This is a genomic window from Chitinophaga tropicalis (assembly GCF_009758205.1).
GTDB classification, from domain to species: Bacteria; Bacteroidota; Bacteroidia; order Chitinophagales; family Chitinophagaceae; genus Chitinophaga; species Chitinophaga tropicalis.
Map to the genome: position 1 here is coordinate 1 of NZ_WRXN01000013.1, position 54,805 is coordinate 54,805.

Sequence of the window (54,805 nt, forward strand, 5' to 3'; positions counted from 1 at the left end):
TACCTATCTCTATGTGAGTTAAGTACCCTTCCCAATGCTTTATTCTGATGGGCCGCCGTATACGGAACCGTACGTACGGTGGCTAGAGGGGACAGGTAGGGAACTAATCCCTACCTTCCTACTCAATAGAATTGCAACTGAGAAAATAAATTAAATATTTGAATGATGACTTTCGGTACACAAAGATCAATGGATGAATTAAAGGAGCAATACGGTGAACAATACTGGTGGAACTGGTTTGAAGAAACTGCATCGCTGAATGACGAGCCGGTTTCAATCAGACATGTAACCGGCCCATTGCAGATGGATGGTGATCTTATTCTCGATGAAGATCCCTGGGCCATTATCATTGATGGAGATGTGAAAATAAAAGGAACTATTATTTGTAAAACCCCTGAAGAGCGTGTAAGCACACTGGTGGTTCTGGGGAAATTGCAGGCTGATAATCTTTTCTTCTCAGGCAGTGCACGTCTGGCAATTGAAGATGATACCACATTGAATGGCTTTGTTGTAGGTACCTGGGGGGATGGGGGCGCGAGCTTTGATGTGAGTGGAACCCTCACTGCACGTGGTGTATTGCTGGATCCGCATACGCCGGCAAAGGCGTCAAAGCAAATTGATGCCCTGATCATGTGTGGCGAAGGCTGGCCAATAGAACCGGATTTCCTGGATGGTGATCAACCGGAGCTTTTTGATCCGGGTGTATTAGACAGAGGTGGTCCCTTTGTTAACTTTAATCTTATTCGTAACGCAGCGCAGGCCGGGGCACCCGTATTTGATCCGGTTGCAGAACAGGCATGGAGAAAGGATAAAGGATTACCGGTATAATAGCGTTCACAATGGATAGAGCTGCGTTTGAAACGCAATTACGGGAAATAACAGCGGGCCTGGATGAGATAAAGCTGGCAGCTTTTGTGAAAAGCCTGCAGCCGCATAATATTGAGCAGTATAAAACGGAACTGGCCAATGCCTGGCTGGAATTGTTCTCTGTTTGGTACTTTGATTTTACTTGCGGTAAAGTGATCATGGAAGAAGGACCGGATCCTTTTTTTTCTTCCCTGCTTGATATGCTAACGGCTGCTGAAGAGATTAACCCGTCCCGGATTTATTATGAGGGAAAAGCTGATTGCTATCAGGCGCTGGCTGAATTAAAGAGCAACCAGGATGAGCAACTCAGTTATATAGAAAAAGCCGCACAGCAGGTATTGAAGGCGTTGGAAGATCAACCGGACTCCTTTGAACTTAACAGTAAGCTCGTTAATATCTTATTGGATAAAATAAAGATCAACCATCAATTTACAGATGATGAGTTTACAATTGTATTAGCTTACTTTGAACGCGCTTTATCAAACTATACAAGTCCGTTTCACCTGACACTGATTTACGACAGCTTCAGTATACTGGGCTTGCCCTTCCCTAAAAGCCAGTACTGGCATACTGTCTTTATAGAGAAACTTGCGTCAGTGCTTCATCCATCGGCCGAAAAAGATCCGTTCATATACCTGCAATGGTCAAACGAACTGACAAGAATAGCTGACCGTAAATATGATTATATCTCTTCTGTTTGTAGACAAGAAATCACCACACAGGTAATTACCTTATTGAGTGCTTTAGTGAATATCGAAACAGGTAATGCGGAAGAATTGAATCAGCTGGGTACTGCTTTCTCAAAAGCAGCCAGCCAGTTGAACGACGGAGCTTTACCATACTACGAAGTGGCGTTAAAATATTTCATGAAGGGCCAGGATATTAACCCTGCCACCTGGACTTTTCCCGTATATGCTACTAATGTATTAAAGGCTATGGCAGTTATTTATCATGGTCAACAGGATCAGAGCAAGGTGATCGAATTGTTTGAGAAGGGGAAAACCATTTTCTCAGGAATGTCTGAGCATGAATTAGATTATACGATCAATATCTATTGGGGTGAGCTTCTGATTGAATATGCGCGGCTGGCTTATAACTTTAATGCACCGGATATTTTTAAGGAGGCGGAGGAAAAATTATTGCTGGCAAAGGAGCTGGGACAAGGATATTATGCAGGACCTTATTATGGACTGGCTAAACTTGCCCTGAAATCAGGTGACCGGGATAAATGCCTGGCAATTTTAAAAGAATGTAAGACTGTATTTAGTGAAGCATATTATCAATTTCCCTTAGACCAGGTATTAGCTGATGAAGATTTTAAGGAAATAAGAACAGAGATACTAATGATGAAGGGGAGAGAAGAGTAAATAAAAACGAGAGGATAGAAGCGCTCAACTGGGAAATCGTCCGACCTGGAATGCTGCCTACCTTTACAACTTAGGCAGGCTATCCAATTGCCCAACGTAAGCCGTTGGGAATAGCCGTAGGAATAAGTGAATATTATTATGAAAGGGGATGCGATTACTAACCGCCTCCCCTTTATATTACACCTCGTCCCCAACCAGGTGAGATCTATAAAATCAATATTGTTAGAAGCTTAGGATGATCTGACGAAGCATTCCCGGGATAGTCTATATCATTAAGCCGCCAGTCAAAGTGATATATGGATTAATATCCCGTTGCCCCTTGGCCGGAGAAGAAAGTCAAACGTGTATATGAAAAAAATTAAAATGCAGGCTCATACTCTGTCTTTCGCCTCAAGATACAACATTGCCTCCTTCACCGCCACCACCGACGACTTCGGCATAAACCCCAACTCTACCTTCGCTTTCGAAATATCAAAATCCTGCTGCAACCCCGAAAACATAGCCACATCATTAACCGACAGCAAAGGAGCCTTACCACTTACTTTACTGATCACTTCCATCAGCCATGCCATTGCGTACAATAACGGCTTCGGAACAGCCCCCGGAGATTTTATTTTCCTCGCCGGGAATAGCTCCTGCGCAATCTTTGTCGTGTCCTTAATGGAAGTACACCGCTCATTGGCCAGGATATAACGTTCTCCATTTCTGCCCTTTGTAGCAGCTAAATAGCAGCCATCTGCCACGTCTTTTACATCTATCCAGTTCAGCGTAATATTTGTTTCAACGGGTATCTTATTCTTCAGGATCAGATCAAGAATATTATAGGAAACGCTCAGCTGCCCGAAAGCCCTGCTTCCAATCATTGCCGACGGAAGCACCGTCACCAATTCAACACCAAGGGTCCTCGCCAGCTTAAAAGCCAGCTCCTCGCTGTCGTTCTTGGAATTGTAATACCAGTTGCGCCTGTCGGGATTGTATCCATAACTTTCCCTGGTCGGTAAAGTGGTATAGTTAAGCGCAGCGATAGAGCTGACGTACACGATTCTTTTAACCCCCGCTTCCTTCGCGGCTTCCACAATGTTTCTTGCGCCCAGGAGATTCACATCGTAGATATCTTTCCTGGGGTCTTTAGCCCAAAGCCTGAAAACAGCACCCACTGCGTAAAAAACCTCTACGCCCTGTAGTGCTCTTATAAGAGAAGCTTTGTCGGCAATATCGGCCTGCACCACTTCACAGTCCAGCCCCGCAAACGGTTCTCTGTTTTTTATATTTCGGACCGAAGCCCTCACCGGAATGCCTTTGCTAATAAGATGCCTTACCAAATTGTTGCCAAGGTGCCCATTGGCGCCTGTAACCAATGCTAAATTTTGTGTTGTCATTTTTTTAAGATTTGATGATGACACAAAACTCAATATTGGCCAGGTAATTCTACTTCACAAATGTTACTTAATCTGCTGTCTGCGGATTCGGCTCAGGCTTTTTGGGTTCATGCCCAAAAAAGAAGCGATGTATTGTAATGGCACATTGTGCAATATGTCAGGGTAGTTTTCAATTAATTTCTGGTATCGCCGTTCTGCTGTCAGCGTAGCAAACTCTTTTGAACGGTTTTCATTGTAGGCCAGCGATTGCTGAAAAACATAGATGCTGAAATCTTTCACGGCGCTGCTTTGAAGGATGAGTGCATCCAGGTCCTTTTTAGTAATACGTAGCAAGGCACAGTCAGTAATACAGTCTACATTCTCGCTTGCTCTTGTCTGGTTGATAAAATGATTATAGGAAGTAATAAATCCCGGCGGACAATTAATATGCGAGGTGACCTCATCACCATTATCATTATGTCCAAAAAGCCGCACATAGCCTGACACGATAAAATACAAGTACCGTGGTATATGATTTTCTTCCTCGATGATTCTGTTCCTGGGGAAAAGCACAGGTTCAAAATATTGTTCGCACAGCGCTATGTCCGTATCGGCAAGCTTTACCGTTTTTTTGATAACCTGTATTAACTTTTCGTGCATCTACAAATATATAAAAGCCTGACCGTAACCTGATCAGCCTTGAAGACTTCTATAAAAACGGCGACATTGTAAAAAGCGGAAAATAATTGGCATAAAAAAAGCTCCACATTTTAGTGAAGCTTCTTTCGTGAACCGGATTGGATTCGAACCAATGACCTGCTGCTTAGAAGGCAGCTGCTCTATCCAGCCCTATCCCTTGGTATCTTGATTGTAGCCTATTTAAATATTAAATAAAAAAAGTATTGCACTGCGATCTTGCAGGTCCCGTTAACCGTTTCGTCAACGGCGCTTCTTCACCTGCAACTCCTTTTCTACTTCAATTACAGCGGCTTTTAAACGATCCAAAGGGGACTGCTTTTTGTCCTCCCGGAACATATTCTTTTCAAAGCCGAATATCCAGTTAACGTTAGCGCCTGTCAGCTCAGCTGCAGCCAGAATCTGATCAACAGTGAAGCCTCTTACACCATTACGGAGCTTGCCTGCATTGCCTGCATATGCTCCAATTTGATCCAGGAATTCACTTTGGCTGTTGGGCCACCCCTCATTATCCTGTGCCACTACCCATTCAATCAGCAGAAGCATCCGTTCGTCTGTTATTTTTAGTTTTATTTTGGTCATGTTGTTCAAACTCGCTCAAACTTATCGGGAGACCGATGCTGTAGGTCGACCCATCCATCAATAGATATTTCTTTAATTGTGCCGGTAGATTTCTCCAGCACCCTTACCTTGGGAAGATCCCCTATCTGTTTTGATAACAGTAGTTCTAAAAGCAACTCTTGCTTTTTCTGATTTTTTATGATATCATTCAACCCCCAATACCACCAAAAGATGCGTCGGAGGGCGATGATAACAGCGATTGATACTGTTATTATTAAGAAGTATTCTACCATTCAATTGGGATTTTATCTTTTAACACGAACTGTTAAGCTGACGTAGTAAATACCGTCAGAGAACTCTGGTTTTCCTTTAATCAGGATCTCACCGTTTGCTGATAGTATTTGAGCATACCAATCATCACTATCTCTATGCCTCACTACAACTTTGGCGTCACCGCCTTCAGGCAATTGAACCTCCTTAAAAAATGTTCCATCTCCTTTCATTCCAAATTCACGAACGTCCTTTATGTTTCCTCTATTATCAGATTGTGAGAATACAGCGTCTGTGAATGGTAACTCTGTATTTGATTTGATCTCATACCTGATGTTAATTAAGTTATCAGCAGGGGCTCCTCCATCCTTGCTACAAGAAAAAAGTAGAAAGAATGAAATGAATAAAATGATACAGCGTATTCTCATTGTCTCGGTGTATTTTTGGTTTAATATGTTAACAAATAGTTAACGGGGTTGTAAATCAGAAATTTATATACTTGCAATGATAAGGGGCGACTATCAATAGACTATCAATAGATACTGGAAACCTGTAGCCAATCCTATGCTTCCAGGTCCTAAACCACATTACTGAAATTAAATTATTAACTCACTTTGTCTGCGCCGATACGCTGCGTACTGGAACAGGAATTTTAGATCCTTTCCTCAAACATACCCGCCGGCCCATACAGTACAAATCAGCAGGTCCTAACACCTATTAACCATCTTATTGTTATGAAAAGAACTACTATTAAGAAAGAGAATGTCATCGAGGGCTCTAATGAGAAATCTAACCTCTACCCTTATTTGACCGACGCAGATCATTTAAAATTCGCTTGGACCCGTTCTCTATATCGTCGAGACATTCATCATATGACCGATTCCGACCAAGCAATTTGTAAACCAAGGATTTCAAATCAGCAACCTCCTGTTCAAGATTAATAATTTTAGCGCGCTCCCAGTTTGCTTCATCGTCTGGATTAAATGTATCGCCTATCTTGCCGATAAAGTCTTCCATGGAAAAACCATTAGCTTTTCCATAGAGATCACAGAATTTCTGTATTGATTCAATGCTGATATTTTGGCGCCCACTCTTTATCTCTGTGAGAGTATTTCCGCTTCCCATACCAAGTTTTGCTGCTAACGCGCTATTGCTAGGCAATTTTTTCTCATTCTTTAATCTATTGAAAATCAGTATGAATCTTTCAGTATGCGGTAAAATTTCCACCATAAAAAAATAATTCCACAAATTATTTGTGATTTCACAGAAATATCTGTAATATTGTATTGTTATCACAAAGTTATAGTCATTTTGACTATAAAAATGACAGTAAATATACGCAAAATGATCATCGCAGTTAGTACGCAGGAAAGGAAACGGGAAAAATCCCGTATGGCTAAGATGCTCAAAGAGTACAGGATAACTATGAAAGATGTAGAGGCAGAATGCGATTATCATTACCAGACAGTTAGGAACGCATTGAATAGTGATTCAAAGTACTGGAATCAGAATATCATAGATCTGGCAGAACGGCTAATCCTCGAGAAGCAAAACAAAGCAACCACAGCCCCTACTAATAGCTAATCTTACTATCAATATTGTTCAGAGCAATCAGCAGCGCTAATACGCTGAATGGGATTCTTATTGCCTGTAAAATGTGACGAATGGAGCTTAAAAACATACAACAGAGATTAACAATACTAAGCGCAACTATCACGGCTGCGCAGGAAGAAGCTACAAAACTGATGAAAGAGCTGGAGCAGGTCTCTGCTCCGCTCCCCGAGAGGGGGTGTAAGAAGACGCCTCTTTCAAAGGAACAGGTTAGTAAGGTATTAGCTAACAGGCTCAGATCTATCAAACACTAAACTTTTTACTATGAGACTTTCCAATTCACAATCAAAAACGCAGCACGAAAAGTGCGCTAAGATCTTGGACTTAGCCATGACTGCAAAGGCTATGTCTAACAGGAATCTTTGCGCAGTCAACCGCCTTACCTCACAGGGACGCGCATATGACGGCTTCGGTCATAGTATCTATGAATTCCGCAGCGAACAGCGGAGGTGGCAGCAGATATATGAACGGGTGAAGAAGTACTACAGCAACCAGCTGCTGAAGTTGATCAGTGAGGATTACGTGAACGTCAACTCTTTTGCAACGCTATGAACTGGATTAATGTCACCGGAGGTATCCTCTTGTATTTTATCACACTTGGCGTACTGCTTGGTCTGTTGCGCCACCAAAGCTGGAAAAATGATCATCGCAATAACTATAGTAAAGATCGCCATAGCCGTTCTCGCAGGTAAGATGTGTGTGGGGTGGATAGAACGGAGATTTTCATAGGATCATAGGATAGGAGCGTAAGTGTACCGGGCTCTGATCTCACTGCCCGGCCTTCTTCAAGCTAATTCTTTAACCACAATAGATTTTTAGTTATGTACACAAAAGAACAAGTAGCAAAAATTTACTCAGATATTCTGAATGATATGGCCCTTCGCTACGATGGGTGCAACAGAGATCTGCAGGAAGCTGCCAGGAACGTATTGGAGAGCGCGGAAAAGAATGGATTCAAAGATCCAGAGCTGGATGTAGAGGGCGCATTAGTTGAGCTGAAGATTAAATGGTAAAGATTTTTGGGGTTAACAAACAATGGATGAAAGAGCCGGTGCTGATCGCAGCGCTGGCCTCCTTAAAACGAAAGACATGAATAGCTTATCACAAACCTATAGTACTGCAGAAAAGACATTGAATGGGACTACTATTCAATCAGCTGATTTCTATATACTCCTTCGCAGGATCATTAAGGAATATCCAGGATGCAAAGTGCATGATGACGGAGACAAGGTAATCTGGATGTATCCTTCTTAAAATAATTACAGGCACCTCCCGGATAGCGCGGTTCGGCTAAAAGTTCTTTCCTGGAAATACGACTACTACTCAGACAGATGAGGCGCCTGTATCTTCTTTTGGGGGGGTAAGTGGCGTCTCTCTTAGCTCAGTTGGCAGAGCATTAGTTTCCCAAACTAAAGGTCGCGGGTTCGAGCCCCGCAGGGAGAGCAGATATTTTTTCTTAATCACGTAAAACTGTACAAACAATGACAGAAGTAAACAACGCCCCGGCTATTGAGCCTGAAATCACTGATGAAGCAACTGCAACGGCTGTACCTGCGGAAGAAGTAACTGCTGCTGGCCCGGAAGACCAGGAAGCTAAGGAAGAGGACGAAGAAGGAGAATAGAAAGGAGAGTAGTTGACCTGGTTAGACAATGTAATCAGCCCCGTTGCATGTTTCGGGGCTGATCCGGACGGGTGGTGGAATGGCAGACACAGCAGACTTAGGATCTGGCGCTTCACGGCATAGGGGTTCGATTCCCCTCCCGTCTACACCAACACACAAGAAAGCTCAACCGAAAGATTCGGTACCGGTTAATCGAACTGGTTGCAAACAGGACCTTTTGTCGGTACTGTGTTTTCCAGGAAGTACAACTGGATAGGTTGGGCGAAGGGCTTTAGGTTGAGGAACCAAAACAACCTCGTTGCCGGACGCATAATCGGACTGCTGGAGTAAGACCAGCACTCTTTTTAAATCCGGATTAAATCCTGCACCTGAGACCGGACCAGGGCGTAAAAGGCAGAGCAATGTTGCTGCAGGTCTAACAACAAAAAACTACCGCCTATGTGCTAGTAACCCAGCCCGCATTTAGTTACCAATTCAGAAAGCACCTCCCGGTAAAAGGCCGGGAGGTTAAATCACAAAACGATGGAAAAGAAAGTAGACAGACAAACAATGATCAATACACTGGATGGAATGATCGACAACTCTTACTCCATTTCCCAGCTGAACGCATGCAGTGTAATTGTGCATGATGTTATGTGGACCAGGTATAATGAGGATCAGGAAGAGAAGAGAATGCAGTCAGCCATTCAGGCGAAGAGAGATCTTATTAACCTCAACAAAAAAGGCTGCTGAGATCAGCAGCCCGGCGAAAAGCAATAATTAAACCTCAAAGATATGGGAATATTAAATATCAGGCTTGCAAAGAGGGGGGAGAGTAAAGCGATAATAGGCATCGCTGGTGTCTCCGGGTCAGGCAAAACATATACGGCCTTGAAGATAGCCAGGGGAATGGTGTCTAAGGCGTCAGAGATAGGATTCCTGGATACCGAAAACAAAAGGGGATCACTTTACGCGGACATATTGGATGGTGAGTTTATGATCGGCGATCTGTATCCCCCTTTCTCACCCAGCCGTTACCGCGATGCGATTAAAGAATTCCAGGAAGCTGGTGTGAAGGTACTTGTCATTGACAGTGTATCTCATGAGTGGGAAGGTGAGGGTGGCGTAGATGATATAGCCAACATCAAGATGGGCAAAAGCAATATGCCTAACTGGATACTTGCAAAAAGAGAGCACAAGGCCTTTATGAATACGCTCCTGCAGAGCACAATGAATATTATCTGCTGTCTCCGAGCCCGGGAGAAAACAGACTTCAAAAATCCAAAAGAACCAGTATCCCTGGGCATCCAACCGGTGTGTGAGAAAAACTTCATGTTTGAGATGACAGCCTCTCTGCTGATGGAGAATGAGGGTAAGACACAGAAGTTCCTGAAGATACCTGAATTCCTGCGTAGTGCTTTTGGTACCGGATCTGGTTACCTGGGAGAGGCAACGGGAAAGAAGATCATTGACTGGATCAATACCGGCGAAAAGGAGGATCCTGTGATTACAAAACTAAAGTCTGAAATGCTGATGGCTTGTGAGTTCGGCTTGGCTGGTGTGATTGCCATCTGGAACACCCTCACCCCTGCTCAGAAGAAAAAGCTGGAGTCTCATAAGAATATGTGTAAGGAGTCTGCTGAGGAATATGAGCGCCAGGCTAAGATGGCAGATGAAACCCCACAGGATTCTATCAGGAACCCTGACGGACAAATAGCACCCGTAAATCTCCCCTGATCATGGAAAGCATTTATAAATCATACACCCCCGAACAGTACCAGGAACTTTTCAGTCACTTCCTGGTTGACAGTTGGAGCTACTCAAAGGTGAGCAGCTTTGCCCGTAACGAGAAGGCGTTCGAGATGCAGCATATCTATGGTATCTATTCCCGCCAGAGTGCTACCACCGTCGCAGGTAATGCCTATCATGAGGCTCTGCAGTGCTACTTCATGCAGAAGAGTGAGGGTAAGACCCTTGACTTGGTAGAGCTTGAGGCCTGCGCCTTTGCTTACATCGACAACCTGGACGCTAATAGGTGGAAACTCCAGAAGACAACTCCTACGATTGAGGTCTGCGCAAAGAAGGCAACTACCATTGTATCATCACTCCTGAAGAACTTTGTCACAGAAAAAGAAGTCTATGAGGATGACATTGAAGAGATCCTCGATGTGGAAGTGCGCTGTGAGGAATTCCTCACTGTCAACGGTGTGGACATACCACTACCCTGCAACGCGAAAATAGACCTTGTTGTTAGGACAAAGTCAGGAGGTATCGCTGTTATTGACCACAAGTCCAAGAACGCATTTACCGCCGAAGAGGAACTCTCACTATCCATCGGCGTGCAGGCCATCACATATGTTCTCGTATACGAAGCCCGAACAGGCCTGCAGGTAACTGAAGTCTGGTTTGTTGAGAACAAGTATTCGCAGAACAAAGATAAGACCCCACAGGTAAGCAAATTTCCCGTTACCATAGATGGGAACACCAGGCGCCTTTACGAGGCTCTTCTTTACGAACCGTTGAAGCGGATGATAGAAGCTGTGTCTAATCCGGATTATGTCTTCTTGATTAATAACTCAGACAACCTGGTAGACATGGCGGAGTTGTACGACTTCTGGGCCCGGACCATGATCTGTGAGGTAGATGACTTCAACGTGGAAGAAACAAAGAAGGAGCTTGTGGCCAAGCGCCTGAAGAAGATCCGCGATTCCTCACTGGAGGTTGTTCCTCCTACTGTTATCAAGCAGTTCAAAGCGAATGCAGAAAAATTTATTCAATACGATTTATCTGATAAACAAATGACACAGGAAGAAAAGATCGAACATGCACTGCGTAGCTTCAGCGTCATCGCCCGCTGTGCTCACACCTTCGAAGGTTATTCAAGCAATACTTACCTGCTGGAGATATCCGCAGGTGTAAAAGTAGCTTCTGTTTATAAGTACCGCCTCGATATCGCGAACGCATTAAACGTTCCTACTGTCCGTTTTTCCAGCGATATGGTGATCCATGAAGGCAAATCATATCTGTCCGTGGAGATTGCCAAAAAACGTACTGCGGATCTCCTTTTTGATCCGGCTGAGCTGGTTGATTATCGGATCCCTTTGGGTAGGGATAACTTCAACAACAAGATTGTATGGGACCTGCAGAACCATTCTACTCCACACGCTCTGATCTGCGGTGCTACCGGATCGGGTAAGTCTGTTTGTGTACGCACGATTATAGAATATGCGATAGAAGCCAGTATTCAGAACATTGTTATACTGGATCCCAAATACGAATTCTTAAACTACCAGGCCAAAGGTATTGCTGTAGTGAACGAGGTGGAGGAGATAGAAGCAACGATGAAGAAGCTGGTGGACCACATGCACGAGCTGGTACGGAGCGGTAAGCATGAGAAGACACTGGTCGTGTTTGATGAGTTTGCTGATGCCGTAGCGAATGCAAGGTCAGGTAAAGACCTCGATGTATACGAAACAGTCACAGCATACGATGCTTTAGGCATGCCTAAAACGGTGAGACAATATGTAGGGACTGATAAGCCATTGGAAGAAAACCTTCGCATCCTTCTGCAAAAAGGGCGGTCCTGCGGTATCAGGATAGCAGCAGCGACTCAACGTGCATCAGTTAAGGTGATCACTGGGGATGCAAAGGTCAATTTTCCTGTACAGATCTGCTTCCGGGTACCTAAAGCAACCGACTCCATGGTTGTCCTGGATGAACCGGGTGCTGAGGCATTGGCCGGCCGCGGTGATGGCCTGATCAAATCTCCTGAGTATGACAACGTTGTTCGCTTCCAGGCCTATTACAAAGCATAGTATGGATACGGCCGGTACACGGACGATGGCATACGCTGTATCGAAAGAGCAGCATAGCAACTTCCATCATGGTGGGAAGCCGATCATATACTGTAGGACCGGAGAGCCTGTGGATCTGATCGCGGAACATGGTGATATATGGATTGTAGAGAGTACTGCTGGCATCCGTTTCCCTGTTAATAAAAAATTTGTCATTCACCTTAAAAACAGTAACAGTAATGGGTAGAAAGAAAGAAGCCGATATAGGCACGAAAAAGAAGGTTAACAGCTACACCCAGGAGCGCCTGCAAAAGCTCGTAGAAAAGCAGCTGGGAGGCCAGGAAATTGAAATCAGGGCAGGGTATCTCAAGGACAACATGTTCTGTCACTATGAATATGATCATACTGTAGCTGCCAATACTACAGACAACATCAAAAGGAAAAGCCAGGTACCGGTGCATGAGGATATGATCACGGCTTTTTCCGATCTGGATGTACACCTGGCCGTGATCTGGAAAGAGATCAATCCGGAGGAGATAAAAGACATTGACAACCTGCCGGAGCTCATTGAAGATCTGGACCTGGATGATCCTGGACAGGATAAACTGGCAGTGATGCTTTCAAAGTTTAGTGTTAATGCTTTTAAAATCGTTGGAAGTGGCGAAAACGAGGGAGTTGTGCTTATTGGCCAGAAACAACTTGACAACTACGAAAATGGCAAGCTGGAGACACCTGTTGTAAAATGGCAGAGCGATTACCCTTTCGTTAATGAGCTGCACGTTGCTGTGTTTAACGCGGTAGAGGAGATCGAGCAGTACATGCAAGGCAAGCAGGCGCCTCCCAAGCAGCAGGAATTGAACTTCGAAGTTGGTGTAGACGGAGAGGTTAGAGGAATAGAGGAAGATGAGGTTTTTTAACAAGGATGCCGGTGTGGTGGAGGGGCAAGGCGCCTGGCTGCAGTCCAGATCACAGTGGTTCGAATCCGCTCACCGGCTCTCTTAAAAGTATAGCAATATGAACACTACGGAAAAATTCGAACAGTGGTGCATCATCGAACTGATGGGTCACCAGAAGATAGCAGGTAAATGCACTGAACAAAACATTGCTGGCGCTAATATGCTACGGGTAGATGTCCCGGAAATAAAGCTGGTTGATGCCTGCTCTGGAAATCCAGGGGGCCGTTATTTACCCGGTTTTACCCGTTTCTATGCCTCATCTGCTGTGTATTGTATACACCCTGTAGATGAGGGCACTGCAACCGCGATGGCCGGGAGGCTACAACAGCAGCCCATTACGATATGGGACATACAGGAAATATTGAAGACTCAACCTAAACAGCTGGTTCAAGCCCATGGAGAAGAAGATGATGACGATGATGGAGGCTTTTGATAATTGGCATCGCCCGGACTTCCATGGCGATCCGTCACATATAGCAAAACTTATAAAAGGCAATTATAATGGCAGACTTTAAAAACATTCCTTTAAAAAGTATTATGGCCGATGAGAATCAGCCGCGCAGATTTTTTGACGAAACCGCCCTGCAGGAACTAACTGATTCGGTACGCATTAATGGTATTCTGCAACCTGTTATGGTACGCCCTAATCCCAGCGGATTAAAAGACAAGTACCTCCTGGTCTGTGGGGAAAGAAGGTTCCGGGCAGCAATTGCAGTCATGACGCTCTACAAGGATCGGAATACTATTCCCGCTGTGATCCGGGAGCTTACGGATGAACAGGCCCTGGAACTGCAGATCGTTGAAAACCTCCAACGTAAGGATGTGCATCCCATGGAGGAAGCAGTTGCTTTCAAATCCCTCTTGGATCACAAGCAATTCTCTGTACATGAGATAGCGGCAAGGGTAGGTAAGAGCGACTTCTATGTGCGTCAGCGCCTGAAACTCAACGACCTTACAGAGGCCTGGCAGAAAGCCTTCTTTGCTAATCACATAGCCTTGAAAGACGCCATGCTGATCTTTCAGTTACCTGTACAAGCACAGGATTCCCTTTATAAGTCTAAAAATGTAGAGAAGTGTCATCCCGGGTCATGGATAAAAATTGATACCTGGGATGTTGATGGTTACAGGGGTGAGCTTCAGAAGGCCGCTTTCGATCTTACAGATATTACATTGAATGAAAAGGCCGGCGCATGCACATCCTGTAACTTCAATACCGCTGTATCTGTCCTTTTCCCGGAGGAAGAGAAGGCGCCGCGGTGTATGAACGTATCGTGTTTCCATGAAAAAAATAAGAAACACTTTGAATCCCAGTTAAAAACTGCTTTGGAAGACCCGTCTGTTATACTGGCGCACAACACTTATGGCAACATTGATGGAATGGCGAAGAAATTAAAGGATGAGGGTAGTGTTATCTATAAACTATATGATGATTATACCTCCGTTGATGCGCCGGAGAAGCCTGATCTTTTGGAGTTGAGGGAACAATACGAATATGAACTGGAGGAAGGCGATAAAACTGAGAAGGACATTGAGCAAGAATTTAGTGAGCTGCAGGTACAGTATGATAAAAAGTTGGCTGAATACAATAAGAAGATGTCTTCCGGCAAATTCAAGAAGGCATTTGTTCTTACCGGAAGTGAGAAAGGGAAATATATATATGTACAGCTGAAGGATAAAGGCCAGGTAAAGACCGCTAAAGCGGCATTGGAAGCAGGGGAATCAATATCCACAACAGATATTGACACTGAGATTACTCGTCTGCAGGAGCGTGAGAAAAGGGCGAAAGAACTGGATGCTGAGAAGGTGCATGCTATAATAAAGGAAACGATTTTAAACTCCTCTTCCTTTCAAGAGGTGCGAGCGGTTAATACATTCACGCCTGAATTGTCGCGGGCGGAAATAGTTGCCGCTTCGATATCTTTATGGCAAGCTGGTTCATTATCCTACAGGAGGGAAATTGTGAAAATGTTTAGTACACTGAAACCAAAGGAAATACGTGGCTACGATGTTTATACTTGTAAGCCAGAATTGGTAGAGTACTTCAAGGACATGACCATACTGTCCCTTTATGATATGCTACGCTCCTTTATGTTGGATAAACTCATAGGCAATGGTGGTTCCCGATTTGTTGGCGGCGATGACCTTGCCTTACATAACCTCGCCTTGCAGTATGAACCTGATGCGGTAAACAAAGTTCTCTTGGAACAGGAAGAGATAGCAATTAAAAGGGCAAAGCGTGTTGAAGACCGCATCACCGAGCTACAGAAACAGAAAGAGGAGCTGCAACCGGCGAAGCCTGCTTCCAAAAAGAAACTTGCCAAACAAAAGGACAAGAATGAAACCCCTCTCTCAAAAGGTATTTCTTCACTTTTAAATAATAAATCATGAAACTGAAAGAGTTTAATGTGGCAAACACCATTACCCGTATTTTGACTACTCCTACACTGAGCATCAATACTAAATCAGGAGTATTCAATTTTAACCAGGCGGCTGGAGAGTTGCTTAACCTAAAAGAGGGTGACTCAATCCAACTCTTACAGGACGAAGAGAACCCAGATTGCTGGTACGTTGAAAAACTGACAGGGAAAGAAGCCAGTAAAGGCTTTAAGCTGCGGTATAAAAGCACGAAGTACGGTATCTCTTTTAATAACACCACCTTAGCCAGGCAGCTTTTCGATAGTCTTTGTATAACAGCCGAACATGCAAAAGCCCACATCGCCAAGAGTGCTACCGTTCTGGAAAAAAGGGAACTGTACGGTATTACACACTTTGTAGTAAAAGAAGAAAGGGAAGATGCAGATAATTGAGCACGCAACTGAATTTCACATCTCCTTTCCTTTCGGGAAGCTGTTCAAGCGGAACATGGTAGCCGTCAAGGCACTCCCAGGGAGGCAATGGGAAAAGGAAAAGAAGATATGGCGTGTGCCCATTCGCTTTAAAGACGCCGTGTATGAACTCCGCGATACTCATCGTGCAAAGATCCTGTTGGCCAGTGCGGCAACTCCTGAGCAGATCGGAGAACTTTCGCCAATGCCTGAGCTGAGCGTTGAATTGCCTATAAAGGCAATCCTACGTCCCTACCAGGGGCAAGGTGTAGCTCAAAACATGATCTTCGGTAGTAGCCTGAACGGAGATGAGCCGGGCTTGGGAAAAACCATTCAAAGCATAGCCTCTGTACTTGCATTGAACGCCTTCCCTTGCCTGGTGATCTGTCCGTCCTCTTTGAAGCTAAACTGGCAACGTGAGTGGCAGAAATTCACAGATAAAAGAGCCATGATCCTGGATGATAAAACCAGGATCACCTGGCATCAGTATTACAAGGTAGGCATGGTAGATGTGTTCATAGTGAATTACGAAAGCCTGAAGAAGTTCTTCGTCGTATCGATGCCAGAGAAATTAAGGGGTAAGAGTAATGGGCACAGTAGTGGTTATGTAATGAGAGATACTGTGAATCTTTTCTCAACAGTGATTGTTGATGAAAGTCATCGTTGTAAGAACGAAGACACACTTACAAGTAAGCTCACGTTGCGGATCACTCATAAAAAGCAGCATGTCTTTGCCCTCTCTGGTACACCGGTGGTGAATAAACCCAAAGATCTCTGGCCTCAGCTGGCGATCATCAACAGGCTGCATCTGTTCGGCGGAAAGAAGGGCTTCCTGGATAGGTATTGCGAGGGTGGCCGTGGCGCTAATAACCTGAAGGAACTGAATTACCTGCTGCGTAAGCATTGTTTTTTCAGACGTGAGAAAAAAGAGGTACTAAAGGATCTACCTCCTAAGCAGCGGCAGATTATTGAATGTGATATCGCTACCCGGGATGAATACAACAAGGCCGTTAGGGACTTCTCTTCTTATCTGAAAGCCAGTGGCTGCAGTGATGCTGATATTGCTCGTAAAATGAAAGGTGAGATCATGGTGAAGATCGGCATCCTCCGGCAGATCTCAGCGCGTGGTAAGCTGAATGAAGTAAAGGAATATGTTGAAGATATTCTGGCTGCAGGAGAAAAGATCGTCCTGTTCTGCAATCTTCATGAGATAGTTGATGAACTAAAGAGAATGTTCCCCTGCTCTATGACTATCACCGGCCGTGACTCTGACCAACAAAAGCAGGCTGCTGTAGACCGTTTTCAGAAAGATCCCAATTGCCAGGTAGCTATCCTAAACATTAGGGCGGGTGGTGTTGGCCATACGTTAACCGCCAGCTCCCGGGTTGGATTCGTAGAGTTCCCCTGGCATCCGGCAGACTGCGTGCAGTGTGAAGATCGATGTCATCGTATTGGTCAAAATGATAGTGTAATGGCCGGCTACTTTCTCGGAAAGGATACTATTGACGAACGACTGTTTGAGATAATACAGGAGAAGGCGGAGACCGCTAACGCTGTCACCGGATCCAGTGACGACATGGAAATGGAAGTGGTAAGTAAGATTATTGACCTGTTTAATATTTAACCCATGGATACAGACACACTACAGAAACGCCTGGACCGCCTGCTAAATGTAGCCGAGAAAGTCAGGCATCACCAGAAAAGGTACTTCGGCTTCAAGACCAGTGTAGATCTGGAAAAGGCAAAGTACTATGAAAGACAGCTTGATAAGCTACTTAAAGAAGAGGGAAAAATCAAAGAATCACAACAGAAGGAATTATTCTAATGGGTAGAAAGGTACAGCCAGGAATCAAATATTACCGGATGGAGTGTGAACACATTCGGAATACAAAAGTCCGTCTCCTGTATAATGAATTTCAGGAGACCGGGTACTGGATCTGGCAATGTATCCTGTCAAGATCTTACGAGGATAAAGGATATTACTTTGACTGTAATGATAAAGATGCATTGGAACTCTTTGCTTCAGAGGTCTGCAAAAAGCGGGTCTCTCAAGTGGAGGAAGTGATACGTGGGTGTGTCAGGCGTTCCCTGTTTGACAAGGGGGTGTATGACATGTTCAATGTACTGACCAGCGCCGAAATGCAGGAAGTATACCTCGATGCCACTGCTGAACGTAGACGTAAGGGTACAATAATAGAAATGGTACCAGGTTATCTGTTGATTACTCGAGACGAGAATGACTTAAAAAGATGGGAAAACATTCACTTAACTGGTGAAAAAACAATTCTTCCGCGGAACAATTCCATTAATCCACGGAACAACAAAGAAAATCCGCGGCATAATCTGCAAAGTAAAGTAAAGGAAATAGAAGAAGAGAAAACTATAGCTGAAACTCCGGTGTTGCCACCGGTACCACCTGCGGTGGTGAGCTTGGATCCTGGTAAAGATTTGCAGAAGGAATACGAGCAGCTGGAAAAAACGAAGGAAGATATCTTTCACTTTATCCGTCAGTATCACCCTGAATTTATTCAGCCTTATGCTGACTTCTGGAACTTCTTCGCCAGTAAACATTCTCTACCGAAGATCACAGCCATTAGTAAAAAGCGTAAGCAGCACTTCTCTGTCCGGATTAAAGAAAAGGACTTTGATTTTCCTAATATCCTCCGAAAGGCGAAAACCTCAGACTTCCTGCTAACCGGTAGCTGGTTTGGGTTTGACTGGTTGATTAAGAACGATTCCAACTACCTGAAAGTGCTGGAGGGCAATTACGATAACAAGAAAACTGAAGGGCAAAACAATGCAGAATCAGCAACAGAAGAATATCTCAAAAAGCGGGCAAAACTGGAGGAGGAAGCCAGACTCCGGGCGCAGCGTTGAAACTTTGGCGTATGGTAAGATTCCCCCGCAGGCAAAGGAAATGGAGGAAGCAGTACTGGGCGCCTGCATGCTGGAAAAACAGGCTATGGATATCATCATCGGCATTCTTAAACCTGAATGCTTTTATGTGGATGCGCACAAGACTATCTACCAGGTATTCCTTACACTATCTGAGGCTTATCAGCCGATTGATATTCTTACAGTAGTAGAGCAACTCCGCAAGGCTGGGGAATTGGAACTGGTAGGAGGGCCTTACTATATCACTCAGTTGACCAATAAGGTGGTATCCTCTGCGAATATAGAGGCGCATGCCCGTATCATAGTACAGAAGTTCATGCAGCGTGAGCTGATCCGGATAGGAGGAGAGATAGTGAACGATGCTTTCGAAGATACCAGTGATGTCTTTGATAGCCTGGACAAAGCAGAGGCGCAGCTGTTCTCCCTGAACGATGGCAATCTGAGAAAGGACTTTAAGGTGCTCAGAACCGCCTTCAATAGCGCAATGAAGATTATCAAAGAGCGGATGCAATCTGACGAAGAGATAACCGGTGTTCCCTCCGGGTTCCCATCACTGGATAATGTAACGCATGGTTGGCAGGATACAGACCTTATCATTATTGCAGCACGTCCATCAGTAGGTAAGACCGCTTTTGCGTTGAACCTGGCCAGAAATGCCGCAATGAACACAATAAAGCCAACAAACGCGGCAGTTTTCTGTCTCGAAATGAGCACTTTACAGATCACCTGCAGGCTGATATCTGCAGAAAGTGGAGTAAGTCTGGACGACATCACTCAGGGAAATTTAACGGACTGGCAGCTAGAAAACATATGGGAGGCCTGCGATATCAATAAGCTCCAGGAAGGGGTCTTTATTGACGATACCCCTGCACTGAGCATCTTTGAGCTGCGCGCAAAAGCCAGAAGACTTGTGTATAACCATGGTGTAGGCGTGATCATCATAGATTACCTGCAGCTAATGTCTGCCGGCAGCAGCGAAGGTAAACCAGGCCTGCGTGAACAGGAAGTAAGTAAAATCTCCAGAGACCTGAAAGCCCTGGCAAAAGAGCTGCATGTCCCGATATTGGCACTCTCACAGCTCAGCCGTGAGGTAGAGAAGAGGAAAGGAGGAGCAGTACTGAGTGATCTGCGTGAATCTGGAGCGATAGAGCAGGATGCTGACATGGTAATGTTCCTGAGCAGGCCTGACTACCAGCAGGAGGCCTCTGAAGTAGATCCAGCTCTTCGGGGAAAGGTTGATGTGAAAATAGCGAAGCATCGTAATGGTAAGCTGGCCACTATTCCCTTGGATGCGGATCTATCTATACAGAAATTCTCTGACCCCTGCACAGCTGCAGACACTCAGCGTACAAGTTCATACATAAGTAAACGTATTGCGGATAAAAGGTTTTCGTTAGAGAGCCCACCACCGCCTCTGGATACCGACGATGACACAGAAGATTTACCCTTTTAATAGTATGTAAATGAGCAAGAAATGGACAATAAAAGATATAGCTAACCTGCAGGTAAATGGCTATCAGGCTAAATCTACGGCAGCTGTACCACAGCGGCAGCAAGTGCAGTATGCTATCGGAATAGATCCCGGTGTGAATACAGGGATAGCTATCTGGAACAGGCAAAAGAAGGCCTTCGACCAGGTGTCCTGCATGAAGATCCACGTAGCCATGCAGCTGCTGCAGGATCAATTGAAGATAGTAGTAGCAGGCGCTCTTCTGGTCCGCCTGGAGGACGCACGTCAACATATCTGGTTCGGCGACGGCGCACAGAAGCGTATTCAAGGCGCAGGCAGTGTAAAGAGAGACTGCGGTATCTGGCAGGACTTCCTGGAAGAGAAAGGTATTCCCTACCAGCTGGTGCCACCTAAGAAAAATAAAACTAAGGTAAATGCTACCTGGTTTGCATCCGTATCCGGCTGGAAGGAAAGAACCAACAACCATGCGCGTGATGCAGCCATGCTTGTACTTAATTTTTAACCAAAATTCTTTGAAATGATAGAGGTATTATCTACGGATCAGGTCTTTACAATGTCGCCAGACGCTGGTCATCCAACCTGCATCTGTTCCAGATGTGGTGCACAAATAAAAGAAGATGAATGTCCTACAAGGATCTGGACCACAAACAATCAGGGTAAAGTAGATGGGGATTCTCTGGAGTACCGGTATTGTGAAGCATGTATGCAAGCCGCCGGCATTGTTGTGTATCTCCCTTCTATGTCTTGGGAAGACGATCCTTTTGACCCAGTACCGGAACGTACCTGCCGGCAGTGCGGGTGTAGCCACATGGATGCCTGCCAGCATCCTGAACATGGGAATTGTTGGTGGGCGGAATCTGATCTATGCAGCCATTGTCATTTCTGGCTAGGAGAATCAAGGAGGTATTCTGAGAAAAAAGGAGATAAGTGATAAAAGCAAAAGCATCGAGATTAATACTGCGCCTGTAGCTGCCAGAAAGTTGTCAGTACATCCATTCTTTTGCTTGGGATAACTCCGTCAGAGGATGCTCGGCTATCATCGCCCTTTTCTGTCCAAGTGAACTTATCCTTTACCCCATTAAGGCTTTCTGTGTCAAACTCAAATGTGTGTCTATCTATTTGGTTTACATGTGCCTTGATACCACTTTCAGTGGTGAAATTTAAAGGATACTTAATCGCCATAAAATTTTATTTAGGCTTGCGAAATAATGAAAGTTCTTTGAGAGAACCAAAAGGCCCCAAACCTATATTCTTGAATAATTGATGATAAATAAGTATATGAAAATACATATTGATTTGAGGCGCACAATTGGTCATTTATACAAACCGAGAGTGACCATGTCCTTTTCAAACTCTTTTGCCTGGTCAGCAGTATATGTCCAAGTGGCAGTACCACCCTTTTGGAATCTGAAGAAAATTTCACCATAGAATCCGGATTGAGTGTTGCCTTCGTACACATTCTTCACAAAAGCTAAATCGAGATCAATAGTTTGGTTGTTTTTCTGCTTAACGGAAGATGTAATAAGATTTGCCATAAATGATGCTTATATGAGTAATGTACAAAAAATAAATATGCCGGAGGTATACAACGATCTCATTTTATCCCACACTGAGTTTGGCAGCAACATGGCTCAGGCCCGTGCAGACATACTTATTCACTTATATAAAACAAACTCATATGCCCCATCTAACAGTAAACCTAGACGGATCAAGGAGACATCTATGGAACGCTTTCAATAGCATAGTAAAGACCTTCAATGAGGGTATTAATAAGGATAGCAGAGAGATTAGGATAAGCATAGATGATCTGGAAAGGCACGTCAGCAACCTGCAGTCACACATAGCTACCCTCTGCTGCAGTTATATCGAAGGCTCGGAAGTGTTTACTGACATATCCGAGAACCTGCCCGATGTAGTGGAATTCAACCCAAACGATTTATAAAAAATAAAACTAATAACAATGGCACTTTGTAAACAAGCCGTAGAGAAGGCCTGGTACCTCTTCCGTGATATGTTGGGAGCAGAAGGTATGTGTATCAACTCTTTCATATCAGAATTTGATAAAAGCTGGGATGAGGATGCCGTCAGGACAGGACATGTGTTTGGAGTCGACAGAAAGTATGATGACGGCTGGGAGAATGTATTCATTCAGTTACGTGAATTTACTCCGCAGCAAAAGGAAATATGGGAAAAAGGGATAGACACTGTTCCCTACTCTTCATTTGTTCATGAGCCCAACCAGCATGGCGTCTGGCAAATAGGGTTCTTTTAGACAGGATTATTATTCACCAAAACCAACCGGGCGCGGAACGCAGTAATTATGGAAAAGGTAACATATAAGGAGCATTGCCTGGCTGTGGCCAGAGACATCGCGATAACGCAATACGGGTCTTGTCCGGACGAAAAAAGCGCATTGCATGAATTCAACCATCTTACAAGTGTGGTGATTCAAATGCAGGCAGAGGCTATCAGGAAGATTATAAAGGACGCCGAAATATGGCATATTCAGGGTATATCCATTGAGAAATACCTGCAGGAGAGGGGTTACCTGCCGTCTTCGGATGGGGTTAAATGTAGGCATTGTGGTGTACGCTACTTCGGTGCATATTGTGAGAATGAAAAGTGTCTCGGACCGAGAGTATCTCCGTAATAGAAATCCACCAGACATGTGGATAAATACATAGGATAAGCCCTTTAAGCGTTTTTTAAGCGATTGCCCATCATTTGTATAATATTGTCCTTCTTTGCGATTATCCGGTTGGGCTGTATGATAAAATACTACCAGAAAGACAAGCAAGCAATTCCTTGAACGCTCAAAAGATGCTTAAACGTTATCAAAAATGATAGTTTAGTATATGAAAATATACTATTTTCGCAAAAGAAAAGGCCCGGAAGGATCAGTTCCAGGCCTAATCAGAAAACTACCAGAAGTGATCATAAATACTGATCATAACTGGGATGACCTTTAGGAGCAGCAGTACCAATGCTCTCCAGCGGAACCCGGTCCGTCCGCATTTCCCTTGTTTCATTTAATCTGGCTTTAAAGCGCCAGTATCTTGGAATCCGTTCGGTCTAAAAAGGCTGAACGGATTTTTTACAAAATTATATACCATTCTTGTTTCCAAATTTTTCTCTTAACTTTTCTTAGATCCATTTTTCCACATTGTTAGCAACTCCCCCCTCTGCCTATTGTTCATTATTCCTGTACGTTGTTACTTTGCATCATAACTTCCCTTTCCCTGCATCTCCTGCTTTTCAGCATGGAGATGTCCATTATTGCAAAAGTACTGATGTATCCAAACCCTTCCATGCTTAGTTTTTAACAGGCTGTGGAAAAAGAAGCGTGAACTTTCGGAAATACTCCCTGATGGTACATTACAGCTGTAAATAAAGTATTAATCCCCATTTAATCCCCATCCACAGCGTCTTTCAGCCTTATGCTTTTTATTGGAATCTGCATTTTTTTGACTGAATAACAGCATTTTATTTAATATATTTATTACTACTACTATATGATCGGCTCTTCCGCCCAGATGGAGCCGGCAAACGCACGTCCGAGAAAGTTATGGTCGGATTGATCCCTTTAAGGGAAATAGCCAGAAAGTGTTACACATGAAGTTCACATTAAATGTATTAAAGGCCTTAAAAAACTGAAAGGTGGAGAAAGGAGATCTACCTGTAGAAAATTAATTTTTAGCTTATATTTGCTAATATTTTTAGCAATCTTATGAAGACACCTATAAGCTACTATGGAGGTAAGCAGAAGTTGGCCCGCACTATTGTTTCCTTAATACCTACGCACATGCTCTATTGTGAGCCCTTTCTGGGCGGAGGTGCTGTATTCTTCACAAAGCCCCAATCCGAAGTGGAGGTGCTGAATGATACTAACCGAGAGCTGATCAACTTCTACCGTGTGGTACAGCAGGACTTTACCAGCCTGGAAAAGGAGATAAGGATAAGTTTGCACAGCCGGGATTTGCACAGAAAAGCCAGCGTGGTATATGAAAACCCGGATATGTTCTCTGATATCAAACGTGCCTGGGCTGTCTGGATACTCTCTTTACAGACCTTTGCGGCAAAACTGGACGGCCCTTGGGGATATGACCGTAGTGGCAATACAACTACTAAAAAGATCACCAACAAACGGGAAGCCTTTACAGAAGACTATGCAATCCGCTTGCAGAACGTTCAGCTGGAATGTGCGGACGCATTGTATGTAATTCGTAGTCGGGACAGTGATAATAGTTTCTTTTATTGTGACCCACCTTACTATAACGCAAACTGTGGTCACTATGATGGATATTCTATACAGGACTTTGAGAACCTCCTGGCAATACTGAGCCAGGTGAAAGGCAAGTTCCTTTTATCCTCTTACCCGTCCGATCTCTTAACCAGGTACACAAAAGAAAACAGCTGGTCCACTCAGGTTTTTGAGCAAGGCGTTTCCGTTAATGCAAAAGGCGGCTATATGAAAAGGAAATGGGAGGTGCTGACAGCTAATTATCAGATATAAAAAAGCCCAAGCTAATTACCCGGGCTTTATCAGAAGAATGCAGTTAAATGTTAGGTTGTTCCTCCTTGCTGTCCTCGCCATCGTCTTTACCATCGGCCTTAATCTTATACTTTTCCACAACAACCTCTTTTACTAAGGTCACTAATTCTCCGTGTACGGGAACGAATTGCTGGTTCTCTATCTTTCCTATTGAAAACTTCCCATCGTCCTCTTTTATATAATAGGAGAAACGGCGAGGCATTTCCAGAAAGCCGCTAGCCTCTTCTATATACCTGAAAGTGACTTGGATTAGGTTGGTTGGCCGCGATTCATGGATATCTTTTGAGCCAGGCATAGCGGTAAAGAAACCGAATACCGTGTACCGGTTATTCTCTTTGCTCACATAGGAAGTTGCGAAATCGCTTGACATATTTATCATAAAATATCTGTTTGCTTCAAAAATAGGAAAGATGTGATAATGGGATTTATAATAGGTGTCCGTTAACTTGCCTTTAACTCTATGGAATCTTTAGGATTATTATAAAGTCAAATAGATTATTTTTGTTTAGAAAAACAGCACAATGGCACATTTAAAAAGGGGAGATCGGCGGACAAAAGAGGAAATGCAGAAAGATGCCCTGGCTAAATATGAGGAACTGGGTAATATCACCTTGGCGTGTAAGAGAGCCAAGGTACCAAGACGAACATTTTACAACTGGCTGGATGAGGAGAAGGATGAGAACAAAGAGTTTATCAAGGCGTTTGAGGTGGCAAACGAGCTGGCAGTAGGAATACTGGAAGCAGAGGCACACAGAAGGGCGGTTACAGGCCTTAAAAAGGGTGTTTTCTACAAAGGAAAAAAGGTAGCAACAGAGCAGGAGTATTCTGATACCCTGCTTATTGTCCTGCTGAAAGCTCATGCGCCGGAGAAGTATAAGGACCGGGTAGCCAACGAGCATACCGGTAAAGGTGGTAAGCCTATACAGAAAGAAGTCATACACCGCGTAATCTTCGATGATAATGCAGGTGGTTGAGCACAAACACCACTTTTCGCATCTTTATAAGCCTGTCTTTACCACAAAGGCCAGGTATATCCACATATGGGGAGGACGTGCAGCCGGCCGGTCTCATTTCGGTACCAGCTACTTCCTCTTCCAGATCACCCAGCCGGGTTACTTCCGTGGCGTCTTTCTTCGTCATGTATTCTCTGATATCCGTGATTCCCTATTTGCGGACTTTAAGGACCGGCTGGAGGAGAGTGACTTTAATGGGGCAGACTTTGAGATCAACGAGAGCAAGATGACTATCCTGTATAAGCCTACAGGCAATACGATCATCAGTAAGGGCTTCAGAAAGTCATCTGGCAACCGATCTGCGAAGCTGAAGTCCCTTGCTGGCATTACCCATGTACTGATAGAAGAAGCAGATGAGAACACAGAAGGCGACGTTAACAAGCTGGATGACTCTATCCGTACAGACAAGATTGAGAACATTCAGGTAATCTTTCTGTATAACCCACCTTCAAAGAACCACTGGTTGATAAAACGGTTCTACAACCTGGTTGATACCGGTATCCTGGATGAGACAGGAAAACCAATACCTTACTACCGCGCTATCCCCAAAACTAATCCTGATGTTCTGGTTATTCATAGTACTTACCGGGACAATATTCGCAACTTGAACGAAAAGACGATAAAAAAGTATCAGTCTTATGGTGATCCTGAATCTATATTCTACAACGAGGAGATGTATTATGTCGATGTGTGCGGCTTGGTACCGGAAGGTGCCCGCGGCAGGATCTACCGCGGTTGGAAACCCGTATCATTGGAGTTCTTCCGCAACCTGCCGTATCCCAGCTATTACGGTATTGACTTCGGTTATTCCGATGACCCAGTAGCTGTAATAGAGATAAAGAGCCACAATAAACGCAACTTCTGGCATGAGGTGGTGTACGAACCTGGCCTCACTAACCCTGCCTTGGCTGATCTTATGCGCGTCCGTGGTGTTCCTCTGGGTGCAGATATCTATGCAGATTCGGCAGAACCCAAATCCATCCAGGAGTTAAAAGATCTCGGCTTCTACAGAATAAAAGAAGCGGACAAGGGACCGGACAGCGTGTTGTTTGGCATCAAACAAGTATCCGCAATGGAAAACTATATCACCGAAGGATCTGCCAACCTGTGGAGCGAAAATGAGGAATACAAGTGGAAGCTGGACCAGAATGGAGAGCCTACTAATGAGCCGGTCGATAAAAATAACCACGCAAAGGATGCCGGCAGGTATGCAATTACTACAAAGAAGCAGTTGAAAAGGAAAAAGAAGATAAAGGTGGCAAAAACCTCTGATTCAGTAGAGGCTCCTAAAGCATCTGCTGATAAATCTAAACTTGATTGGTTGTAATCCTTTGGATTGTAATGTAATCAAATTGATTAACTTTGAAAGAAAGTAGTTCTTATGTTCACATCTGACAATCCGATTGGCCAAACGGCCGAACTGTTAGAGCAGGCAAAATCCTACGCTGAAGACCTGCTCGAAGGCAATCCATCCGTAATTCTCATGGTTAGCTCAGGCCTTGTGGCAATTATAAACCGGCTCAACTTCATGGCCGGCAGGGAATCACAGATAAACAAACCGGTGGAATTCCCTCCTATTACCGAATTTATGGGGGAAGAGATCAAGTACGCTAAGAAGATTGAGAAAGCTGACCTCACGCCTGCAGAAGCGGACAGACAGGATTTCATCAAGAAGGTGGAGCAGTTATATGCGCAGTTTGACAGTATTACACCTGAAGGCCTGTTGCATGGTTATACGCTTCCTGAAGATCAGTTGGTGATCAGAGGTGTGGCAAAACGTGCCGGTGTGGAAGACTATGCTGATCGTGATATCGACATATACTTCCTGGAAGATATTGCCGCAGCAATCCGGCAGAACGCAGCAGCAGACGCGAAACAACAGGAGATCGAAAGGCAGCTGGCCCAGGGAACAGTTGTAACCAACCCACAGGATACCGAAGGCGGTCAGGATAGCGATGAAGAAGAGGACGATGATGATGAGACTATTCCATCTGCACCTGCAGTAGAAGGTACAGAAGCCCAGGCCTCAGCCAACGCGAAGCAGGAAGAAGGGACACTTCCAACACCTACTCCAACAGCCACTAACACTTCCGGTCGCAAAAACCGCAATATCAAATGAGGCTCACAATCAATGACAACCAGGTCATAATACCATCTTCCCTGTCTGAGTTCACCCTCGGACAGCGTATTGCATTCCAGGAGGAATATGGGAATGAGCTGGATACCTGGGCTAAAACCATTCTGGAAATGGAAGATGGTCAGGAGAAAGAGCTGGAGTTCACGTCTTTCCAGATCGAAAAGATGTTCCGGACGTTCGCCTTCTTCGCAGGATGTACACCTGAATCGTTGCAGGAAAGTGAATTCGTTGACGACATAGCGAACATCTACTACTCTTGCCTTACTCTTCTCTTTGAACAGGAGGAACAGATAGAACTGCAGCCTGAATACATCTGGAAGGGTGAGACTTGGGTATTGCATCCCCCACATCTGCAGCACGGCGATAAGATGACCTTTGGTGAGCTTATCGACGCCAAGCAGATTGTTAAGGATCTCAGTGAGCTTGGTAAAAGCCACTGGGATAAGCTACTGCGTCTCTGTGCTATTTACCTGCGCAAGCCTAATGAAGAATACCATGAGTCCTTTGTGTACGCAGATAGTGAGCGGATTGAGATGATGAAAGAACTACCAATGGATATTGCTCTCGCGGTAGGTTTTTTTTTGACCGCTTCAATCAATATATACATAAAACATTTCCTGTCTTCTCCCCCAGCAGAGCAAAAGGAGGAGGAAGGTATTCAGCTCAGCACTTTGAACGCTGGGGATGGGTTAATTTCCTGAAGTCTGTCGCCAAGACGAAGGTTTTCGATATACCTGGTAGCCGGTTAAACAGCATAGAATGCGCGAGAAAAGCAAAAGCCTTTGATGTCCTGGTGTATGCTTCTGAAGAAAAAGAGATGAACGAGGCACAGGCACTGGACTACGAGGAAGAAACTAAAAAACATAAATAATTCACAATTATGAACGTAATCGAGCAGTACAACGCACGTAAACAGCAATGCCTGCAGGCGCAAAAGATGCCCTCTGCATTGATAACAGACAGATGGTTCACGGCTGTTAAAACAGCCCTATGTTGTAGCTCTCCGATGTCTTTAGGGATTCAGGTTACAGACTTCCGGCGCCTATATCACTCCGACAAAGACGAGCTAACGCTCATGGATTTTGCTATTCTTTCTAACAACCTGGAATCAAAAAGCGCCAACGAACTGGGTGTACCCATGTATGAGTACCTGGCATCCCTTTCTGAAGGCGTAGCGCCTGTAAAGCAATGGCAGGATGTAGTTAGCGAGATTGATGAAAGCATCAAAAAGGAACTGGCGGAAGAGGCAATTAAGATGAAGGAGGCCGGTATCAACCAGGTTGGTGGTTTCTTAAATAACCCTGCCAAAGCATGACCAGTTATCCTTTCATAGAGGCATTCTTCCGTAACGTCCTGGAAAAGTCGAAAGGCATCCAGGGACGTTTCCATTTGTGCCCGCGTTATGGACTGGAGATCAACAGTGATCAGCTGGAAGAGGTCCTTAAAGACGATGTAAGGCCGGATACTGGGAGGAAGTACCCTCTGGTACTCATGATGCCTCCGAGGAGCCAGGGTAGATTCACAGCTCCTGAAGGAGAGTGGGAGAAGTACCGGTGTGTATTGTTTTTCCTAACCCCAACCTATTATACCGGCAACAACCAGGTAAAGGTGCCTAACAAAACTACTGGTACCTCTACTCACACCGTCCCGCAGGACTGGCACGATATGAAAAGGTGTGCTGTCAGTTTCCTGCGTGTACTCGACAAAGTGCAGATACAAAAGGACCTGGTACAATCCACGTTCCGCTTGGGAGGTAGCCAAGATCAAGAACGAATGATAGATCCTGTCTCTTTCATTGGTTCAGAGCGCATCTCAGGTATTCGTCTGGACTTCACATTCTCCCTGTTCGTTGGCTGTGAGCTGGAAGACTATAACCAGGAAGACATTAATTCAATCACGATTCCGGAGGCAGATCCGCATCCGGAGCATAAACTGTAAGCTATGTGGACAAAAGAAGATGAATTAAGCAAGCTGGCATCTTTGGAGGCCTTACAATTTCCGTCTCTGCCGGTTCAGGAAATCCCATCTGCACCAACAGCATGGCCTAACTGGCCTAAAGAGGCCCAACCTACCATTACAGACCAAGCAGCTGCAGAGCGTTTGGGTATGAACATTGAGCGTTTCAAAGAGATTCAATGCTACACGTTGGAATTAAGGAAAAAGTATCCGCACATGAAGCCCACTCGGATACAGCGCAAAGTCACCGAACACTTCAAAATCAAGCTCACATGACAGTAAGGGAGATCGCCGGCAGGATACCGGCTGAGTATCGTAAAGAGATCCTGGAGACCAACATGATCAGCCAGGCCACAGCGAATAGCGCAGACGTGTCTATGCATTACCTGTTGACCATCTGGAAAAACTACGTGGAACCAAACGAGATTGTCGATATGGGCTGTGGTCTCTGTAAAGAAAGGATCCTGAAAAACTACCGGGAACTGCAGCCCATCCTGGTAGAATTGGAAAAACAATCAAACCTACTGAATGCGCTATGATCAGAACACCAGAAGAAGTAATGAAAGGAGGCGCGGCCATAGTGGAGGCAGGCATAAAGGAGGAAAGTCGGGCCCAAGGCCACTACCTTACTGGCGCCATGCAGAATTCGTTGTCCGTGGTTGCCGGTAGGTTTGCCAACGCCCGCGTGGTCTTCGGTACTGCGGTTGATTATACTCATTATGTCAACAAGGGGGTAGCTGCCGGCAAAATCCCTTTTCAACAGGGCTCCGGGGCTGGTAAATCGGCTTATATCGAAGGGCTGAGACAGTTCTTCATCCTGAAGGGGTTGTCCGATAAAGAGGCTTTAGGAGCTGCTTTTGCGACAGCGAAGACTCATAAGAAAGAAGGCATGCCGAGTAAGGGCTCTTATGCACACAGTTCTACCGGCCAGCGTACCGGGATGATTGAAACTGCAATGAGAAAGAAGGAGCCTCAGTTGGATGCTCATATGAGCACTGGCTTTGACAGCCTGGTAGAATATGAATTCCAAAAATGTAAGTCAGAAACAGTATGATCACAGCCATCACAGTACAGCCAACCAGTAACAGCCTGCATGCAGCATATAGGCCTATTGTTTTCCAGGTAACGGCTGTATCCCTGTTTGACACGTTTATACAGCCGCCTGTTGTGTATTGCGACATATATTTTGGGGGGGTGTATTATAAGACGGTCTCTAAGACCATACCTCTGGCTTCTGGTGAGTGGCAATTCGATATCCAGGATGCCGCGCAAGAATACCTGCGGAAATATCTTGCCCCAAACGCTGGCACAGAATTCTACCAGGCAACTCCGGCGATGACAAAGTCTTTCTGTCGATTCAGGGCCTCTGGTATCAACACGAATGGCTTTGTTGTCCCAGAGGGACTTATACCAGTTCAGGGCACGGGAAGTCAGCCGCCTGTCAATGGGGGTGGTACAGAAAGTAATTCTTTCTACATAGTGAATGCCACACTGCAGCACGAAGACAACCAGAATCTTGCCGCTCATCTGAATACATATAAGAACGGAACCTGGTCCGCCCAGGCCTGGCCTCTTACACATCGTCCACAACCTTATCCGATTGGTCTGTCGGAGAGCGATTACTACCCAATCGCTTATACTGGTATCAGCCCATTGAAGTGTATCAATGTTTATTACCGCTTCCGTGGACAAACCACATTCCATTCGGCAACAAAGTGCCTTGAAAACCCCTGTCCAATTGTTCAGATAGTACATAGTGAGGTAACGGTTATTGATGAAACAGCTCAAGAGCTACAATTCTTTCATCAGGTCATGCCGTATTATGTCACTGGTGTAAAGATGGAATACAGACCAATTAATTCAGAAGATGACTTTACCGTGATCTTCTATGATCCAGAGCAGGGATCAACACCGGGGGAGGGTATTGAGATAACTGTTCCTCGCGATATCTATGATGTTTACTTCACGGCTATAGGTAATTGCTCTGGAGGAAGGACAGCTCATCTTGTAATCGGAGAAACGTTATAATCATGATCAGCACAGAATCTGCATATCACATACCTGACGGAACAAAGAATGTTGCTACCCTCTTTCCTTCAATATCCTGGAAAGACGTAGAAGAATACTACCTGGTAATTAATAATCTCGAAGGCGATCCCATTGCAACTACCTGTAACAACAAGATAGTAGGCGGCATAGAAGATAATACTGTCCGTCTTCACTTCCTGAATAGTTTGGGCATGATAGATGCCGTTAACTTCTGCCAGGTACAGGAGGACTATGACATAAAATCTGATAACTCAGAAAAGCCGTTGTCGTATCCTCTGATAAAATCAGACGGTGGTAGCGCCAGGTACAACATCCGGGCAAACGAGAGTTACAAGGTCATAACCACCTTGTATTCTGAGGAGCAGATGAAATGGCTGAAAGAGTTATTCTCCAGCCCTGCAGTATGGGTTGAATGGAAAGGGACGCAGGGACAGGCAGATGATTACCTGCCAGTAGTTCTCGCTGATGCAAAGTATACAACACTGAAGATAGAAGAGCGCTACACCTACCAGGTAACTGTAGAGTACAGATTGTCCAACCAAGATATTACAATACGCAACTGATGTCATCTAATAAGTACATAAAGATCAAGCTGGACGGCCAACCACTAGACCTCACCGATACAGATATTCAGATAAGTATCAATTATCAGGTGGAGGATACAGACGATTTTACAAAGAAAAAATCCAGTGAAGCCTTCAACATTACAGTACCGGCTACAATCAACAATGATCAACTGGCTAATACCTTGCATAACCCCGACATTGAGGATATGACCGATGGCAAAGCATTCCGGAGCTATCGTAACGGTAGCATTGAAGCTAACGGAGACGAATTGCTGGTCGGTAAGGCCTTCCTTACTTCAGCTACTCACACGAACCGTCCTATATCATACCAGTATGATTTTTATGGTAATAATGGGGATTGGATAATTCCGCTGAAGGAAACCACCCTGTTTGATCTTCTGAAGCACATCAATTTCACATTTACAAAAGATGTCATTGTCGATTCCTGGGAATTCAACGGTCGGCTTGAAGGCTTACCATATGTTTTTGCCCCTGTACGGTACCGGGCGCCTATGGATATCTATGATGAAACTATTGTTGATGGTGATTACAAGGATGACAACATGACAGCCCTATACATGAAGCCTTCTATCAGTGTATACTGGCTGATATACTGGGGTCTGAAGAGCGTTGGTTACCAGATACAGTCAACCTTCATGGATACCGATTACTTTGTTCGTCAAGTCATGCCGTGGACCTGGGGTAACTTCCTCAATGCAGAGGGTAACAGGCAGGATAACCTCAAGTTCCTGGCGAAAGGAACGGAGCGTGTGCAATCTCCCAATAACTACGACGCATACATAGATGTGAAGGCCAGTAATGACTTTGAGGAAGGTGGCTATGACACAAACAATGTGTACACTTACAGCTCTGTAGATTGTGAAATGAAGTGGACGTATCCTACGGCTTTCGATTATAAAACGATCAAAGCTACTTTCAATTTACAGATAGACTGGGAAGTGCTGCTGAATACTAATAGAGAGGTGCTGGTGAGGGTGGATTGGATTGTCAATGGAGGAGCACCAATTGAACACGAAGTCGTCCACGCATCAACCGGGCCAACTTTTGGTTTCCAAAAAAGAGACGTATTTGACGACTTCTTTACAGTGGAAGTTAATGCATTAGATACCATATCTGCAAAGGTGTATGTAAAAACGACAGGAACGTCTGTTGGGGTCTCTTGGGCAAAGTTGGAGGTGATCCAGTTCACTATTTCTGATATTACAATTCCGTTGGGAGGTGAGATCAACTTTGAGAACTACAATGGGTTAAAGAACTACAAGTTCCTCGATTTTCTTGCCGGCATCTTTGACTGCTACAATATCATACCTGGTACCGACCCCGTAAACAAGGTGGTGCTCATGGAACCCGCACATCCATACTCACTGGATAACAGTGCTACTCCCACGCATGCCGGCTATTTCAACGCCGATTATCTGGACTGGAATGATAAACAGGATCTTTCGAAAGAATCTACTATAGAGCTTTACCGGGACTATGAGCGAGAGCTGACAATGAAGTTTAAGGATGATAGCAACGACGGTCTCTTAAAGGTGGTGCAGGAACGTAATTCTACCACCCTGGCTGCTGCCAAGTATGTGTTCCCTGAACGATTTAAGGCAGAGAAGAAAGACCTGGAGAACCGCTTCTTTTCGCCAGTAATGCACTATGAGGTGGCTCAGTGGCAGGGAATTGCAACTCCGGCCAAAACCCCGCAGATGATATGCATCGTGCCAGAAAACGTTAGCAACACATCAAACGAGGAATCACAGCACACTTTCGCACCTAAACTGGCATATTATAAGGGTGTGGTCAGTGATGCCGGCGGTTGGCGCTTCGATGGGGATGAGTACACTACGTTCCCTTTCATGTTTGCCGTCAACTATCAACCAGGTGGCCAGGACGATCCCATACTATCATATTGCGATGAAATAACCGGTAGTGCCCGTGGTAAAGGGCTACTTCGCCGGTTCTTCCTGCAGCGTTTCGCCATCATGCGCAATGGTCAGTTTTATACCACTTTTTTCCGCCTGAACAACAAAGATGCTACCAATTGGTACCACAGGGAGCATAAGATCTGCCGCGGACAACGTTGGGAGTTGGTAAAGATGACTAATTACCGGCCTCTTTCTGAAGGCTCTACAGAGTGTTACCTGCGTAAATGGTCACCCATCACTGAAGAAGATTACAACTCAGTGTTTCCATCGTTCAAACTTACTCCAGACAAGTACGATACAAAGTATTCACCATTAAAGTGCTTGGCCAAAGATGTGCCAGGTCCTTTAAATGAAACTGAACTTTAATAACTATGGCGACAACATTCGGTAAAGTCACGAAAATATATGATCTCCGTACGCTGGGGTATGATCGGCTGATAAAGGAACAGACGACCGTTACTGCCAACTGGGAGAAGGCCTCTCGGGCAAAGAGAGAGTTGAACAAGGTTGCAGCAGAAACAGCCCGGGCACAGGGCGTAGAGTCAGAGGCGTATAAGAAAACTATTCAGCAGCTGGCAGAGCTGAAGGTAAAAGAGGCTGAGTTGCGTGTAGAGCGTCAGAAGCTAATCAACGAACAAAAGGCACAACAGGCGCAGCGTCAATCAGAGATCACGCAACGTGAGAAAGGAAAGCAGGCCATTGAGAACGAGAAACTGGCACAGCAGCAGCTACGTACAGAAAGGGAACGTGCCGCAGCGCAGCTGAAGCAGGAACAGTTGACGCGTCAACAGGAGATTAACCAGCGGAATAAGGAAAAGCAGTCAGTAGATGCTGCGGCTGGTAGCTATAATTCGTTAAATAGACAGTATAGAGAACTTTATAACCTCGTTAAAAGTGCTGGACCAGGTAGCAATATCAACTTCAGGGGGCAGACGCTGAATTATGATCAGGCTATTTCTAAGCTGAAACAATTGGCTGCGGCCGAGCAGGATTTCCGACGTCAATTTCAACGTGACGGGCTTCTTGTTGGTGAATATACCTCTGGCATTGTTCAGGCCTTTAAAAGGATGGGACTTGGAGATCTGGTGGGTGCCCAGGTTACACAGGCGCAACAGAGGCTGCAGCAGCTTAATACCACATTCAATGGTCTGAAACAGCAGTTAGAACAGGTCCGCGCTACCGGTAAAGGCAGCTTGGAACAGATTGAACGTCTCCTGCTGGAGAATAGAAGGGAAGCCATCGCACTGCAGGAACAGATAAGGGGAGTGCGTAGTAGTTTATTAGGCTTTGGAGACATCGGTAACCAGATCACAAAAGGCATTGCCCAGGGCTTTAAAGACATGCGCACCCAGCTGGCGCAGTTTGTGGTTGGGTACCTGGGCTTCCAGGCGATATTGTCCGGCACGCAAAAGCTCATCCACCAGAACTATGAGCTGTCTGACAGCATAGCACAGATAAAGATCTACACCAAAGGTACCACAGAGGATGTAAGGGATCTGGTGGACGAACTGAAGAAACTGGATACCCGTACCTCTTTACGTGGATTGACTGATATTGCCGCTATTGTTGCTAAGAAAGGTGTCGCGCGTGATGAAATAGTAGGCGTTACACAGGCATTGGACCAGCTGTTTGTTGTCCTGGGTAAAGAGGTGGGCGATCCGCACGAGGCTGTGCAGAGCATGGTGAAGCTCGTTAACGTGTACAGCCATGATCAGCATGTTACGGCAAAGAATATCTCCGATATTGGTGCCGCTATTGCGAAGCTCACCAGTTCTGGTGTTGCTACTGGTCGGTTCCTGATCGACTTCTCCGAGCGCATGGCGGGTATTCGTGGTATTACCGGCCTTACCATTGATAAGGTACTGGGCCTTGGTGCCGCACTGCAGGAATTGGGACAACGTTCTGAGGTGTCGGCGACTGCTCTTTCTCAGCTGATCGTTAAGCTATTCACCAACGCCGAGAAATATGCTGCCATAGTAGGTAAGTCAACAGCAGAGTTCAATAAGATGCTGCGCGATAGCCCAATCGATACGTTTGTACTGGTCGCAGAGCGGCTGAAAGGGAACGCTGGTGAGATGGAGAAGTTCTTCGAAGGTGTTACTGACTTACATGTACGTGGTGGTAGGATCATCGGTGTGCTGGGTGATATCGCCGGTAACGCAGAATACGCAAGAAAGCGTTTGAAAGCTGCTACGGAAGCTCTTGGAGATCAGGCTGCATTAGCTTATGCCTTTGGGGAGAAGAATAAAACTTTTGCAGCCACCCTTGATCAGATTGGAAAAAAGTTTGAATTACTTGGAGCCAACAGGTCTGTACAGATCTTACTGGCTGCAATTGCTGGCCTCATAATCACGTTGTTGAGCAATATTCCAACCCTTTTATTATTAACAGGGCTGTGGACTACAGGCTGGGCATTAATGAATAGAGAGTTATTCCTTGCGCGCGCTAATCTCCTGTTAGTTAACGCTCAATTGTTGGCTGGCAGATTGGCATTGGGTGCAATTACAATCGTTACAAACTTTTATACGGTAGCTCTAACTCTCCTCACAGGTACTTACAGAGGGCTGACTATTGCCGCTACGGCATTCAGTCGTGTGTTATTGGCGACACCTATCGGATGGATCTTGGCGGGCGTTGGCCTTCTGGCTGGAGCAATGGCAGCCTTCGCCGGTACGGTATCTGGCACTACGGGTAAAATCGTAGATCATGCCATGAAGATGAAACTGATGGGAGAGATTCAGGAGAAAGTACAACAGCAAACAGGTGCGACGATTAATAAGATAGCATTACTACGCAGTGTGATGGCTGATAGTAATATCAGCATGAGTTCAAGGAAGAAGGCGCTAGAGGATTTGATTGCATTAAACCCTGAATATCTCAAGGGATTAACGCTGGAAAATGCTGTAACTGCTGAAGGAAAAAATCTATTGGACGGTTATATTGCTTCTTTGCGAGAGAAAGCCGAGCTGCAGGCAGGGGAGGCAATCGCAAATAAGGCCATTGAGGAAAGAACCCGATTGGAAAAGACCCTATTTGACCTCGAATTAAAGCGGAAGCAGGGCAAAACTGGCAAATATGAGCTTTCAGATGAAGAGCAGAAGTTTCTCTCTCGTGGCCGTCAATTACCTTTTGGGGCTGCAATTGGTGCGGTTTTCGGTAAGTCTTCAGTAGATAATGCTATTGACAATGTAAAAGATGCGATTTCAGCCGCGACCGCACAAGTTGATCAGGCCAACGTATTTCTGAAGAGTAAATATGATCAAATTGGTAAAACAACCAAGAAAGAAGACGGAACTAAATCTGGGCCGCCAAAGCGCACGCCTTCATACTTAGAAGGGCTAATAGATGACCTGAACAAGCAACTTAAAGTCACCGAAATAGGAACAGAGGCGGCTAAGCAGCTGAAAGAAGAAAGAGATAAACTGCAAAAAGAGTATGACGATGCCACAAAAAAAGATACTGACAAAACTTACTCTGGAGCAAAACTATCGGGCGAACAACGGGATGTACTTAAAGAGGCTGATGCCGCTCGCGACCAGCTACTGGCTGATGAACAACTGAGGTTTGCAAAGGGGGAGATAGATGAAGCCACTCACCTGCAGAACATCCTGAAGATTAACCAGGATGCTATTGATAAAAAGATATCCTTACTGAAAGGTGCTAATGCAGAGGAAAAGAAGGTGATATCAGACCTGAAGCTGGACCGCATCACCCAGGAGAGGGAGACGAATGAGAAGCTGTTTAAGCTCGAAGAGGACCGGCTGAAGAATCACCTGGAGAATGTAAAAAAGAATGCTGAACAGGATGCAAAAGCTGTTGCTGATAATCCTGTTGCTACCGAAACGGAGAAAGCACAGGCTAAACTTGATGCTGATAAAACCATACTATCGGCGCAGGAGGCGTATAATGCTGCAATGGATACCCTGGAGAAGCGGTTCTCTGTTAATTCCAAAAAGAATGCTGAAGAGCGTGCTACGGCAGTAAAGCAGATCAATGCAGACGTGAATAAAGATCTGCTCGTAGCATCTAAGGCAACAATTGCTGATTTGAAAAAGCAAGGGGAAGCAGCTGTTGCAGCATATAAGGCTACCATTGAAAAGCAGAAAGCTGTTGTCGCAAGCAGCAATAAGACCGGAGCGCAGAAGAAGCTATTAACCGACACGCTGAGCAAAGCAGAGAACGTCGGTATTCTTGCCCGGGAAGTAGAATCAATGAACCAGCAGCTTCCAATATACAAGAAGCTGCTGGATGAAAAGAAGATCACGGAACAGGAGTATAATGACTTCCTGACACAATTGTATGAGAAACAACAGGCATTATCTCAGGCTGCAACTGATGCTCAGAAGAAAGATATGCTGAGTCTCTCCGATACAATTAAAGGTGTTATTTCAAAGCTCTTTGGCACAACAGATGAGATGACGTCTGTCATATTCAATGCACTCGCCGGCGCCTTCGATCTCGCTAAGTCCGCAATGAATAACTTCTTTGATGCTGAGCAGAACAGAATCCAACAAAGTAAAGAAGCTGCGCTCGAGCGTCTGGACCTGGAAAAGAAGCGTGTTCTCTCAATCGCGCAGAGTAAGGCTGAGGAGGAGCGGATCGAGAAGCAATATGACCTAAAGAAAAAACAGATAGAGAAGGATGCGGCTAACCGGCTGAAGGCTCTAAAGAAAAAGGAGGCCAGATTATTACTTGTATCTGAATTGGCAGCCATTGCAGCAGCTGCTGCCTCCAACCCGCTGAACGGCGTAACTTTCGGTGCTGCTGGTGTGGCGCAATATGCAGTTCAAGCGGCATTGGCGCTTGGTAGATATGCCATCCGAGTGGGAGAGATCAACAACACCCAGTTCCGGTATGGTGGATCTGCTGATGTTCCTACTAGGGGTGGAAGGTTCGGCGGAAACTCTCATGAACAGGGCGGTACACCTTTTATCTATAAGGGCCGAACCTTTGAGGCGGAGGCGAATGAACTTGCAGTGATCAGGACGAGGAATGCAGCACCAGGCAATTATACTATATCCGGCAATCACACACAGATTGCTTCTGCGCTCAATGAGCTGGGCGGTGGTATACGTTTTGCACCTGGCGCGAAGGTTAGTAGGTTTGAATATGGGGGCGGCCTGGGAGAATCATTGCAGCCGCCAGTGTTCGTTCCTACCATATATAATACAGCCGTTTCTTCATCTGGCGGGCAGGGTGATGCCCTTCTGGTACTGATGGAACAGACTAAGGCCATTCAGGCGATTAATGGCCGTATAGATCGAATAGAGGTAGTGCAGGTTACCGGTACCGTTACCGCAGCGCAACAGAAGCAAGTGAAACAAATCAGCGTAGGTACATTATGAGAATGACCGAATTAGATAAGAAACTACAGGAAATAGCCCTGGCCAACTGGGAACAGTTTGTTCACCTGGTTGGCCAGGATGCTATTCTATCAGCTAAGATCTGTTTGTTACGCCAAAATAAGGCCAGCTATGGCGAGATTGAAAACCGGTTGGGTATTACTACCAACCAGGCCCGGTATGGCTGTCAGAAGTGCGAGGATAAGAAAACTCTGTGAAAATTTCCCATAGAAAAAATCTTTAAGACTATATGATAATCTTTATGATTGCAATTTTGTAATCATGAAGCGACCTGCCCAGATATTCAATTTCCGCATACAGAATGCCTCTTCTGATTCCGTCGACATATTCATCGACGGTGAGATTGTTGATGCCGGTACTCAGGAGTTCTTACGTGAATGGTGGGGAGATGACACAACAGTGTCTTTCAAGTCCTTCCGTGAAGAACTGGGAAAGCATGATGTAGGTACTTATAACATCTACATCAATAGCCCTGGTGGTCAGGTAACTGACGCCATGGCTATGCATGATCATCTTCAGGATCTGAAAGCAAAAGGGAAAAGGATTAACACGTTCGGCCGTGGTATTGTTGCTAGTGCAGCCACTTATATCCTAATGGCCGGCGATGCTCCAGAAATGAGTGCCAACAGCTGGTTCATGATCCACAATGTTTCTGGTATTGCATGGGGCGACGTTAACCAGCTGGAACAGATGGCTGCCACGATGCGGAAGTTTAATAATGCCGTTCGTGACTTCTACGCAAAGGCCACCAGCATGCGTAAAGAAGAAATCAGCAAAATGATGGATGCGGAAACCTGGATGCTGGCCGATGAAGCTAAAAACAAGGGCTTCATTAAGCAGATCTCTGGAGAGGCATCATTCACCAATCTCCTGCAGGAAGAATACTGGAACTATTCCAATAAGGACGTTCTGGCGGCTTACAACTCCGCCGTGAAAACGCCTGCGTCTCCTTCCGCCCTCACCATAGATACCGTACAACAGCTCATCAACAATTCAAACAACGATATGAAAAAGTTTTTCCAGAACATCCTCGACAGCTTGAAGAACCTGAAAACAGAGGATAGCGCCAAGCCGGCTGACATCGTGAACCAGATCACAGAGGCATTGACCAAGCCCTTTGAGGACCTCGGAGCCGAGATCGAGAACAATGTCAATACGGCTGTTAATGCAGCCAAAACAGAGCTTCAGAATGCTCTGAAAAGGGACTATGACGAAAAGATCACAGCCCTGGAAAATAAGGTTACTGAGCTCGAGAAAAAGAACGGTGAGCTGGAAACTGAACTGGCTGACAACAAAGGCAAACAGACCAATTCCGGCAAGCAGGAAGACGGTCCTAAGCCGATCGGCAATTTTAGCAATGCCAAATAAAACAGTACATCATCTGCCAACCTTAAAAACCTTTTATAATGCAAGCAATTGACAATTCCAATCTAATCAACTATTGCAAATCTGGGTGCAATATAACCAGCTTCTTGCCTGCGGTATCATACACATATGATCCTGTGGAAAAAGAGGTAGTTGTGACGGATGGATCTACCTACGCAGCCGGCGATGGCTTGAAGAAAGTGCATGTCAAAGTGCACGACAACTTCGGCAAGGAAGTCCGTGATACCATTACGGTTACCGGTGCACCTGGTGCAAAGACTATCGACGTCTCCACCTTGAACGCCAGTAAAGGTCTGAACATTACTGCCACAATTATCACGAATGTGGACTTCCATGCAGATGGCAGCGCCTTCGTGATTCAGGCAGCCGGCAACCTAGCTAACTGGGACAAAAAGTAAATCATCATCTGCCAACCATTCTAAAACCTGAATAATATGTTTCAAACGTTTTCTATTGACTCGCTCAGCTTCTTCGAGGCAGTAATCCAGCCGGCCTTCGCTGATATTGTGCCGACAGGATTCCCCTTCCAGGGCACGCTGAACGAGTTTACCATAATGGATAATGTGGTATCCAAGCGTCCCATTATCGATATCCGCAGGGTACAGAATATCCTTCAGCGCCGTGATGGGTCCTGTGATATCAACTACAAAAAGGTAGTTGGCGCCACCACCAGACAGATCGCTGTAGAAGAAGTATATGGTGCAACCCAGTTTTGCCGTAACGAATTCTACCAAGGCTGTCTGAAAGACTTCCGTGCAAATGACCCGTTGTTCGGTAATAAGATCCTGCCTTTCTTCCAGGGTGCTGTTAACGTTGATATTGCTTCCAATGCTTATTTTGGCGACGTAGACCGCATATCTCCGGTTAATGCGCAATGGTCCACCAACATCTTTGATGGCATCTTCAAGTGGATTAAAAAGTACATCACCGGTGGTGTTATTCCTGCTGGTCAGACTATCGCTATAGCAGATGGCACTGACTACACAACTAACGCTACAGCTGCGTACAACCTGCTGAACAGTATGTATAACAAGCAACCGGTTTTGATGGATGCTTTTCTTGACAGCCAGAAGGCATTCTATGTCTCTAAAGACATAGCATCCGGCTATGAAGATTACCTGATCAGCACTGGTACTCAGGCACAAGGTTATACGCTGCTTGCCAACGGCATTAAGCAGTTATCCTTCAAGGGCATCCCCGTCCTGGTAGAAAACATATGGAAGCCCATCATTGCGGAAATCAAAGGATCTCTTGGACATGCGGCTATCCTTACCCTGCGGGGCAACTTCGTTTTTGCTACTGACAAAAACTACGGTGAAGGCGAAGACGGAAAGACTGCACTGGAAGTGTGGTATGAGAAAAAGGAAATGCAGTGGTACTACCGCATATTCATGAAAGCCGGTACTCAGATAGGCCTGCCTGAGTTCAACGTGATCGCCCTTTCCAGCTGGTCTTAATCTTATTTCTTAACAACTTTTATTCAACAATTATGCTGTGCGTATTATTACAGGAATATAACAGGGCATGTTCCGGGGTCGCTGGTGGTATCTCCGATATCGCCATATTTGACCCATCCGATTTCAATTTCACCCAAACGACCGCTACCTCACCTTATAGTGCAGTAGCTCTCCGTGCCGGTGCCACTGCGGAGAACGGAGGCAAATTCTTCATCATCAACTTCCAGTACCGGGAGGCTGAATGGACGTGGAAGCAATCGAAGAACGGTTGTGCCTCCAAGTATGAACACGAATTTAAATTCCAGCTTGCTGAAAACAGCAATACCCTAACCAACTTTCTGCAGGCACTTGATGCAGCCAGCTGCTGCTGTGGCATTGGCATAGCTGCCCGACTGAACTCTGGCAAAATCATCATTGCCGGTGAGAAGTATGTTAATGCAAGTTCTATTACCAAGTTCGTTGTAGAGCAGGATGGTTCAGACGGTGGTAGCGGTAAGGAGTTGGATAACCCCAACGTGGGCAATATCCTGCTGAAGGGTAACTACTCTCGTAACCTGCGTGAATACTCAGGTACCTGGGCTTCCATTGAGGCATTGATGTAATCTCCATTCAGTTGTATGGGAAAAAAGAAGAAAAAAATGGTTACGATTAAGAAAGAATATCAGTCCGCTGTTGTCGCATTCGGTAACAGCGGACTTCCGCTTGGACAGCGGGATGACCTGCTGGATCTCGCAATTATTGCCACGAAGAGTGGCGATCCTTCCTTACTTCAGCTCTTCGAGCCTCTTCCATCACTGGAGGAGCTACAGAAGATGAAAGTTCAACCACTCCTTCCCGTGATTGAAGCACTGAAAGAAACTGCATCACCAGGTACAGAAGAATAAAGCAAATGGCTAAGCAGCAAACCACGAGCAAACCGGCAGCAAAGAAATCCACAAAGGTTAGCAATGAGATCCGACTGGATGCCAAGAATCCTATCCCGTTCGATGGCGGACGGGCATTTTCTTTTGTGAATAATACTGAATATCTGCCCTTCCTGGATGGAAAGGACGATTTCGGGCAGCAGCTGCTGGAGTGTAGAATTCTGTCAGCGACACACAACCGGTGCGTAGTTTCAAAGGCCAATTATTGCGCAGGTGACGGTTTTATGGATACAGACGGAAATGAGCTGCCTACAGAGTTGACGGATTGGTTGGCCAGTATGAACATGAAAAATGAGGCAGCTACAGAACTGACCAGACGCATGTTAGAAGACATCTTCACCTGGGGTAATGTTCCGATAGAGATTGTTCGATTCAAGTCTGCTGGCAAGAAGTATGTATATGTTTATGTACACAACTTCCTGGAATGGCGACTTGGAAAGCCTGACGAAGATGATATCGTTCAGTACGCCATTCAATCAAAGCTGTTCCTACGTAATCAGCGCTCACTCACGCCTGATGAGATCAGCCGATCCAAGAAACTTCCTCTGTACAATCCCCGGAAGAATAAAAAAGACAACTGGTACCAGGATGACAAAGGAGTGGAGCGCACTTTAATATGGCTAAAGAATTCAGTATCTGGATTTTCTCAGTATGGTCTTCCTTCAGCTATTGCCAGTATGATTTATCAGCTGCTGGAATACAAGGGCGCCCGTTATAACCTGGACAACTTCGACAACAACATGGTTGTTTCTGCTCTGTTGGCTATCAAGGGTAATATCAGCCAGACAGAGGCAGATCGTATAGGTAAAAAGGCAATACAGACGCACACCGGTGATGGTAAGCGCGGGCGTGTAATGGTGGTTGCCTCGGAGGAAGGTATTGAGGGGTCCGATCTTCATACGTTCGACACGCAGAAGGAAGGATCCTTTAAGGATTCTGATGATAAATGGATGCAAAAGATCATCTTGGCGAATGAGTGGGACGCAGTACTGGCGGGCATCCAATCCGCAAGCACGATGGGTAAGGGCTCCGGATTCCTTACAAAGATCATTGAACATATTAACCGGACGGTAATTCTGCCGGCACAGAAAAAGCTCATGACAACTGTATGGAGCCACATATTCACCATCGCAGGTGAATGGATGGACTGGGATCTTAAGAAGTTCAACCTGGCCATAAAGAGCAATATTGATATCTCAGGCCTTACAGATGTTGATATCACACCTGCGGTTACTGTTGACGAAGTAAGAGAGGCTAAAGGCCTGCCGAGGGATGGAGGAGAGCGTGGTAAGAAATACCTGGGTGAACTGAAGGTTAACCAGCAGCAGAAAAAAGGAGGTGACAATGTACAGGATTAACAGATTAATGCGTGGTGTGTTGATCACTACAGATGAGGTGCTCTTTCATGCACCGACGCAACAGACTATTGATCCCCGGATAATTGAACAATCTATCATTGTTGCTGAAGAACGCATTATCAGACCCGCTCTATCTGATGATCTTTATTATGCCCTGATTGAGCAAAAAAACACGGAGGTTACAGCCGAAAACAAAGCCACGCTGGAACAGCAGATTAATGATAGCCTGCCGGAAGGATCAGAGCCGGTTGTGCTGGCTGTTGGTGAAATAGTCAACGCAATGGAATTCCTGAACGCGGGCAATATGAAGCTATGGAAGCAGCATTTGTGGAAACTGACTGCTGAATGCGTAATGCTGTTAGCTACTCCGGAAGGATTCGTACAGTTCGGGGCGCAGGGCATTATCCATACCCAACCGGCATCCAGTCCAATGAATACTTCAGGCCTGGTCACTCCTGAGCTTCGGTCAGTAAAATGGGTAATGGACAAGAAGATGATGGACCGGATAGACCCGTTGACAGAGGCCATGCACGCATGGTTATGCCGCTATAAGGCCGATTATTCCCTGTACAAAAGAGACTGTGGTTGCGACGCTAAAGGTGTGGCATACAAACGTAAATCTGACATTGTACTGGGACTGTACGATGATATTGATAACCCTCATTCCTGCGGCTGCTATGAAGATTAAAAACATAATCATTGGATGGGGGAAGCGTTTTAGCTTTCTTCCCACTTCTGAGGCAGAGAAAAAGCTGTCTCAATTGAGAATGATGCTATGCAGTGGCTGTCCAGATTCTATTGAATCAACAGCCTTGAAGATCATTAATGGCGAAGGCGTATATGAGCACCGACTGGCGTGCACCAGGTGCAAGTGCCCTTGCCTTGAGAAAAGCATCGTTGTTGAAGAGTATTGTCCAATCGGAAAATGGTAACAATGGAAGGATACTTTGATTATTATAAGCTATATCTCGCCGGACAATATACGCCGGTGGAAATTAACATGCTCACCAACATGGATGCAGAGCCCGACCACTATCCCGTTGAAGTATACGATCTGGATGGGAATGATGTCGGTACCGCAGCTAGTAAAACGGCCTATGTCACTTTGTGGAATGCAATCCCCACTAATTCTGCTATAGGCATATTAAAAGGCGGCCAAGGCCCTTTCTCATTTGTTCTTGAGTTGAAACCCGGACAAACAGTACCTGCGAAAGTAACAGGAGATCCTGTGCATCTCTTTTCAGGTATATTCTCTAACCAATTCGGATCTGAATTCAACTAAACATGGCAACATCAATCGAAATATTCAAAGAGGCGGTAAAAACATCAATAAAAGACAAGGTAGCAGAGGGTTCCATCCTGAATTCTGATATAGCTGCGCGATTCTACGACGCTGCAGATCTTATCCTGTCTGTTGCTGCTGAAGGGGGCGTAGGCCTCGAAGGAGCAGCGACACCTTCTACCAACCCCGGGGCGCCAGAAGGGAAACGTATGTGGATCACTTCAACGCCGGGAACTTATACTAATTTCAGTGGCGTTGAAGTGAATAATGGAGAGCTGGTGTTCCTTATTGACAATGGTACAGCATACACTAAACTCGTTGTACCGGTTGATCCTGTTCCTGTAACAACTGTGCAAGTAGCTGGTGTTGGAAAAAATAAGCTGGATTCAAGCGCCTTCGTTGAAGGGAATGTTAATAGCTCCGGTACTTTGGACGCCGTTCTCCCGCTAACCGGCTGGCAGAGAACTGCACGTGTACCTGTTGTTGCCGGCACCACATATACGTTCAGTGCTGTTGGATTCACTGCCAGCAGTTCTAAATATGTTGTGTTCTACACCGCCAGCAATGTCTACATAAGCCGTGTTACAATCACAACAGCCCCTCCATTCTCGTTCACGGTGCCGGCTACTGCAACAAATATTGTCATTAACCTCAAAGAGCCGGCGAACGCAGCTCCCACAAATGTTCAGCTGGAAATAGGTAATGCTGCGACAGCGTATGAGGCATATATACCACCAGTTAATGCAGCTGACACAATAAAGACCAATCCTTTAGCAGCAAGTTATTTGATAGACTCTCCGGGAAACAGAGCATTTATAACAGCGATGCTCAACAATAATGTTACAACCCAGAATGTATATTCTAAGAATATACTGGATGAGGAGAACATTAAAGTAGGGCTTGTCAGTAGTTCGGGTGTAATTCTAACAACAGCCGGCTGGTTACGCAGCGATAAGACTCCAATAACGGCTGGCAGTGTGTACACCTTTTCTGCGCTCAACTATGTCCCATCAACGGCAAAGGTACTGGCATACTATACAGCAAGTGATGTGTATATCACACGCACGAGTGTAGCCACAGCGCCGCCATTCACGTTTACTCCACCTGCAGGAGCTGCATATTTTATCCTTAACCTCAAAGAGCCAACCGACGCGACTACCCCATCACAAATGCAGGTGGAAAATGAAAACGTAGCCACAAGCTATGTCCCGCACAGAAAAACGGTTATATCCCAGATTCTGGGGTATGATTTGTTGAGTAGTAATTCTTCCTCTGCTCCCACGACGCAGATACAGGCCTTGGTTAATCTGTATCCGCAGATATATGGAAAGCTACAGAACTTCAGGAAGAGGTATGCCGGCCCTCTCAACGCAACTGCAGATGATAGAGTGAAGATCATTATGGAAGGAGACAGCATCTTCGCTCGTGAGATGCACACAACAATTGGTCCAGTGGCACCAGCATCTTACCCTCCTACGTTTGTTACAAACAATTTTGGAGCTAACTTATTCCGTTCTCTCCTCAGCCTGGAACGGCCTGTCTACTCACGCTGGGACAAGGCAGGCACCTTTACAGAGACAGGTACCTGGTCTATAGAAACTACCGGTTGGGACGACGCCGGCACCCGCCCCAACGACACAAGACTTTCCACTACATCAGCCGCGGCGCTATCCTTTGCTGTAGCAGCTGCATACAATAGATTCAACTTCGTAGACAGAACCGATCTGGCAGCATCTACCAGCATAGCTATTGCTGTAACAGGTGGTGCCGGAAAGGTAGAAGTAAAGCTACCTGGTGCAACAGTTTGGGTAGAGGCCAACGGCGCATTATTATCTCAGCTGGAGGTAGCCGGTACTCGGCGAAGTAATAGCGTCTATGCACGTCGGGTGGAGTTCAGAAAGGTCGGGGCTACTATAGGTACTTCCGTCACTATTACGTTAACCAAACCAGCAGATAGCACCAAATTCCTATACTGGGGTCTAGAACTGATTAGCGGCGCTAAGCCTTATATACAGCTGGTTAATATTGCACGTGGTGGTAACACCCTTGCTCAACTGACCAATTACATTCAGAACGATCTCATAGAGCGCAAGCCTAACCTGGTACTCTTCGAGATACCGCTTCTGAACATGGTAGCAGCCAGCCAGCTACCATCCTATAGCGTGAACTGGGTGCAGGACTTCCTATACGGCGACCGTGCAGGAAATACTAACACCTGGAATCTGAAGACGGCCAGTAACAACTGGGTTGACTTCGAAGTGCTGTGCGTACTTCCTCACTTTGCACGGAGTTACTTCAACTCAGACGGTTCAATGATCACTCAATCATCAGGGTACACGATGGCGGAGATATGGAGTGCTGTTAAGTCGTTCTTATACGAAAAAGGAGATATCCCGTTCGTTGATATGTCCGCAGCGTTTGTTCGCGAGGCAGAAAGTGGCTATTTGGGCAACTATTACAACGCGTTCGCCGGCTCTGGTGTTAATGGTAACACGCTATCGAGCGATGGCGTACACCTGAATGATCGCGGTACGGCTGTCTACGCCAAACACTTGTGCCCAATTTTCGACCTCAACTCTATCTAAGTATGAAAGCAATAGTTATATATCTAACACTCGGATGGGCAATGGCGCCAGTAATTTCCTGGATAGAAAAATATGTATTTTCTGATTGGGAGTTTTTAAAGTTCCTTTTTGTTATTGTGTCGGTTGATACTGCGCTGGGACTTTTCAAAGCGATACGGCAACGTCAAGTGAGCAGTAAAGGGTTTGGCATGGTGCTGAGAAAGATTATTATCTATACTTCAGCATTGGTTGCGACTTCCGCCCTCACAAAGTTCACCGTTAGTGGAGCTCCGCAGGTTGCCTTTTCTTTCCTCGGTAATGTAGTATTCTCCGCTATCATGGTACGGGAAGCAATCAGCATCTTCGAAAACATTGCTGAAATAGATCCGGGGGTATTACCAGGTTGGATTTTAAAGTATCTCCAAAAATTCGATTCTCTCACCGGCAAAAAATTAACGGATGAAAATTAACGTATGGACCACTTTGTTCGCCGTTGTGGCTATCTTCTTCGTTTTCCTGCAGGTAAAATCCTATCGACAAGAAACATATTATAAGGGTATCATTGCTGCAAAGGATGATACTGTAAGAACCTGGCAGGACGAAGCCGGCCGGTGGAGAGCTGAGGCAACATCTACCCAGGTTGCAAATAAGGATCTGCAGGAGTTTTTTCACATGGAAGCAGAGCAGATCCGTAAGGACTTCAACTTGAAGTTGAAGAATGTTACTGGCTACTTGCGTGCAAACCTGCAGACTTCTGGTACGGTAACAATAAAGCCGGACAGCGGCACAACTGTCATTGTTCGGAATCCCTCCGGATCAGATACAGCTCACTTCCGGTACCGGGATCACTGGTCTAAATTTGACGCTACTTTACTCAACAACAAGCTAACGCTTGATTATCAGACAAGAGATTCAGTTGCTTTTGCAATGTCTCGAAAACGTCGCAGTCTCTTTGGACCTAAACGCGCCGTCCTGGAGGGCATAAGCTACAATCCTAATAGTACAATTGCGGGTATCACTGGTATCGAAATTAAAGCGCCAAACTATCGCTGGAGCATTGGTCCTTGTGCTGCTTACGGCTGGATGGGGAATCGATGGTCACTATTTACCGGAGTCTCTGTGCAATACTCACTGATTAAATTCTAACAATGACAAAAGAACTGTTCTTTAAACAATACTACCACTCTGCGGTGAAAGCAGAAAGGGAAACAGGAGTACCGGCTTTGGCTGTGCTCGCACAGGCTGCACTGGAATCCGGATGGGGAGAGAAGGCGCCCAACAACATGTTCTTTGGGATAAAGGCAGGGCCTTCCTGGAAGGGAAAGCGACAGTTGATCACTACCAGGGAAGTGCACTCAAAACGTGACATAAAATATCCGGAAATACTTAGCATTATAGCACGTTCGGATGGTAAGTATGATTACAGAGTAAAGGATTGGTTTCGTGCATATGACACTGCTGGTGAATCTTTTGCTGACCATGGTCGGTTCCTGCAGGAGAATCCCAGGTATAAGAAGGCATTTGAAACAACGGATCCTGTAAAGTTTGTTGAAGCAGTAGCTGCTGCTGGATATGCAACAGATCCTGAATACGCGAAGACTTTAAAGAGCATCATTGCCAGCCTTCAAAAGATGGTCCCCGGTAGTTGATGCCGATTCATAACGTGGAATTAAACGATAAAGCCGGGTTTTCACCCGGCTTTCCTATTTGCAAGCATAGAACCAGAGCAAAGCCAAAATAGTCAAACAGGCCATAGCTGTGACTATTTTGACCCGTTTTATCTTCCTTCGTATTCTCCTGGCCTCCACCAGAGCTTTTATCCTCTGAAGTTCCTCTTTCTTCAGCTGCTCTTTTGTTAACACACTATGCAAGTAATCTGACATTGATTGAGCTTCTGGAATAGCGGCTCTGATAAGGTCTAACTTCAATTTCTCAGTCGGAGTTATAGATTCCCTGATCTCAGCTATTATAAGAGCACGAATGTGCTTTATTATTTCGGATGTCGTTAACTCCATTATAGCTGTGTTTTCTTGACAAATGAAATAACATAGTTAATCGCTTCTGAAACGGTGTCCCCGAACTCTCTCATCCGCTCGTTAACTACTGTAACAGCGTCATCAAGATGTTCGTCAGGAACGCCTTTCTGCCTGAGCACCTCTTTGTCGGTAAAGGGACGTTGCTTTTTATAACGCGGAGAAGGCAGGAAGTGCTTTTCTATCAACTTCAGTATAGTCTCTTCGAACCGGGGTACCGGTTCATTTGAGAGGCGTTTGACTCGTTTCGGATTCGAAACATTGTACTCAATTACGCGTTCTTCATATGAAGCCCTCACCAGGTGAGGCTTCAGTGGGACTTTGTTAAGTCTTAGATCAACGGATTGTTTGTCTAATTGGATTTTAAACAGCATATGGATGACATTTTGGTTATTGTAGCTAATTTAGTTAAGTTTTATATAACTAGATTTATAAATCTAGTTATATAGATTTAGAATTATTAATCTAAATGTGTATATGTTCGTTATAGAATGTTGAATAACGAACATATCATCAAACAACAGATTGGCGCCCGCATTAAAAAACTAAGGGAAGACCGTGGCATGTCACAGTCGGATTTGGGCTATGAAGCCAATATTGACCAGAATACAGTTTCCAGGATCGAACTGGGAAAGAATAACTGGCGGTTGGAAACTATGATAGCAATTGCCAATGCCTTGGAGACTAACTTTTTTGAATTGTTCAAACCGGGAAAAGGTCATTAGGCAAACTTATTCTTAGCTACCTTCTTAATAGCCAGCTCTCGCTCGGCATTATTGACATCGTAGATACTGCGGACCATTGTTGTGGTAGTATGTCCATTCTGTTCAGCCGCTTTCTGCTGTGCATCCTGCAACGCCTTCTGAAGTTCACTATTTACAGATTCTGTAGTATTCAAGTGCTTTAGCGGATAAAAGTCCTTCTCAATACCGAGCTTATCTTTAACATGAAATTTCCACCGTCGAGATATCTGTTCCTGCCGAATCGGCCGATTCCGCCACATGGGCATTAGGTCTTCGCAAAATAGATAAAGCCTTTCATCTGGTCCGCCAGCAGAAAGTTCGTCTGCTTCTTTAACTACTTCTTGCCACAGGGGTAACGCATTAACATTAATTGGTCTGTCATCTTCCCGATAAAATTCTCCCTTTTTAATTAGCACCTTAAATATTTGCTTTTCAAGGTCTACATGGCGGCGCTCAACACTGAGTAGTTCTGATTCCCTTGCTCCAGAATGAAAGAATATTTGCATAAACCGCCAAAAGGAATAATAATTCTCCCGCAAGTGTGTATTAACGAGAATGCGTTCCTTCACAGAAAGGACATCTCTTTTTTTCCTTACTGTTTTCCTCTTGCTGATCCCCTCGATAGGGTTGACTTCCATTGCCTCCAGCTCGTTCAATTCTTTAAAGATGATCTGCAGATCTGTTCTATAACGATTAAAGTTGTTTGCAGTCCAATTTTCTTTTTTATTCCGGCCAATTCTATCCAGCAGTAGCCGAATATGCTTTCTTCGGATACTGCCTATCGGCATATCTGAGAGCAATTGATCATTCAATTTAATAGCCTCAGCAGCCCTTTTTACATGGGGCATCTTATTGGCGATATCTTTTTTTGTTTTTTCACTCATGACTTTCATCTCCAGCCCTAGCTTCAAGGCTTGTATAAAGGGGGTGCCCGGGTCGATGAGGGAAAGCGTCGGAGAATCATCCGGTTTTTCACGCTCATTAAGAATAGGGTTATATCCCTGATTCTCAAGCAGGTCACGTTCGAAGGTGATCAGCTCTCTCATCATTTGCTGTCTTCGTTCCCTGTCTTTTTCCTTATTGAGACCACTTTTAATGACTTTACGCTTCCCTTCCGGGTACTTTTCTTTGAATGCTGGGTCAAAAAAACGGTATTCAATCCGCCAGGTGAGTTTCATTGACGCACGGGTAGTATTCCAGTTCTTTGGAAACTTGTTAAACTCTGTGTAGTGGCATCCATTTGTGAGGTGGTTCTTCATGTAGCTAATGTTTTCCCGTCAACGTTTCCGTCAACGCTTGTGAAAAAAAGCTACAAATCTGATGAGAGAGAGAGGGTGAAAGCCTTACTAGGTAAGGCTTTCGAGAGTGAACCGACCAGGATTCGAACCTGGGACCTGCTGCTTAGAAGGCAGCTGCTCTATCCAGCTGAGCTACCGGTCCTATTCACCAAAAATTCCCGTATATTTATACGTTTTATTTGGGAGTGCAAATCTATGGAAAATTCCCTTAATTTTTCAAAAAATTCAGCTATTCAAAAAAATTAAAAAATATGGAGGTTAAAATCGAAGAAAGTTGGAAGGAAATCCTAAAAGATGAGTTTAAGAAATCCTACTTTGAACAGGTTGTAATGGCCTTAAAGCACGAAAAAGCAGCCGGTCACACCATTTATCCTCCCGGCAATCTTATTTTCAATGCCTTTGACAAAACCCCTTTTGACAAAGTAAAAGTAGTCCTTTTGGGACAGGACCCCTATCATGGAGCCGGACAGGCCCATGGATTATGCTTTTCTGTTCAGGACGGAGTAAAACCGCCTCCCTCACTGGTAAACATCTATAAAGAGCTTCAGAGCGACCTCGGAATTCCTATTCCTGCTACAGGAGACCTTACCAAATGGGCTGACCATGGGGTATTATTACTCAACGCCATTCTCAGCGTAAGGGCAAGTGAGCCGGCCTCTCATAGTAAAATAGGGTGGGAGAGCTTCACTGACGCTGTTATACGTAAGGTATCCGAGCTTAAAAAGGATGTGGTATTCATTCTCTGGGGGCGCTTTGCCCAGGACAAGCAGGTCCTCATAGATGCTACGCGTCATCATATCCTGAAAGCAGCCCATCCTTCTCCTTTTAGTGCAGATAAAGGGTTTTTCGGCTGCCGCCATTTTTCCAAAACGAATGAATTGCTTGCCAAGGCAGGCATAGAGCCTGTAGATTGGCGGTTATAAGCAGATTTTATTGCTAATGGCCGGGAACCCCAACCGGCCATATAAACACTTATGTATATTATATACTATAATATAGCTATATTTATATACCAAAATCAAAGGATTGCTCAACTGACTATGAAATGGCTAAAGAATCTGCCAGGTAGGCTCTATGCCGCGTATGCCTTGCTTCTCTTTATTTGTATGATGCTGATCATGCTACTCCCTATGTGGCTGGTCTCCCTCCTGCCGGCTCCCCTGGATATAAAGTATTTCACCACACTGGGCAGGGTCTGGGTACATATATACCTCCCGCTTATTTTCTGTCCGGTACGTGTAAAAGGGCGACAGTACTTCAAATCAGAAGGTCCCTATATTATAGTGTGCAACCATAATTCCTTCGTTGACATTCCCGCTACCTTCTATGCCATTCCCGATGCCAGTAAAAGCCTGGCTAAAAAGGAGATGGTTAAGACACCTATATTCGGCATAATGTATAGAGTGGGGTCTGTACTGGTTGACCGGAATGATCCCGAAAGCAGGAAACAAAGTTTTGTTGACATGAAAGAAGTGTTGCAGCAAGGAGTACACATGCTGTTATATCCTGAAGGCACGCGTAATAAAACGGATGACCCGCTTAAGTTCTTTTATGATGGCGCTTTCTCCCTGGCAGTAGAAACAAAGAAACCTATTTTACCTACTGTCATTTTCAATACCCGGAAAATTCTACCTGTAGGTAAAGGCTTTTATGCAAAACCTCATAAAATAGATGTTCATTTCCTGCCACCGGTAGAAGTTGATGGGTTATCTATGGAGGAACTGAAGGAGCAGGTGTTTAATACTATGTGGGATTATATAAAGCTGTGGCAATAAGGTTGTTTAGGAGATATAGCGTATAGCTATCATCCAGCTACTATCCATATATCATCGCAGAAGTAAACGTGGACATGATGTGGGAATGACTTCCAGATGTGTAGTGCCGCGGTAAATCTATCAGGAAAGAGTGTAAGGGTA

General features: G+C 45.2%; 66 protein-coding genes and 5 tRNA genes. 57 read left to right on the top strand and 14 right to left on the bottom strand.

The window, feature by feature from the left end:
- Positions 1-162: 162 nt before the first annotated feature.
- Together GO493_RS23895 and GO493_RS23900 are read left to right on the top strand one after the other, a co-directional pair.
- The gene (locus GO493_RS23895; protein WP_157308759.1) at positions 163-828 is read left to right on the top strand and encodes a hypothetical protein; all 666 of its coding nucleotides are present in this window, start codon (positions 163-165) and stop codon (positions 826-828) included.
- 11 nt (positions 829-839) lie between these two features.
- Positions 840-2,234, top strand: coding sequence for a hypothetical protein (locus GO493_RS23900; protein WP_157308760.1), 1,395 nt, complete (start codon positions 840-842; stop codon positions 2,232-2,234).
- Positions 2,235-2,605: 371 nt separating this feature from the next.
- Here the strand turns inward: GO493_RS23900 and GO493_RS23905 are convergent, their stop codons facing one another.
- From GO493_RS23905 to GO493_RS23935, 7 genes are all read right to left on the bottom strand, one after another.
- Positions 2,606-3,613: an NAD-dependent epimerase/dehydratase family protein gene (locus GO493_RS23905; RefSeq protein ID WP_157308761.1), complete on the bottom strand. Its 1,008-nt coding sequence runs from the start codon at positions 3,611-3,613 to the stop codon at positions 2,606-2,608.
- 63 nt (positions 3,614-3,676) lie between these two features.
- Positions 3,677-4,252, bottom strand: a complete 576-nt coding sequence (locus tag GO493_RS23910; RefSeq protein ID WP_157308762.1) for a Crp/Fnr family transcriptional regulator — start codon at positions 4,250-4,252, stop codon at positions 3,677-3,679.
- Positions 4,253-4,380: 128 nt separating this feature from the next.
- Positions 4,381-4,447 (bottom strand) — tRNA-Arg (locus tag GO493_RS23915).
- Between the two features lie 84 nt (positions 4,448-4,531).
- Positions 4,532-4,834 (bottom strand): hypothetical protein, encoded by a 303-nt coding sequence (locus GO493_RS23920; RefSeq protein ID WP_157308763.1) that lies wholly within the window; start codon positions 4,832-4,834, stop codon positions 4,532-4,534.
- 41 nt (positions 4,835-4,875) lie between these two features.
- Positions 4,876-5,142, bottom strand: coding sequence for a hypothetical protein (locus GO493_RS23925; RefSeq protein ID WP_157308764.1), 267 nt, complete (start codon positions 5,140-5,142; stop codon positions 4,876-4,878).
- A gap of 12 nt (positions 5,143-5,154) precedes the next feature.
- Positions 5,155-5,547: a hypothetical protein gene (locus GO493_RS23930; protein ID WP_157308765.1), complete on the bottom strand. Its 393-nt coding sequence runs from the start codon at positions 5,545-5,547 to the stop codon at positions 5,155-5,157.
- Between the two features lie 361 nt (positions 5,548-5,908).
- Positions 5,909-6,349, bottom strand: a complete 441-nt coding sequence (locus GO493_RS23935) for a hypothetical protein (RefSeq protein WP_157308766.1) — start codon at positions 6,347-6,349, stop codon at positions 5,909-5,911.
- A gap of 114 nt (positions 6,350-6,463) precedes the next feature.
- Here GO493_RS23935 and GO493_RS23940 point away from each other — a divergent pair, with 114 nt between their 5' ends.
- The 23 genes from GO493_RS23940 to GO493_RS24050 all read left to right on the top strand — a co-directional run bounded on the left by GO493_RS23940 (position 6,464) and on the right by GO493_RS24050 (position 21,162).
- Positions 6,464-6,703: a hypothetical protein gene (locus tag GO493_RS23940; RefSeq protein WP_157308767.1), complete on the top strand. Its 240-nt coding sequence runs from the start codon at positions 6,464-6,466 to the stop codon at positions 6,701-6,703.
- Between the two features lie 80 nt (positions 6,704-6,783).
- A complete protein-coding gene (locus GO493_RS23945; RefSeq protein WP_157308768.1) occupies positions 6,784-6,984 on the top strand; it encodes a hypothetical protein in 201 nt (66 codons plus the stop codon).
- Positions 6,985-7,060: 76 nt separating this feature from the next.
- Positions 7,061-7,282 (top strand): hypothetical protein, encoded by a 222-nt coding sequence (locus GO493_RS23950; protein WP_232539022.1) that lies wholly within the window; start codon positions 7,061-7,063, stop codon positions 7,280-7,282.
- 269 nt (positions 7,283-7,551) lie between these two features.
- Complete coding sequence (locus GO493_RS23955; protein ID WP_157308770.1) at positions 7,552-7,743, top strand: hypothetical protein; 192 nt, start codon at positions 7,552-7,554, stop codon at positions 7,741-7,743.
- Positions 7,744-7,819: 76 nt separating this feature from the next.
- Positions 7,820-7,984: a hypothetical protein gene (locus GO493_RS23960; protein WP_157308771.1), complete on the top strand. Its 165-nt coding sequence runs from the start codon at positions 7,820-7,822 to the stop codon at positions 7,982-7,984.
- 116 nt (positions 7,985-8,100) lie between these two features.
- Positions 8,101-8,173, top strand: a tRNA-Gly gene (locus GO493_RS23965).
- Positions 8,174-8,211: 38 nt separating this feature from the next.
- Positions 8,212-8,352 (top strand): hypothetical protein, encoded by a 141-nt coding sequence (locus GO493_RS23970; RefSeq protein ID WP_157308772.1) that lies wholly within the window; start codon positions 8,212-8,214, stop codon positions 8,350-8,352.
- A 65-nt stretch (positions 8,353-8,417) separates the two neighbouring features.
- A tRNA-Leu gene (locus tag GO493_RS23975) sits at positions 8,418-8,498 on the top strand.
- Positions 8,499-8,874: 376 nt separating this feature from the next.
- On the top strand, positions 8,875-9,084 hold the full coding sequence (locus GO493_RS23980) for a hypothetical protein (protein WP_157308773.1): 210 nt from the start codon (positions 8,875-8,877) through the stop codon (positions 9,082-9,084).
- Between the two features lie 42 nt (positions 9,085-9,126).
- A complete protein-coding gene (locus GO493_RS23985; protein ID WP_157308774.1) occupies positions 9,127-10,068 on the top strand; it encodes an AAA family ATPase in 942 nt (313 codons plus the stop codon).
- A 2-nt stretch (positions 10,069-10,070) separates the two neighbouring features.
- Positions 10,071-12,146, top strand: coding sequence for a DNA translocase FtsK (locus GO493_RS23990; protein WP_157308775.1), 2,076 nt, complete (start codon positions 10,071-10,073; stop codon positions 12,144-12,146).
- Entirely contained in the window at positions 12,106-12,372 is a 267-nt protein-coding gene (locus GO493_RS23995) for a hypothetical protein (protein ID WP_157308776.1), read from the top strand. Before GO493_RS23990 ends, GO493_RS23995 begins: the two co-directional genes overlap by 41 nt.
- Positions 12,365-13,042, top strand: coding sequence for a hypothetical protein (locus GO493_RS24000; protein WP_157308777.1), 678 nt, complete (start codon positions 12,365-12,367; stop codon positions 13,040-13,042). The genes GO493_RS23995 and GO493_RS24000 overlap by 8 nt, the downstream gene beginning before the upstream one ends.
- Positions 13,043-13,049: 7 nt before the next feature.
- Positions 13,050-13,120, top strand: a tRNA-Cys gene (locus GO493_RS24005).
- Between the two features lie 19 nt (positions 13,121-13,139).
- Positions 13,140-13,514 (top strand): hypothetical protein, encoded by a 375-nt coding sequence (locus GO493_RS24010; RefSeq protein WP_157308778.1) that lies wholly within the window; start codon positions 13,140-13,142, stop codon positions 13,512-13,514.
- 68 nt (positions 13,515-13,582) lie between these two features.
- On the top strand, positions 13,583-15,469 hold the full coding sequence (locus GO493_RS24015) for a ParB/RepB/Spo0J family partition protein (RefSeq protein ID WP_157308779.1): 1,887 nt from the start codon (positions 13,583-13,585) through the stop codon (positions 15,467-15,469).
- The gene (locus tag GO493_RS24020) at positions 15,466-15,888 is read left to right on the top strand and encodes an SH3 domain-containing protein (protein ID WP_157308780.1); all 423 of its coding nucleotides are present in this window, start codon (positions 15,466-15,468) and stop codon (positions 15,886-15,888) included. Before GO493_RS24015 ends, GO493_RS24020 begins: the two co-directional genes overlap by 4 nt.
- A complete protein-coding gene (locus GO493_RS24025) occupies positions 15,875-17,530 on the top strand; it encodes a DEAD/DEAH box helicase (RefSeq protein WP_157308781.1) in 1,656 nt (551 codons plus the stop codon). Before GO493_RS24020 ends, GO493_RS24025 begins: the two co-directional genes overlap by 14 nt.
- 3 nt (positions 17,531-17,533) lie before the next feature.
- Positions 17,534-17,731: a hypothetical protein gene (locus GO493_RS24030; protein ID WP_157308782.1), complete on the top strand. Its 198-nt coding sequence runs from the start codon at positions 17,534-17,536 to the stop codon at positions 17,729-17,731.
- 38 nt (positions 17,732-17,769) lie between these two features.
- A complete protein-coding gene (locus tag GO493_RS24035; RefSeq protein WP_157308783.1) occupies positions 17,770-18,783 on the top strand; it encodes a DUF4373 domain-containing protein in 1,014 nt (337 codons plus the stop codon).
- A complete protein-coding gene (dnaB, locus tag GO493_RS24040) occupies positions 18,704-20,254 on the top strand; it encodes a replicative DNA helicase (protein WP_157308784.1) in 1,551 nt (516 codons plus the stop codon). Before GO493_RS24035 ends, dnaB begins: the two co-directional genes overlap by 80 nt.
- A 10-nt stretch (positions 20,255-20,264) precedes the next feature.
- Positions 20,265-20,774 (top strand): RuvC family protein, encoded by a 510-nt coding sequence (locus GO493_RS24045; RefSeq protein WP_198315820.1) that lies wholly within the window; start codon positions 20,265-20,267, stop codon positions 20,772-20,774.
- A 163-nt stretch (positions 20,775-20,937) separates the two neighbouring features.
- The gene (locus GO493_RS24050) at positions 20,938-21,162 is read left to right on the top strand and encodes a hypothetical protein (RefSeq protein WP_157308785.1); all 225 of its coding nucleotides are present in this window, start codon (positions 20,938-20,940) and stop codon (positions 21,160-21,162) included.
- Between the two features lie 61 nt (positions 21,163-21,223).
- Here the strand turns inward: GO493_RS24050 and GO493_RS24055 are convergent, their stop codons facing one another.
- Together GO493_RS24055 and GO493_RS24060 are read right to left on the bottom strand one after the other, a co-directional pair.
- Positions 21,224-21,454 carry a hypothetical protein gene (locus tag GO493_RS24055; RefSeq protein ID WP_157308786.1) on the bottom strand — a complete coding sequence of 77 codons (231 nt, stop codon included), beginning with the start codon at positions 21,452-21,454 and terminating at the stop codon, positions 21,224-21,226.
- 131 nt (positions 21,455-21,585) lie between these two features.
- Positions 21,586-21,807 (bottom strand): hypothetical protein, encoded by a 222-nt coding sequence (locus GO493_RS24060; RefSeq protein ID WP_157308787.1) that lies wholly within the window; start codon positions 21,805-21,807, stop codon positions 21,586-21,588.
- A 143-nt stretch (positions 21,808-21,950) separates the two neighbouring features.
- Here GO493_RS24060 and GO493_RS24065 point away from each other — a divergent pair, with 143 nt between their 5' ends.
- From GO493_RS24065 to GO493_RS24075, 3 genes are all read left to right on the top strand, one after another.
- Positions 21,951-22,214, top strand: a complete 264-nt coding sequence (locus GO493_RS24065) for a hypothetical protein (RefSeq protein WP_157308788.1) — start codon at positions 21,951-21,953, stop codon at positions 22,212-22,214.
- Between the two features lie 18 nt (positions 22,215-22,232).
- A complete protein-coding gene (locus tag GO493_RS24070) occupies positions 22,233-22,544 on the top strand; it encodes a hypothetical protein (protein WP_157308789.1) in 312 nt (103 codons plus the stop codon).
- Positions 22,545-23,999: 1,455 nt separating this feature from the next.
- The gene (locus tag GO493_RS24075) at positions 24,000-24,785 is read left to right on the top strand and encodes a DNA adenine methylase (RefSeq protein ID WP_157308790.1); all 786 of its coding nucleotides are present in this window, start codon (positions 24,000-24,002) and stop codon (positions 24,783-24,785) included.
- Positions 24,786-24,828: 43 nt separating this feature from the next.
- On the opposite strand, the gene GO493_RS24080 is transcribed toward GO493_RS24075, so the two are convergent.
- A complete protein-coding gene (locus GO493_RS24080) occupies positions 24,829-25,203 on the bottom strand; it encodes a hypothetical protein (protein ID WP_157308791.1) in 375 nt (124 codons plus the stop codon).
- Between the two features lie 142 nt (positions 25,204-25,345).
- On the opposite strand from GO493_RS24080, the gene GO493_RS24085 reads away from it, so the two are divergent.
- From GO493_RS24085 to GO493_RS24210, 26 genes are all read left to right on the top strand, one after another.
- Complete coding sequence (locus GO493_RS24085; RefSeq protein WP_157308792.1) at positions 25,346-25,798, top strand: terminase; 453 nt, start codon at positions 25,346-25,348, stop codon at positions 25,796-25,798.
- Positions 25,785-27,164: a PBSX family phage terminase large subunit gene (locus tag GO493_RS24090; RefSeq protein WP_157308793.1), complete on the top strand. Its 1,380-nt coding sequence runs from the start codon at positions 25,785-25,787 to the stop codon at positions 27,162-27,164. The genes GO493_RS24085 and GO493_RS24090 overlap by 14 nt, the downstream gene beginning before the upstream one ends.
- Before the next feature lie 54 nt (positions 27,165-27,218).
- The gene (locus GO493_RS24095; protein WP_157308794.1) at positions 27,219-27,956 is read left to right on the top strand and encodes a hypothetical protein; all 738 of its coding nucleotides are present in this window, start codon (positions 27,219-27,221) and stop codon (positions 27,954-27,956) included.
- Positions 27,953-28,675, top strand: a complete 723-nt coding sequence (locus GO493_RS24100) for a hypothetical protein (RefSeq protein WP_157308795.1) — start codon at positions 27,953-27,955, stop codon at positions 28,673-28,675. The genes GO493_RS24095 and GO493_RS24100 overlap by 4 nt, the downstream gene beginning before the upstream one ends.
- 179 nt (positions 28,676-28,854) lie before the next feature.
- A complete protein-coding gene (locus GO493_RS24105) occupies positions 28,855-29,289 on the top strand; it encodes a hypothetical protein (RefSeq protein ID WP_157308796.1) in 435 nt (144 codons plus the stop codon).
- A complete protein-coding gene (locus GO493_RS24110) occupies positions 29,286-29,912 on the top strand; it encodes a hypothetical protein (RefSeq protein ID WP_157308797.1) in 627 nt (208 codons plus the stop codon). The genes GO493_RS24105 and GO493_RS24110 overlap by 4 nt, the downstream gene beginning before the upstream one ends.
- 3 nt (positions 29,913-29,915) lie before the next feature.
- A complete protein-coding gene (locus GO493_RS24115; RefSeq protein WP_157308798.1) occupies positions 29,916-30,206 on the top strand; it encodes a hypothetical protein in 291 nt (96 codons plus the stop codon).
- Positions 30,203-30,469 carry a hypothetical protein gene (locus GO493_RS24120; protein ID WP_157308799.1) on the top strand — a complete coding sequence of 89 codons (267 nt, stop codon included), beginning with the start codon at positions 30,203-30,205 and terminating at the stop codon, positions 30,467-30,469. The genes GO493_RS24115 and GO493_RS24120 overlap by 4 nt, the downstream gene beginning before the upstream one ends.
- Positions 30,466-30,984, top strand: a complete 519-nt coding sequence (locus GO493_RS24125; RefSeq protein ID WP_157308800.1) for a hypothetical protein — start codon at positions 30,466-30,468, stop codon at positions 30,982-30,984. Before GO493_RS24120 ends, GO493_RS24125 begins: the two co-directional genes overlap by 4 nt.
- Complete coding sequence (locus GO493_RS24130) at positions 30,981-31,958, top strand: hypothetical protein (RefSeq protein WP_157308801.1); 978 nt, start codon at positions 30,981-30,983, stop codon at positions 31,956-31,958. The genes GO493_RS24125 and GO493_RS24130 overlap by 4 nt, the downstream gene beginning before the upstream one ends.
- 2 nt (positions 31,959-31,960) lie before the next feature.
- Positions 31,961-32,542 carry a hypothetical protein gene (locus GO493_RS24135; protein WP_157308802.1) on the top strand — a complete coding sequence of 194 codons (582 nt, stop codon included), beginning with the start codon at positions 31,961-31,963 and terminating at the stop codon, positions 32,540-32,542.
- Positions 32,542-34,848, top strand: coding sequence for a hypothetical protein (locus GO493_RS24140; RefSeq protein ID WP_157308803.1), 2,307 nt, complete (start codon positions 32,542-32,544; stop codon positions 34,846-34,848). The genes GO493_RS24135 and GO493_RS24140 overlap by 1 nt, the downstream gene beginning before the upstream one ends.
- Before the next feature lie 5 nt (positions 34,849-34,853).
- The gene (locus tag GO493_RS24145; RefSeq protein WP_157308804.1) at positions 34,854-39,827 is read left to right on the top strand and encodes a phage tail tape measure protein; all 4,974 of its coding nucleotides are present in this window, start codon (positions 34,854-34,856) and stop codon (positions 39,825-39,827) included.
- Positions 39,824-40,042 (top strand): hypothetical protein, encoded by a 219-nt coding sequence (locus GO493_RS24150; RefSeq protein ID WP_157308805.1) that lies wholly within the window; start codon positions 39,824-39,826, stop codon positions 40,040-40,042. Before GO493_RS24145 ends, GO493_RS24150 begins: the two co-directional genes overlap by 4 nt.
- Positions 40,043-40,106: 64 nt before the next feature.
- Positions 40,107-41,213, top strand: a complete 1,107-nt coding sequence (locus GO493_RS24155) for a head maturation protease, ClpP-related (RefSeq protein WP_157308806.1) — start codon at positions 40,107-40,109, stop codon at positions 41,211-41,213.
- A 104-nt stretch (positions 41,214-41,317) separates the two neighbouring features.
- Positions 41,318-41,629, top strand: a complete 312-nt coding sequence (locus GO493_RS24160; RefSeq protein WP_157308807.1) for a hypothetical protein — start codon at positions 41,318-41,320, stop codon at positions 41,627-41,629.
- 36 nt (positions 41,630-41,665) lie between these two features.
- On the top strand, positions 41,666-42,688 hold the full coding sequence (locus GO493_RS24165; RefSeq protein WP_157308808.1) for a hypothetical protein: 1,023 nt from the start codon (positions 41,666-41,668) through the stop codon (positions 42,686-42,688).
- 32 nt (positions 42,689-42,720) lie between these two features.
- Entirely contained in the window at positions 42,721-43,290 is a 570-nt protein-coding gene (locus GO493_RS24170) for a hypothetical protein (protein WP_157308809.1), read from the top strand.
- Between the two features lie 15 nt (positions 43,291-43,305).
- Positions 43,306-43,572, top strand: a complete 267-nt coding sequence (locus GO493_RS24175) for a hypothetical protein (protein WP_157308810.1) — start codon at positions 43,306-43,308, stop codon at positions 43,570-43,572.
- A 5-nt stretch (positions 43,573-43,577) separates the two neighbouring features.
- Positions 43,578-44,969 (top strand): phage portal family protein, encoded by a 1,392-nt coding sequence (locus tag GO493_RS24180; protein ID WP_157308811.1) that lies wholly within the window; start codon positions 43,578-43,580, stop codon positions 44,967-44,969.
- On the top strand, positions 44,956-45,657 hold the full coding sequence (locus tag GO493_RS24185) for a hypothetical protein (protein WP_157308812.1): 702 nt from the start codon (positions 44,956-44,958) through the stop codon (positions 45,655-45,657). Before GO493_RS24180 ends, GO493_RS24185 begins: the two co-directional genes overlap by 14 nt.
- Before the next feature lie 246 nt (positions 45,658-45,903).
- Positions 45,904-46,251 (top strand): hypothetical protein, encoded by a 348-nt coding sequence (locus GO493_RS24190; RefSeq protein ID WP_157308813.1) that lies wholly within the window; start codon positions 45,904-45,906, stop codon positions 46,249-46,251.
- A 2-nt stretch (positions 46,252-46,253) separates the two neighbouring features.
- Entirely contained in the window at positions 46,254-48,836 is a 2,583-nt protein-coding gene (locus tag GO493_RS24195; RefSeq protein ID WP_157308814.1) for a hypothetical protein, read from the top strand.
- Between the two features lie 2 nt (positions 48,837-48,838).
- Positions 48,839-49,285, top strand: coding sequence for a phage holin family protein (locus GO493_RS24200; protein ID WP_157308815.1), 447 nt, complete (start codon positions 48,839-48,841; stop codon positions 49,283-49,285).
- Positions 49,275-49,961, top strand: a complete 687-nt coding sequence (locus GO493_RS24205; protein WP_157308816.1) for a DUF6549 family protein — start codon at positions 49,275-49,277, stop codon at positions 49,959-49,961. Before GO493_RS24200 ends, GO493_RS24205 begins: the two co-directional genes overlap by 11 nt.
- Positions 49,962-49,963: 2 nt before the next feature.
- Positions 49,964-50,464 carry a glycoside hydrolase family 73 protein gene (locus GO493_RS24210; RefSeq protein ID WP_157308817.1) on the top strand — a complete coding sequence of 167 codons (501 nt, stop codon included), beginning with the start codon at positions 49,964-49,966 and terminating at the stop codon, positions 50,462-50,464.
- Positions 50,465-50,518: 54 nt separating this feature from the next.
- On the opposite strand, the gene GO493_RS24215 is transcribed toward GO493_RS24210, so the two are convergent.
- Positions 50,519-50,830 (bottom strand): hypothetical protein, encoded by a 312-nt coding sequence (locus GO493_RS24215; RefSeq protein ID WP_157308818.1) that lies wholly within the window; start codon positions 50,828-50,830, stop codon positions 50,519-50,521.
- Positions 50,830-51,222 carry a hypothetical protein gene (locus GO493_RS24220; RefSeq protein ID WP_157308819.1) on the bottom strand — a complete coding sequence of 131 codons (393 nt, stop codon included), beginning with the start codon at positions 51,220-51,222 and terminating at the stop codon, positions 50,830-50,832. Before GO493_RS24220 ends, GO493_RS24215 begins: the two co-directional genes overlap by 1 nt.
- Positions 51,223-51,339: 117 nt before the next feature.
- Between GO493_RS24220 and GO493_RS24225 the strand changes: the two genes are divergently transcribed.
- Positions 51,340-51,573, top strand: a complete 234-nt coding sequence (locus GO493_RS24225; protein WP_157308820.1) for a helix-turn-helix domain-containing protein — start codon at positions 51,340-51,342, stop codon at positions 51,571-51,573.
- Here GO493_RS24225 and GO493_RS24230 read toward each other — a convergent pair.
- Positions 51,570-52,850 carry a site-specific integrase gene (locus GO493_RS24230; RefSeq protein WP_157308821.1) on the bottom strand — a complete coding sequence of 427 codons (1,281 nt, stop codon included), beginning with the start codon at positions 52,848-52,850 and terminating at the stop codon, positions 51,570-51,572. The genes GO493_RS24225 and GO493_RS24230 overlap by 4 nt on opposite strands.
- A 107-nt stretch (positions 52,851-52,957) precedes the next feature.
- Positions 52,958-53,031 (bottom strand) — tRNA-Arg (locus GO493_RS24235).
- A 109-nt stretch (positions 53,032-53,140) separates the two neighbouring features.
- On the opposite strand from GO493_RS24235, the gene ung reads away from it, so the two are divergent.
- The gene (ung, locus tag GO493_RS24240) at positions 53,141-53,812 is read left to right on the top strand and encodes a uracil-DNA glycosylase (protein WP_157308822.1); all 672 of its coding nucleotides are present in this window, start codon (positions 53,141-53,143) and stop codon (positions 53,810-53,812) included.
- 195 nt (positions 53,813-54,007) lie between these two features.
- A complete protein-coding gene (locus tag GO493_RS24245; protein ID WP_232539024.1) occupies positions 54,008-54,664 on the top strand; it encodes a lysophospholipid acyltransferase family protein in 657 nt (218 codons plus the stop codon).
- The last annotated feature ends 141 nt before the right edge of the window (positions 54,665-54,805 follow it).

What these genes read in the sequence shown, in the direction of transcription:
- GO493_RS24195 (WP_157308814.1), top strand. Translation starts at nt 46,254, where the DNA reads ATGGCAACATCAATCGAAATATTCAAAGAGGCGGTAAAAACATCAATA.
- GO493_RS23990 (WP_157308775.1), top strand. Translation starts at nt 10,071, where the DNA reads ATGGAAAGCATTTATAAATCATACACCCCCGAACAGTACCAGGAACTT.
- GO493_RS24205 (WP_157308816.1), top strand. Translation starts at nt 49,275, where the DNA reads ATGAAAATTAACGTATGGACCACTTTGTTCGCCGTTGTGGCTATCTTC.
- GO493_RS24110 (WP_157308797.1), top strand. Translation starts at nt 29,286, where the DNA reads ATGACCAGTTATCCTTTCATAGAGGCATTCTTCCGTAACGTCCTGGAA.
- GO493_RS24075 (WP_157308790.1), top strand. Translation starts at nt 24,000, where the DNA reads ATGAAGACACCTATAAGCTACTATGGAGGTAAGCAGAAGTTGGCCCGC.
- GO493_RS24100 (WP_157308795.1), top strand. Translation starts at nt 27,953, where the DNA reads ATGAGGCTCACAATCAATGACAACCAGGTCATAATACCATCTTCCCTG.
- GO493_RS24085 (WP_157308792.1), top strand. Translation starts at nt 25,346, where the DNA reads ATGGCACATTTAAAAAGGGGAGATCGGCGGACAAAAGAGGAAATGCAG.
- GO493_RS23985 (WP_157308774.1), top strand. Translation starts at nt 9,127, where the DNA reads ATGGGAATATTAAATATCAGGCTTGCAAAGAGGGGGGAGAGTAAAGCG.
- GO493_RS24140 (WP_157308803.1), top strand. Translation starts at nt 32,542, where the DNA reads ATGTCATCTAATAAGTACATAAAGATCAAGCTGGACGGCCAACCACTA.
- GO493_RS24095 (WP_157308794.1), top strand. Translation starts at nt 27,219, where the DNA reads ATGTTCACATCTGACAATCCGATTGGCCAAACGGCCGAACTGTTAGAG.
- GO493_RS24010 (WP_157308778.1), top strand. Translation starts at nt 13,140, where the DNA reads ATGAACACTACGGAAAAATTCGAACAGTGGTGCATCATCGAACTGATG.
- GO493_RS24125 (WP_157308800.1), top strand. Translation starts at nt 30,466, where the DNA reads ATGATCAGAACACCAGAAGAAGTAATGAAAGGAGGCGCGGCCATAGTG.
- GO493_RS23995 (WP_157308776.1), top strand. Translation starts at nt 12,106, where the DNA reads ATGACAACGTTGTTCGCTTCCAGGCCTATTACAAAGCATAGTATGGAT.
- dnaB (WP_157308784.1), top strand. Translation starts at nt 18,704, where the DNA reads ATGCAGAATCAGCAACAGAAGAATATCTCAAAAAGCGGGCAAAACTGG.
- GO493_RS24060 (WP_157308787.1), bottom strand. Translation starts at nt 21,807, where the DNA reads ATGGCAAATCTTATTACATCTTCCGTTAAGCAGAAAAACAACCAAACT.
- GO493_RS24130 (WP_157308801.1), top strand. Translation starts at nt 30,981, where the DNA reads ATGATCACAGCCATCACAGTACAGCCAACCAGTAACAGCCTGCATGCA.
- GO493_RS24215 (WP_157308818.1), bottom strand. Translation starts at nt 50,830, where the DNA reads ATGGAGTTAACGACATCCGAAATAATAAAGCACATTCGTGCTCTTATA.
- GO493_RS24180 (WP_157308811.1), top strand. Translation starts at nt 43,578, where the DNA reads ATGGCTAAGCAGCAAACCACGAGCAAACCGGCAGCAAAGAAATCCACA.
- GO493_RS24145 (WP_157308804.1), top strand. Translation starts at nt 34,854, where the DNA reads ATGGCGACAACATTCGGTAAAGTCACGAAAATATATGATCTCCGTACG.
- GO493_RS23920 (WP_157308763.1), bottom strand. Translation starts at nt 4,834, where the DNA reads ATGCTTCTGCTGATTGAATGGGTAGTGGCACAGGATAATGAGGGGTGG.
- GO493_RS24115 (WP_157308798.1), top strand. Translation starts at nt 29,916, where the DNA reads ATGTGGACAAAAGAAGATGAATTAAGCAAGCTGGCATCTTTGGAGGCC.
- GO493_RS24210 (WP_157308817.1), top strand. Translation starts at nt 49,964, where the DNA reads ATGACAAAAGAACTGTTCTTTAAACAATACTACCACTCTGCGGTGAAA.
- GO493_RS23980 (WP_157308773.1), top strand. Translation starts at nt 8,875, where the DNA reads ATGGAAAAGAAAGTAGACAGACAAACAATGATCAATACACTGGATGGA.
- GO493_RS24150 (WP_157308805.1), top strand. Translation starts at nt 39,824, where the DNA reads ATGAGAATGACCGAATTAGATAAGAAACTACAGGAAATAGCCCTGGCC.
- GO493_RS24120 (WP_157308799.1), top strand. Translation starts at nt 30,203, where the DNA reads ATGACAGTAAGGGAGATCGCCGGCAGGATACCGGCTGAGTATCGTAAA.
- GO493_RS23940 (WP_157308767.1), top strand. Translation starts at nt 6,464, where the DNA reads ATGATCATCGCAGTTAGTACGCAGGAAAGGAAACGGGAAAAATCCCGT.
- GO493_RS24105 (WP_157308796.1), top strand. Translation starts at nt 28,855, where the DNA reads ATGAACGTAATCGAGCAGTACAACGCACGTAAACAGCAATGCCTGCAG.
- ung (WP_157308822.1), top strand. Translation starts at nt 53,141, where the DNA reads ATGGAGGTTAAAATCGAAGAAAGTTGGAAGGAAATCCTAAAAGATGAG.
- GO493_RS23935 (WP_157308766.1), bottom strand. Translation starts at nt 6,349, where the DNA reads ATGGTGGAAATTTTACCGCATACTGAAAGATTCATACTGATTTTCAAT.
- GO493_RS24155 (WP_157308806.1), top strand. Translation starts at nt 40,107, where the DNA reads ATGAAGCGACCTGCCCAGATATTCAATTTCCGCATACAGAATGCCTCT.
- GO493_RS24200 (WP_157308815.1), top strand. Translation starts at nt 48,839, where the DNA reads ATGAAAGCAATAGTTATATATCTAACACTCGGATGGGCAATGGCGCCA.
- GO493_RS24220 (WP_157308819.1), bottom strand. Translation starts at nt 51,222, where the DNA reads ATGCTGTTTAAAATCCAATTAGACAAACAATCCGTTGATCTAAGACTT.
- GO493_RS24015 (WP_157308779.1), top strand. Translation starts at nt 13,583, where the DNA reads ATGGCAGACTTTAAAAACATTCCTTTAAAAAGTATTATGGCCGATGAG.
- GO493_RS23960 (WP_157308771.1), top strand. Translation starts at nt 7,820, where the DNA reads ATGAATAGCTTATCACAAACCTATAGTACTGCAGAAAAGACATTGAAT.
- GO493_RS23895 (WP_157308759.1), top strand. Translation starts at nt 163, where the DNA reads ATGATGACTTTCGGTACACAAAGATCAATGGATGAATTAAAGGAGCAA.
- GO493_RS23930 (WP_157308765.1), bottom strand. Translation starts at nt 5,547, where the DNA reads ATGAGAATACGCTGTATCATTTTATTCATTTCATTCTTTCTACTTTTT.
- GO493_RS24035 (WP_157308783.1), top strand. Translation starts at nt 17,770, where the DNA reads ATGGAGTGTGAACACATTCGGAATACAAAAGTCCGTCTCCTGTATAAT.
- GO493_RS24165 (WP_157308808.1), top strand. Translation starts at nt 41,666, where the DNA reads ATGTTTCAAACGTTTTCTATTGACTCGCTCAGCTTCTTCGAGGCAGTA.
- GO493_RS24190 (WP_157308813.1), top strand. Translation starts at nt 45,904, where the DNA reads ATGGAAGGATACTTTGATTATTATAAGCTATATCTCGCCGGACAATAT.
- GO493_RS24245 (WP_232539024.1), top strand. Translation starts at nt 54,008, where the DNA reads ATGCTACTCCCTATGTGGCTGGTCTCCCTCCTGCCGGCTCCCCTGGAT.
- GO493_RS23910 (WP_157308762.1), bottom strand. Translation starts at nt 4,252, where the DNA reads ATGCACGAAAAGTTAATACAGGTTATCAAAAAAACGGTAAAGCTTGCC.
- GO493_RS24225 (WP_157308820.1), top strand. Translation starts at nt 51,340, where the DNA reads ATGTTGAATAACGAACATATCATCAAACAACAGATTGGCGCCCGCATT.
- GO493_RS24230 (WP_157308821.1), bottom strand. Translation starts at nt 52,850, where the DNA reads ATGAAGAACCACCTCACAAATGGATGCCACTACACAGAGTTTAACAAG.
- GO493_RS24065 (WP_157308788.1), top strand. Translation starts at nt 21,951, where the DNA reads ATGCCCCATCTAACAGTAAACCTAGACGGATCAAGGAGACATCTATGG.
- GO493_RS24185 (WP_157308812.1), top strand. Translation starts at nt 44,956, where the DNA reads ATGTACAGGATTAACAGATTAATGCGTGGTGTGTTGATCACTACAGAT.
- GO493_RS24170 (WP_157308809.1), top strand. Translation starts at nt 42,721, where the DNA reads ATGCTGTGCGTATTATTACAGGAATATAACAGGGCATGTTCCGGGGTC.
- GO493_RS24055 (WP_157308786.1), bottom strand. Translation starts at nt 21,454, where the DNA reads ATGGCGATTAAGTATCCTTTAAATTTCACCACTGAAAGTGGTATCAAG.
- GO493_RS24135 (WP_157308802.1), top strand. Translation starts at nt 31,961, where the DNA reads ATGATCAGCACAGAATCTGCATATCACATACCTGACGGAACAAAGAAT.
- GO493_RS24080 (WP_157308791.1), bottom strand. Translation starts at nt 25,203, where the DNA reads ATGATAAATATGTCAAGCGATTTCGCAACTTCCTATGTGAGCAAAGAG.
- GO493_RS24175 (WP_157308810.1), top strand. Translation starts at nt 43,306, where the DNA reads ATGGGAAAAAAGAAGAAAAAAATGGTTACGATTAAGAAAGAATATCAG.
- GO493_RS24000 (WP_157308777.1), top strand. Translation starts at nt 12,365, where the DNA reads ATGGGTAGAAAGAAAGAAGCCGATATAGGCACGAAAAAGAAGGTTAAC.
- GO493_RS23955 (WP_157308770.1), top strand. Translation starts at nt 7,552, where the DNA reads ATGTACACAAAAGAACAAGTAGCAAAAATTTACTCAGATATTCTGAAT.
- GO493_RS23905 (WP_157308761.1), bottom strand. Translation starts at nt 3,613, where the DNA reads ATGACAACACAAAATTTAGCATTGGTTACAGGCGCCAATGGGCACCTT.
- GO493_RS24050 (WP_157308785.1), top strand. Translation starts at nt 20,938, where the DNA reads ATGGGGATTCTCTGGAGTACCGGTATTGTGAAGCATGTATGCAAGCCG.
- GO493_RS24070 (WP_157308789.1), top strand. Translation starts at nt 22,233, where the DNA reads ATGGCACTTTGTAAACAAGCCGTAGAGAAGGCCTGGTACCTCTTCCGT.
- GO493_RS23970 (WP_157308772.1), top strand. Translation starts at nt 8,212, where the DNA reads ATGACAGAAGTAAACAACGCCCCGGCTATTGAGCCTGAAATCACTGAT.
- GO493_RS23950 (WP_232539022.1), top strand. Translation starts at nt 7,061, where the DNA reads ATGACTGCAAAGGCTATGTCTAACAGGAATCTTTGCGCAGTCAACCGC.
- GO493_RS24030 (WP_157308782.1), top strand. Translation starts at nt 17,534, where the DNA reads ATGGATACAGACACACTACAGAAACGCCTGGACCGCCTGCTAAATGTA.
- GO493_RS23925 (WP_157308764.1), bottom strand. Translation starts at nt 5,142, where the DNA reads ATGGTAGAATACTTCTTAATAATAACAGTATCAATCGCTGTTATCATC.
- GO493_RS24020 (WP_157308780.1), top strand. Translation starts at nt 15,466, where the DNA reads ATGAAACTGAAAGAGTTTAATGTGGCAAACACCATTACCCGTATTTTG.
- GO493_RS24090 (WP_157308793.1), top strand. Translation starts at nt 25,785, where the DNA reads ATGCAGGTGGTTGAGCACAAACACCACTTTTCGCATCTTTATAAGCCT.
- GO493_RS23900 (WP_157308760.1), top strand. Translation starts at nt 840, where the DNA reads ATGGATAGAGCTGCGTTTGAAACGCAATTACGGGAAATAACAGCGGGC.
- GO493_RS24045 (WP_198315820.1), top strand. Translation starts at nt 20,265, where the DNA reads ATGAGCAAGAAATGGACAATAAAAGATATAGCTAACCTGCAGGTAAAT.
- GO493_RS23945 (WP_157308768.1), top strand. Translation starts at nt 6,784, where the DNA reads ATGGAGCTTAAAAACATACAACAGAGATTAACAATACTAAGCGCAACT.
- GO493_RS24025 (WP_157308781.1), top strand. Translation starts at nt 15,875, where the DNA reads ATGCAGATAATTGAGCACGCAACTGAATTTCACATCTCCTTTCCTTTC.